The sequence below is a fragment of the Bacillus sp. FJAT-27245 genome (assembly GCF_001273955.1).
GTDB lineage: Bacteria > Bacillota > Bacilli > Bacillales > Cytobacillaceae > Bacillus_D.
In genome coordinates this window covers 1,310,703-1,368,373 of sequence record NZ_LIGI01000001.1, presented here as the reverse complement: position 1 = coordinate 1,368,373, position 57,671 = coordinate 1,310,703, and the positions used below count along the sequence as shown (strand labels likewise).

Here is a 57,671-nt window from a genome sequence, read left to right as displayed (position 1 = left end):
TATCTCGCTTTATTTCAAATCCGAGCTTGAGCGGATGTTCCGGGAAAGCAAAGATGTATTTGCTTTCCATGTATGCAATGTGCTGATTGTCTTAATGGCTTCCTTCGCGGTTCATGCGGTTACGGATTATCTGCTGCAGACGGGAATCAATTATTTGCTGCAGATGGGGATCCTTTTGGCGATTATTATTCCGGTCTATATTGCGGGGCACTTCGCTTATGAGAAATACAAGTTCATCAACCGCAAATATCTAAAAGCTGAAAACGGGAAAGTCCTCATCATTAATGAAAAATACTTGAGGCGGAGATAAGAGCCGTGAAGGATTTATCATGAAGTGCTTGGAGCATATGATACGGTTGTCCTCCATTGTGCATTATTCGTTGAAAAGTATAGCAAACTAACCTTGTTATCAACGAATATGGGGGGGGTGAGCGGATGGCGAAGAAAAGCGATAAGGAAAGCAAGAAGGCCATGCCAAAGGCGGATGTGGAATTTGCGGACAATGGGCTTGAAAGGATTGCGCTAAAGGCCCAGAAGACAAAGCAAAATAAATAATAAAATTAAATTTCCCGCCAACACGGGGGCAAAGCAAAAAAACAACCCGGGATGAATTAATCCCGGGTTGCTGTGCGGACGTGTTCATGCTTGTGAATGCCAAGCACTGTTCCAGCTATGTTAACCGAATGATCGCCAATCCGTTCAAGGTTGGAGACGATGTCGACAAAGACAATACCCGATTGGGCTGTGCAAACCCCTTCATTCAGGCGCAAAATATGCTTTTTGCGGAATTTGCGCTCCATCGCATCGATTAAATCTTCCCTTTCGGCTACGCTCGCCGCAATGGTTTTATCATTTTTATCAAGTGCGAGAATTGCCTTCAATACCGTTTCCATCGTAAGTTCAAACATTTCATTCAGGTCACCCATTGCTTCTTCGGTGAGCGTGACTCTGTTCGCGAGCTGATATTCCACCAGTTCGAGAATGTTTTCACAGTGGTCGCCAATCCGCTCGATATCACGGATTGTGTCAATAAGGAATGAATGGTGTTCGGACTCTTGTTCGGATAGTGAAGTTCTCGACATTCTCACAAGATATTCCGTGATTTTATTATCGAGATTATTGATGGCTTCCTCGATTTGATAGGCAGTTTCCGCGTTCTTCCTATTTTTCGTCTGCAGGTAGGTATGTGACTCCTGCAGACCCTGGACGGCAAAGTGGCCCATGCGGATGACTTCCTCCCGAGCAGCTCCCAGCGCAATGGAAGGAGACTGTTCGATCAGTTGCGGATCAAGATGCTTAGGCTTAAATTCAATTTCAACATCCTGTCCGGGAACAATTTTCGTTACAATCATGGCCAATAGCGCAATGAACGGGAATTGAATCAAGGTGTTCGTCACATTGAATGTCCCGTGTGCAAATGCAATCTGCATTGCCGGATTCAGGTTTAGAAGCTGGTCAAGCCAAGCAATAAACGCCGTGAACGGAATGAGAATAATCATGAAAATAATCGTTCCGATGACGTTAAACATGACATGGATAACCGCTGCGCGCCTAGCCGCGACTGAAGCGCCAATCGACGCCAGGACGGCGGTGATCGTCGTCCCGATATTGTCGCCAAACAGGACAGGCAGCGCGGCATCTAGATCGACAAGGCCCTCGGAATATAAGCCCTGCAGGATACCGATTGTCGCACTTGAGCTCTGGACGATTACGGTAAAAATTGTCCCGACAATCACGCCAAGGAATGGGTTGTCGCTCATGCTCTGAGTCAGGTCGATAAATGTCTGCAATTCACGAAGCGGCTTCATTCCTTCGCCCATCAGTTCAAGCCCGTAGAATAAAGCTCCGAAGCCAAATACGACTTGGCCAAGATTATTGATTTTGTTATTTTTGAAAAAGAAAAGAAGAAATGCACCTACCGCTAAAATTGGCAATGAATATTCGCCGATATCTATTCCAATGATAAACGCCGTGACGGTTGTCCCGATATTGGCACCCATGATGACGCCAATCGCCTGGCGCAGCGTCATGAAGCCCGCGCTGACAAGCCCGATGACAATGACCGTCGTACCGGAACTTGATTGAATGGCGACCGTAACGAAAATACCTGCCAGGACTCCCATTAAAGGATTCGTCGTCAAACGGTCAAGAATGGCTCTTAACCGGTCCCCTGCGGATTTTTGAAGGCCGTCCCCCATTGATTTAATTCCATATAGAAAAATGCCCAGTCCCCCGATAAACATAAACAGGACTTCCTGCCAGTTGATTTCCACTTGCTTCCCCCCAGTATGTATAATCAGGCATACTTTAACCCCACAACAATTATTAAGGGAACGTTAAGCAAAGTACACCCATCGGGAGAAGAATTTACATTGTCTTTACAGTAAATTTACAAAGCAGAATAAAAAGTAGGGAACATCTTCCACAGCATTTGAGACCTGAAAGAAAAGTCCGCACCGGCTCCCTCGTAAAATCTGAAGCCTCTCCCAATTACCCAGGAAAAGCAAATTCCCGCCGCCCATATAATGGATATTTCACAACCTAAATACCCAAACTATTACTAAACCGCCAGTATAGGAGGACCTTTGTGAAAAAATTACGCTTGATTATGCTCGCTACCCTGCTGCTCCCTGGATTGGCAAGCTGCAGTAACTACAACGATACTGGCAACAGGGCTGAAAAAAGCATGCTAACCGCGAATTCCAGTGACGAAAACCATCCATTGAGGGTTTCTATGATTTCTGCCCGCTCGCTGGAAAAGCTGGCAGATGTCCAGGGCGCAATTGTTGTGATTTACAACACGGACGCTTTTGTTGCAATAAAAATGGATGACGACAAGAATGGGCGGGCACATGGGTATCAGACGGATGAGAAGGTTGATCGTGGTCAAAACACCGGCACATTTGGGAATCCCGGTTACCACGGGTATGGGAACGGCACCCGGAATGGAGAATACAGCGGGACTGGAATCGGCGGGGGCAGCATCGATGGATTTGCATTCGACGGATTTCCAATTAATGACGAGAATGAAAAAGGTAAAAGACAGGCTGCCGGAAATCGCTCCAGCGACACCGAACAATTGAAGGCCGCCGAGCCAGTAATTATGTTCGACTCACCTTATCCCGAAATTTCTACTTCTTTTAAAAAGAGAATTGGTGCACAGATTGTAAAAGCAGAACCGCAAATTCAAAGGGTTTATCTTTCATTTAATGACGATTTTTACAGCATGATGAACCGATTTGCCGATGATATGTACAATGGCCAAAGCGGAATCGCGGACGATTTTAAAAGGGCGGTTTCCAACATCCCTGGAACACGGTAACACATGATCCACCCGCTGAATAAGCATTCATTGAATTCACGTGCAATCTCCAGAGCGAAAAAATGAAAATATATAAAAAGAAGCCAGTAAGGAAAGACTCCCCACTGGCTTCAGGTACTAAAAACCGCCGCTGGGCCGCTAACCCATTCAGCTGCAATTGCACACGCTCAGCTGATTCACAACCGGCAGCCTGCAATAAAACGGTTCTTTTTGCGCCGGTTCGATATCCCGGCTGTTTAATTCCATTTTGCGGAATTCCTGTTCCCGATACTGCATCATTTTTTCAACCATATAAACTTCATTGTACATAGCTTCCATCTCCCTTGTTCTTGTTATCTCCATCATACAAGGCAGCCCTTTTTTACACATTGGCCTTAATAATGGAAATAACTAAGACTTTGGGAGTAGATACTTAACTACAAAAATCGTTTAATTTTCGGAAAAACCTTCAGCGCTGTCTCGTAAAAAACAGCCTCGTGGTACTCCTTAGGAATGATGTCGGCAATAAACTCGATGTACGGCTTAATCGGCGTAAGCGGCCAATCGGTTCCGAACAGGAACTTCTCATAATTATTTGTAAACGTGAGCGCGTGCAACAGATGGTCAAAGAACCGCGTTTCCTGCAGCTTCCGGATGTCCCCGTCCTCGCCGACAACCAACCCGGACAAATCCGCGTACACGTTGCTGTTCTTATACACTAGCTCCGCACCATCGAGCACCCACGGATCGCCAAAGTGCGCCATCATGATTGTCATTTCCCGATGTCTCACGGCGACTTCATCAATCGCCAGCGGATGCGAGAAGCGGAGCCTCCCCCGCTCGGAATACGTATCCCCGGTATGATATACAACAGGGACCCCATACTCCTTCGCAATTCGATACACCGGCTCATACACGTCGTCATACGCAAAAAACGGATAGTAGCCGAGATAGATTTTGATGCCGACACACTCGGGCTTCTGCACTTCCCGCTCAAGTCGGTCGAGTGCCTCCCCGTCCAGTTTGAACGGATTGATGCCAGCGCAATAGACGATATTTTTCGGAATCTCAGGGGTCAGGTCGATGCCCATCGGCGTTTCGGAAGCCGAGTCGGGAAAACCCTCCCCGGCTGTTTCCGTCACCCCCATCGCAATCCCAAGCACGACGCCATTATCGGCGAACTCTTTCTGGATTCCTTCATATGAATAGTCGACCTTCGAAATATTCCGGGCCGTCTCATGAAAGCTCCCAATTTCGGAGTAATGGATATGCGCATCAATAATTTTCATTGTGTACCTCTTGGAATGTCAATTTTTGCAGGACTTTCACTTCATCCGGCGATAGCACCCTGTCCCCGGCAACGATGAAAGCCGGAGCGGAGATCCATTCGGTGCCATGGGCAAGGTCGATATATCGGTCCATAGCAATCAACATGACTTCCTTGTTCATGTACGACTCCATCCCATTCGATTCCCTGTCGGCAATCACCTGGAGAAACTCCTCGCTTTTGTCCGATTCAACAACCGCATGGCCCGAAAGATAAGTCATGATTTCCGATTTCCCCGCCAGGTATGAACGCCTTCCCCCTGCGTTTTTCAGCCCGCCTTTTTGGAAAAACAGCTGGCTGAACCAGTTCTTATTATGGAAATACATCCCGCTTTGCTGGCTGATTTTTGTCACATTCACAAGCACCGGGACTCCCGGCAGCATGCAGAAATACTGATGGATTCCAAGCCCCTTCCACATCTCGTTCTTTTCAAAAACAGTCGAAAGCCTGAGCCCGCGCCATTCCCTGCCTTCATTATCAAGAAGGCTTGCCTGCCTTACACTCGTTTCTTCCTTCGCAAACGATTTCGTGTTGATGCCTTCAATGCCGGTCACCATCCCGCCGCTCCATGGATTCCACCATGCTTTCGGCTCAAGCGCCGGGAAAGACGAATCAAACCACTCACGGCCAAATGCCTCAAACGAGAACAGAGACGGGTAAAAGCCCTCCGAAGCCGCAATCGACAGCACCCCATTCCCCGCTGTCAAAACCTGCAAGCCCTCCCGCTCCTCTTCACGGATTGTAACTGGCCCATCCGTTGGGTTCAGGACGAGCACACTCATCCTGTCCCTGATTCCGTTGATTTCGTACTCAGCCGTTACGGTCGAAAGCGGCTCCGCACTACTCTCGGCAAACGCCGAAGCTTCGCGCCTTCTTTCGTCTAGCGCAAGCCTCGTTTGATAAAATTCCTGCCCATCCCGCTCAAAGCAAACTTCCCCGTCAAAATAGCTCGTCTTCCGTCCAGAAAGAATGATTTCCTCGGAGCCGTCTTCCCGATTGGCCACTTGCACCTCGACCGGACCGCCGGCTATAACCCTCCGGTGCTTCATTCTCGTCGCGAACTCCCGGAACTCCTCCCAGCTTTGATACGCCCCAAAGGAAAGCGCCACAGGTTTCGTCCGAACCTCGCCGCCCGCCGGAATATGGCCGAGCTCATGCTCCACATACATATACCATGACTCGAAATTCACCGATGACCCTTCAGGCCATGCAACACCATGTGCATACGGCTCATGCCGCGAGAACAGCCAATTCTCAGAAAGACGCTTGCTGTCCCACAGCCCGTATTCCGCATCAGCCTTCTCATCGAACGCCACGACTTCCCCGTCCATTGCGAAAACAGGCCTGTTCAGCTCGTGGTAAACCGGCTGGTACACGCTGATCGGCGTGTCCGTTTCCGATTCTCCCCTGTTCCGGACGATGTACGACTGCTCCAGTAATCCCTCACCAAACAGCTTCGACTCGCCCACAAGCACAAGACCCTTGAAATCGAACGATTCATAGACCGCCGACATCACAATCGCCGCGCCCTCTTCCCTGTACTCGACGCGAACCGGCTTCCTCTTCGAAAACTCACTCGAATACGGCTTCCCGATTTTCGGGTACATGCCCATCGTTTTCTGGGCGCCCTTCGTCAGCCTGCCCGGAACAACCCAATTGTTGAATTTCCGCAAATACGTATGGTACAACCCATTGTAAATATGCCAGTAATCATCACACTCGCCGCTAAAACGCGCCCCTGGCCCCTTAAAGCCAAGACCCAGCTTTTTCGTAAAAGTGGACAACGCACCGCTTTCGGTGGCAACATCAATGGCCAGCTCCGGCGCATAGAAACCATAGCCACTCAAAACATAAGGAATCGCAATCGACGTTTTCCCTCTCGCAGCAAGTTCAACTTTAAACGTTTTTTCTGGTAGCTGCACAAACCCGCTATCCGGAAACCGGACCGTGAACGCCGCAGGTTCGCTGAAGTTGTTTTCCACATCCAGATAAAAAACCGCTTCTTCATGAAGGAAGCTTTGCGAACCAGGAACAGTTCCTGAAACTTTCGCCGGCTGCTTTGGCAGGATGCCGACCGCGAACTTCGCTTCCTTTCCGTTAATCAACACCTTTGTGGCGACGGAAGGATGGCTGCGCCAGTTGCTTTGCTCCTCTTCCAGTTCGCCGAGAATGAACTTTGCTTCGAGGGTGGCTTCTCCTTCAACCGCCACGCTCTTTTTAAAATCGAACGTGACATTTTTGTCGTTTTCACCTTCCAGCTCGACCTGAAGCGGTTTCCCGGATTTGTTTTTAATATGGTAGGTTGCCGTATATTCCGACCCGCAAACAAGCTTGAAATCCTCAACCTCCACGGAAATATGGTAGTCGTCCGTTTCGATCAGCCGCAAGCCCCGGCCGGTCCGCTCGAACTCCATCCTCAGGCTGCCAGCCTCTGATTTCCAGCTATACTCGTAATAGGAGAAATCGTTCTCCTTCCTGCCGTCCGGTGTGACATCGATCGTTCTTGTACTCTCCGTATACCAATCGGTTTCAGTAAAATAGCTCCGGACCGCTTCCGTATTCAGGACCGTCGGCATGAAATTCATCAGGTGGGTCGTATCATCCCGGTCCTCCCAGAAAAATCCGCACTTCTTATAGAGCGGAACAGCCTTCGTGTTGCTTGGCCACGTATACAGGTCCAGCCGCGGCCAGCCGAGTTCAACCGTCCGTTCGAGCGCCCTTAAAACAAGCAGCTTCCCAATTTTCTTTCCATGGTAATCGGTTCGGACGTTCAGGAGCGGGATGTACAGCGCCCCTTCATCCTCCCGGTATTCGCAAAGCCCGCAATAGCCAACGACCTTGTCGCCGTCCATCGCCAGAAAAAGATTCAGGTTGCCGGAGTTCGCTTCCTGGACGCGGACCTTCTCAGCGGTCGTTACCTGCGCATCCCCGCCCCAGCCTTCGCGGCTAAGATTCCACATCTCCGCCACCCCGGCGGCAAGCCCTTCATGGTATTCCACAATCTTAATTTTTTCCTTCGTCAATTCCATTAAAAAATCCTCCGTTCAGGACCCAAGCTTCGCTAGGTTTCCAGTTTCCTATTTTCATCGATACCCTTTCCCTTGCAAACTGCGCCTTTCATCAACATTTCGCTCTCCTCCTTTGAAAAATTTGGTTTTTCAACCACCCTTCTACTATATAGCAGGCCAAACAGGGTAGTAAAGAAATTCCGATTAATTTACTGAAATTTTAAAAATTATCATAGCCAATTACGCCATATAAATTATGGTGGGTAAAATGAAAGCCTTCCCAACAAACTTGTTGGGAAGGCTTTCAAAAATGTCCGGATTGGGAGTTTTAGAAATCGAAACCAAGGTCCGTATTATTTTGTTAGTGCCCCGCTACAACTCCAATCCCGCAATCCCGAAACCGCCTGGCCCGGCGTGGGTCGAGATCATTGCCCCGGCCTGAATCCAGCGCACATTTTTAAAACCAGCCTCTTTTACGAGTTCATCCATCCGCTTCTTGATGCTTTCATCCAGTCCGAGTGAATACAGAAGATAAAGCTGCTCGCGGTCAATGTTGTATTCACTTAAATATTCACTTATTAGTCTTTCAGCGACTACGCTCATTTTCCCGCGATACTTTTTAGTAGAGACGAGCTTGCCGTCAATCAGTTCTATTACTGGTTTTATTTTTAACAAAGCACCGCCCAGGTAGGCAATATTGCTTACCCGGCCGCCTGCCCGTAAAAAATCGAGGCTTCCGGGAATGAAAGCCAGCCTTGACTTTGGGACTACTGCTTCAAGCTTTTCAATTAGGCGTTCAGGTTCTATGGAGGGTTCCTGCTCCAGCAGCTTTACAGCGTACATCACGATTGCCGCCAACCCGCCTGTAACGTTCAAAGCATCGATAAGATACAAATCCTCAAAATTCTCGGAGGCAATCACCGCGCTTTGAAAAGATGCGGAGGCCTTTGACGTATAGCCAATGTGGACAATGATGCAACCAGGGAAATCCGCTTTTATTTTCGCAAAAAACTCCTGGTATTCATGGGTATTCGTTGCAGCAGTAGAGGGGATTTTTTTCGTCCGCTCGTAATAATCGTAAATATGCTCTACAGGCAAGGAACCATCCAAATAATCCTGCCCCTCCATGATGACGTGCATCGGCACCACCTGTACCTCATGTTTCTCAGCCAAATCCCCTGGTAAATCCGCACCACTTTCTGTCGATAAAATAATCCGCCTCATTGTATGTCCCCTTCCGTAATTACGAAACTGTTGAAACCTTACTCTAACTATACATGAGAAGGGATAATCATACAGCTAATTTAAATAATTGAATCTGCTCGATAAATTCTCGCAGCAAAAAACCCCAATCCCTTTAGCAGGATTGAGGCATATTAGGTGAAAAAAGGACTTGTTTACTTCACGCCGAGCTTTGCCGGTTTGTTATACTGCTCTTTCCAGATTACCCATCCAAGCCAAAGGATTGCGACGCCGGCAAGGGGCTGTGCCACATACGACCCATACGGGACAAAATCAAGGATCGGCACGAGGGCCAAGATGATCCCTGCCCACTTGGGGAGAACCCCCTTAAGGGCAAGCAATACACCAAAAAGGAGCAGCCCGATAAAAAATGGATAAAGCGATAAGGATACCCCTGTCATTAATAAAGGAGGAACCTCTTCCAATACAGCAGGAGCATTTTCCTCAAGGACAGGCACGACGAACGCGTTCACCCAGCTGTGCCCTGTCCACATTGCTGCTCCGAAAAACGTTAATAAGAAAATCCCGAAACCGGTTTTTCCAAAACCTATCGCATTGACGAGATAAATCCCAATAAGTGCTAGAAGGAGAAACAGCATGCCAATCAAATCAACATACGAACCGAATGCTTCCATTGAAATGTTGTACCAGACCGACAGCGAAATGGTCAGAACCCCAGCGATAATTCCACACAAGCCGGTGAAACGGATAAAGCTTGAATACGCCATACAACTCACCACCTGTTATGAAGTATGGAAAACTGTCCACAGTCCTTTGCGGCCTCCGAAAAAGATGGAGTTACTCTAGATATATTAACGGGCGAAACATTTATGTATAGTACGAATGATGTAAATTTCAGAGCGGAAAAAGACGGCGCTCTGCTTCCAAGTGGAAGCAGAGCACCGTCCCTTAAGATAATATTTGTACCTACCTTAAATCACAAAAATGGAACCGCCCTTTATCTACCTTCTCGCCTATTGTAAAAACAACTTTGCTTTTGAAAAGCGGTCCTTCAAAACAAAAGGTATGGAATTCGCCGTTTTCGCCGCAAGGGTCGACCGTTGCCGGCAGTTCATTCAGGAATTCATGGTCCACCACTCTCCCAAGAAACCGATTGTCCAGTTTTTCCGTATCAATGCACGTTGTAATCGTTTGGAACCCCAGTAACAAAAACTCCTGAATCAAGCCTTCCGTATTCTGGCCCCAAAGCGGAAAAATCCCCTTCAAGCCATGTGCACACACCTGGCTTTCCCTGTACTCCTTCACGTCTTCGAGAAGGATATCGCCGAACATGACCGCTGAAACGCCATCTTTTTTCAACGACTCGAACATTCCGTCCATTCTCTCCTGGTAAATCTCGTTTGAACATTCGGCTGGTATGTACACTTTCCTTAAGGGGAAACCGAGGCTCTCCGTCTGCTTTTCCAAGAGGCTTTCCCTTACGCCGTGAATGCTGATTCGGCTATATTCTTCAGTTATTGTTGTAAAAAGGGAATCGACGATATAGTCGTCGCTTTTTAAAAGCTTATAAAGAGCGAAACAGCTGTCCTTTCCCCCGCTCCATGAAATTGCGATTCGTTCTGTCATTTTAATCTCCCACAAAAATTAGTTGAAAAAAGGCAGGACATCCCTTCAACTGTCCTGGCTCGCTTCGTATTCATTATGGACGATTTTTTACGATTTCTCCACAACAAGTGCGCCTGTTACTAAGATTGCAGACTAGGCCATCAAAAGGGCTTCCCGGAGAGGATTCCCGCTGGCAAAATAATCTGGAATGCTAGCGGTTCCTTCCATCAGATTTGCGTTAACCTTTTGTTTTCCATAAAACAAAATGCGCAAGCGCCTTGATCAGCCCCGACAAGCATAAGACGGGGCCCGCAGGATGGGCCTGCCCTCCGGAGGGAACCGGCTTATGACCTCGAGGGGCTAGGCGCTGGAGCTGGATTACAATAACGTGTTTCGAGTTATCCACAAGAATTAATTTTGAAGTTTCCTTAAAAATAAAAAAGGATGGGCTTGTAGAATAGCCCATCCCTTTTTATGCTTAAACTGTTACACGTGTGCCCGTTTTACCTTCAAGTGCATCTTGGAGCTTATCCATCGATGTGATGATGACGTTCTTTCCGCCTTTTTTCAAGAAAAGGATTGCGGCTTCGATTTTCGGGCCCATGCTTCCTTTTGGAAAATGGCCTTCTTCCATATAGCGCAATGCTTCATCGATCGTCATTTCAAAAAGGTTTTTTTGCTGTGGCGTTCCAAAGTGGATCGCAACCTGCTCAACACCAGTCAGGATGAATAAATAATCGGCATTGATTTCAGCAGCAAGAAGCGCGCTTGCGAAATCCTTATCAATGACAGCATCCGTTCCCTGGAGCTTTCCATTCTCCTCGATAACAGGGATGCCGCCGCCGCCAGCTGTAATGACTGTAATTTCTTTATCAAGCAACGCCTGAATTGCTTCTTTTTCAACAATTGTAACTGGCTTTGGAGAAGCTACGACACGCCTGTATCCCCGGCCGCTGTCCTCAATGTAAGAAATCTCTTCCGTTTCAAGGATTTTGTCCAACTCTTCTTTTGTGTAAAATGGACCGATTGGTTTTGTCGGGTTAGAGAAAGCTGGATCGTCTTTAGAAACTACAGCTTGTGTAACAATTGTCGCAACTGTTTTCCCGATATTGCGTTCAGCCATTTTATTCCTGAATGCCTGCTGAATTAAATATCCCAGATTACCTTGGGTCTCTGCATCCAACACGTCAAGCGGAAAAGCTGGCACAACTGATTCAGCCATTTGATTTTTAATCAATGAATTTCCGACCTGCGGCCCATTTCCATGAGTAATAACGACCGTATTTCCCTGCTCAATTAGGCCGAGTACAGGTTCACAGCTTTCATCAATATTTTTCTTCTGCTCTTCAAGTGTGCCCTTTTGTCCTTCTTTGATAATGGCATTCCCACCGATGGCTAAAACAATTTTGCTCATTGTCACATCTCTCCTGTTTAATAGACTTAGTTCCGTCAACCTATCTTTTCTTTATGGGAGCTCTTATTTCTAATTTTCAAAAAAATGCTCCCCTTCACAAAAGGAGGAGAGGAATTGTTTTACATTCCCTCTCCATCAAGAATTTTCTTATTCAGCGTCAATTAGGCCAAGCTTTACTGCGTAAGCGTCGATTGCTTTTTCGAAGCAAGCTAATGGAGCACGGACAGTACCAGCACCGATTTGCCCTACTCCCGCTTCTTTATGTGCAATACCAGTGTTGATAATTGGTTCAATACCTAATTCAACAACTTTTCTTGCGTCGATTCCAAGGGCGGACCCTTTGAAATCCCAAGTAGGAATAGAGAAGTTCGGGTTATGGTCAATACAGATTTCCATCATTTCATTACTTGTATTAACTGCATCGTCCATACCGCCAGCACCTACGAAGCGCGTAACACCAGGTGCGGCAATCATTGCAATTCCGCCTACCCCGAATGTTTCAGTAATGGCACTGTCACCCATGTCAGGGCAAGCCAAGCTTTGATCATAGCCAGTGAAGAACAAGCCTTGCGGAGTATTTACAGGTGCTGTAAACCATTGGTCACCCATACCTGCAATACGGATACCGAATTCATAACCGTTACGGCACATCGCTGTTACAACTGTTCCATGCTGGATTTTACGAGCCGTATCCATTACAGCCTTTGTAGTTGCCATTGCAATATTCAAGAAGAATTGGTCTGTATCCGCCAGGAATTGAATAACGTCTTGTTTGTCCTGTTCAGATGCATCTGTTTTTAGAATATATGGAGTGATTTCTTTTAAGAAGATAAGGGATCCAGCAATATTACGTTGGTGGAACTCATCTCCCATTGTAATTGCTTTCGCCATCATGACGTTGACGTTTAATCCGTCACCTTTAACTTTCAGCGCTTTAGCAAGGATCGGACCAAGTACATCCCTGAACCATTTCAATCGGTTGATTACTTCATCGGAATATGCACCGAAACGCAGAACTGCTCCAATACCTTCATTCATTGTGCAGTATGCCTGATTATCGCCGTCACGATTTTCCACAACAAAAACTGGCATATTGCCTGAAGTAATCCCACCCATTGGGCCAACAGCATTTACATGGTGGCATGGGATAAATTCAACTTCATTGTTTTCGAATAGTTTGAATGCCTCTTCAGGATTAGCCGCCCATCCTTCGAATAAAGCAGCTCCCACACAGGATCCTTGCATCGGGCTTGTCATGTTTTCCCATTTGATTGGTGGTCCTGCATGAAGCAGAACCTTTCCGTTTAATTCTTGAATGACAGATTTAGCAGGCACAACATCCACTAGGAAAGGTGCACTTGATACAACTTTATCGATTACCGCGCGGTTTGCTTCATCAATTGTTTTATATTGTCCGTACATTTTGCTTCCTCCTGATTTTCACGTTAGTGTAATTTGCGATTGGATTAACGAAGAACACTTAGGACTTTACGCATTCTCTCGTTGCCGCCAGCAACTGGACGCCAATCGAATTGAACAGCCCTGCCGCCATTTTCTGTAATAGCAGAAACGAACTTCTTCAGTCCAACGTTGACAACATTCGGTTTCTCGTTCAATAATTTCTCGATGGCAGGAGAAACGCTGATTTCCGCTTTTGCAGCTGCTTTAGCAGAAACCATTTCTTTATCCTTCTCTTCAATCCGGATATCGAGCATAGCAAGAGCCGTGCGAATCGCTTGGTTATTGCTGTCTCGTAAAATTACACCAGCTTGTTCAAGCTTTGACTTTTGCTCCTGAATGTCTTGTGGGTCTTGCTCCGTACCACATACAGTCGCTACAAAGTAAATGTTTTTGCCGTTTTCACGCGCATTGCTTTGGATTTTTTGGATAGCAGGAATCAACGCGCCAGCCATGTCCTCATGTGAACCGTAGCCAAGAACAACATCAAACAGAATAACCGCTGTTGACTCATCCTCCGCAGCCTTTTGGAAGAATTTCACCCTTGTATCAGGATCAATCATTGGATGCGGCTTTCCTTGGGTATACATATCGTCACCCAAGTCAGCGACTTCATAACCGTTTACTTTTAACAAGTAACCTTCCTCATGGGAGTCACTCTTGCCAAAGCCAAGGCCTCTGCTAATGAGGGTAGCTGCTTCATATCCTAGTGTACCGCCGGAATAAAGGCCTTTAATCGTTTTTTGTTCTGGCTTCAATTCAACAGCCGGTACTTCACCGACAAGCTTGTTGTAGTTTCCTTTTACAGGATTTCCTTTTGCAAGGTCCACAGCAATTGCTGCTGTTTCTTCAAGGGTATTCGCATAGTAGATGTTGCCTTCATGATTGTGAGGCTCTTCTCCGAGGAAGATAGCGACAACTGGCTTGGATAGGCTTTGAAGCAATGCAACTACCTCGTCACGCACTTCTTTTGCAGGTGGCTTGGAGACAATCCCAATCACTTCTGTTTGCTTATGCGCTTCAAGCCCTTTGATTGCATCGATCATTGTGATGGCCCCAATCTTATCAGATAGGTCACGGCCGCCTGTTCCGATGGCATGGGTTACGCCGCCGCCAAGACGGTCGATTTGGACAGTAACTTCCTGAATACCTGTCCCGGAAGCACCAACAATTCCGATATTTCCTTGTTTAACAACATTCGCAAACGCAAGCGGCACGCCAGACAAGATTTCCGTACCACAGTCAGGTCCCATTACAAGAAGGCCTTTTTCATGAGCTTTCTCTTTAAGGCGGCGCTCATCTTCAATCGTTACATTGTCGCTGAAGATAAGAACATGCATATCGTTGTCAATCGCCTTTTCCGCTTCTTCTGCTGCGTATTGCCCAGGAGTTGAAATCAAAGCGATATTTGCATTCGGCAGGGCCTTGATTGCCTTATCCCATGTACGGACTGTTTCAAAGTCTTCTTTACTGCTGCTGATTGCCTGATTGTTTAAATAGTTATCGATTTCATCAAGTACTTCCTGGATTTTTTCTTCCTGGTCGGTATCAACAACAAGACACATGTCGTTGGCAGCCGCCTTTTCAAGTTCTTCAGTGTAAAGGCCTGAGCTTTTGAAAATATCTTTATTGGCCGGAGTCCCCATCATAATTTGGACCTTGTTGATTCCGTCCATTGTCGATATTTTATTTGTGAGAAGCATTAAGTTAACAGAATCCTGGTAGGAATTCTCTTTAATAATGGTATATAGCATTGGTTCACACACCTCTTATTGTAATTTTTCTTGTCGCAGGAAAAGCGCAAGCTGGATTTTGGCAGGCAAAAAACGCCTGGGACTGCGATAATTATTATTGGAAACTTTCCTTAGTGCAAGCGCTGCACAAACTGGATGGGCTTCGACTGGGATAAAGGAATCACGAAGGGCGAAAGCGATTCGATGATGATTTATCTTTGGGGAGTCCTGAAGTTTGTTAAGCGCTGGAGCCAGGCACAGCTGGTATCGCCATGTAAGAAGGGTGGCATCTCATTCGAGACCACCCTTCCTTCTTCTGGTTTTACTTTGCAAAAGGACTTTTATTGTCATAAGCATTGTTGTGGACTACGTCGGACTTTAAATACTCGTATATATGGTCCACGATTTCAATGCCGTCCTCTTCATATTTCTTCTCCCTTTCGGCACTTCTTTGCCCAGGGTAAGAAACATGATCAAAGCCAGGAGCGGGCTTTATGCTATTAAGATCCTTCATCGTCGTTGCAATGCCTTCTTGGAATGCATTTAGGTTCGTGAAAAATTCAGGATTAATAACAATATGGAGTTGTCCAAGATTCCGATACTCAGTCAGATCATGGTACATGGAGGAAACCTTGTTTCCAAACGGAAGGCCTAGCAATATTCCAGATAAAACATCCACCATCATCATAAGCCCGTAACCTTTTGGGCCGGCAATAGGCAATAGTGCATTTACTTTAAATGGATCAGATGTTGGCTCGCCGTTTTTATCGACAGCCCATGTATCAGGAATGGACTCGTTCTTCGATCTGGCGTGAAGAATTTTCCCCCATGCCTGTACGGTTGTCGCCATATCAAACGTAATATGCTTCCCGTCCTTACCAGGTGCAGCAAATGCAATCGGGTTTGTTCCGTAATAAGGCTCCGAACCGCCAAAAGGAACAACCATCGGATCGGACTGGCATACGGAAATCCCAATCAAATTCTCATTGACAGCCTGCTGAACAAAATAAGAAAGCGCTCCGCTATGGCCGATTCTCCTGACACCAACCACAGCAACTCCATTTTCCTTAGCCATTTTTATGGCTTCATCCATTGCAAGCTTTGCGGCTACATGCCCTGCCCCATTATCTCCGTCGAAAATCGCTGTACATGGACCCGTTTTTTCAAACGTAAACTCTGGGTTGTTATTGATACCGCCCTTAGCAATTCTTTCGGCGTAATATTCCACTCGCATGGCCCCGTGAGAATGAACGCCTCTTGCATCAGCATGAGCAAGCACATCTGCTACAACGGCAGCATGGTCTTCTGTTAATCCAGCCTTGTGAAGCTTTGTTGTGATTAAAGTCTTCAATTGCTCTTTAGACAATCTCATTCCTGCTCACCCCTAACATTGGTTGCCCGATCATTATAGTTGCAATTCAAATTCGATCATTATTTAGCAAACGGGTCTTTATGATCATATTGGTTGTTATGAATGACATCCGAGACTAAATATTCATGAATATCATCTACGATTTCAATCCCGTTTTCCTTATAATCCGCTATGACAAGATCGTTATTCTGGCCAGGGAATAGTACTTTCGAGAAACCTGGGGCAGGTTTTATTTGATTCAAGTCATCCATGGTTTGCGATATATCTTTCTTGAAACCAGTTATACCTGTAAAGAATGCCGGGTTAATGACGATATGGAGTTGACCCAACTTCCGGTATTCAGTTAAATCTTCGTACATTGAAGTAACTTTATTGCCGAATGGGAGCCCTAAAAGGATTCCGGATAATACATCGACCATCATTGCCAGGCCATATCCCTTAGGGCCGGCAATTGGCAATAATGCATTGACACTGAACGGATCAGTCGTCGGTTCCCCGTTTTTATCTACTGCCCATGTATCAGGAATGGACTCATTCTTTGATCTGGCGTGAAGGATTTTCCCCCAGGCCTGGACAGTTGTTGCCATATCCAACGTAATCTTTCTCCCATCGCTGCTTGGAGCGGCAAAGGCAATTGGGTTCGTACCATAATACGGCTCAGCACCCCCGAATGGAACAACCATCGGATCGGATTGGCATACCGAAATACCAATCATATCTTGGTCTGCTGCTTGGTGGGTAAAATAGGATATTGCACCGCTATGTGAAATATCTCTGACACCGACGATTGCCGCACCACTTTCTTTTGCCATCTTAATCGCTTCGTCCATAGCCAGCTTTGCGGCAGCATGGCCATTTCCGCCATCGCCGTGGAAGATGCCCGTACTTGGGCCTGTTTTCTCAAACTTAAAGTCGGGATTTGTATTAATTCCGCCCTTTGCAATTCGTTCAGCATAATACTCCACGCGCATGGCTCCGTGGGAATGAATCCCTCTTTCGTCTGCAAACACTAGGACGTCAGCAGCTAACTCGGAATGCTCCTCATTAAGGCCTGCCTTGTGGAGTTTATTTTTGATAAGACTTTTCAAGTCCTCTCTTTTCAGTCTCATTGTGACACCTCTTCGTTGGGAATATTATAATGACACATCCCGATTACAATCTTTGGAGTACACATATGTTAATGGTTCTCTTCCAACCGCATAAGCAGCTTGATGGACATAAGGTCCCATAAAGATGTAATCGCCTTTCTTAACCGGAATCCATTCGTTATCAAGATTATACATACCTTCTCCAGACAACAGATACGCACCATGTTCTTGAACATGTGTTTCGATAAATGGATGGCTTGCTGCCGGATCGAATGAGAGAATGTGGAAGTTCATATCGAAATCGAGGTCCATCGGCAATAGGTCTTTAATATGGACGTTATGCATATCATCGTAGTCCCTATATTCGATATCGTTCGCATGGCCGGAAACAACCCACGGCTTACGGCCTTCAAGTGGTTTATATTTCTGTTTGTAAAGGAACAAACGGGAATCCCCAGATTCAACATTTTCCAAATACATTTTTACTCCTGGCGGGCAATATAGATAGCCGCTTTCTTGTAAAATGTAATCCTTGCCGTCAGCTGTTGCCTTCACTTTTCCGCCTAGGACATAGACAAACGATTCAACATCTTCCTGTCCACAGAAGCCTTCGCTATTCTTGCCGCCCTCATGCATTGTGATGATATAATCTACAAAGCTTGCACCCAATTTCGGCGAACCCAAAATGGACATTGTGCAATTTTCAAAGCCAGGGACAACGTTGTTAACTAGGCCCTCTGGTGCAATTAGAGCATATTTGCCATGTTTAATAATTGACCTGCTTGAAAGTAAATCTTTTGGATAACCCATCTTTACATTCTCCTTTATTCAAGTAGTTATATAAAAGGTTAATAAACCTAATATGACTCATTTCGCATAGACCATTTATTATTCTTTGTATCCCAATTCATAGAGGGCACCAATAAGTGCTTTAACGCCTTCCGCTAAATCAGCAGGCTCAGTAAATTCTGCCGGGTTATGGCTTATGCCCTTATGGCTTGGAACAAAAAGCATAGCCGTTGGTACAATTGGTGCAAAAATTTGAGAATCATGGCCTGCACCACTGTGCATTAACTTATAATTCAATCCATTATCTTTGCATTGTTTTTCAATAAGCTCAACAATCGCAGGGTCCATTGGAACCGGATCGGCATCCATCCACATATCAATCGTGGTTTCTACTTCGTGCTCATTTGAAATTTCATTCATTCTTGCAGTCATTTTCTCAGTAAAGGATACAATTGCTTCTTTATCCGTATGGCGGACATCAATTGTGAATACCGCTTTTCCAGGTACCACATTTACGATGTTTGGAAAAGCTTCAATTTTACCAACTGTTGCAACAAGTGGATCTCCAGCTTTCTTGGCCATGGAGATGATTTCAACAATCATTTGGCTTGCTGCAAAAACCGCATCTTTTCTGTATCCCATTGGTGTTGTTCCGGCATGGTTCGCTTCACCTGTGATTTCAACAGTATAGCGTCTCTGGCCAACAATACTATGAACAACCCCCACTGATTTCTTTTCAGTCTCCAAAACGCTTCCTTGCTCAACATGTACTTCCACGAAAGCTTTCAAGTCTTCACGAGGCCCTTTAGCTTCGTCCCTAAAATCAAAACCGGCATTACGCATCGCTTCAATAAATGGAACACCTTCAAAATCTGCTATCGTTTCAACATCCGCCCGTTTTGCTAACCCAACAATGTTTTTGGATCCCCAAAACGCGTATGGGAAGCGGCTGCCTTCTTCCTCGGCCATAGAAACGACTTCAATGTTGCGCACTGGTTGGCCAAAATTTTCTTTCAAGTACTTTAATGCCAAAATGCCTGCAACAATTCCATAAGCCCCATCATAGCGGCCGCCATTTTTAACAGTATCGACGTGTGAACCCGTTAGGACTGTTTCATTGGAATTTATCCCTTTTAATGTTCCAAACAAATTCCCAACTTCATCAAATCGAGCTTCAAGGCCTTCGCTTACAATCCATTCTTTTAAGGCGTTCTGGCCCTCGCGCCATTCTTGGGAATAGAGCAGACGAGACACACCGCCTTCTGGATCTTTCCCGTACCCGCCGAGCCACTCAAGCCTTTGAGCTGTTTCTTCCACGAGTGCATCAAGCTTTATTTCATTTAGTATGTTCCCCAACACCATCTTCCCTTTCTTCATTATGTAAAAAAATCGTACAATCAAAAACAAATGGTACTTTACTATTGTTTCACTTCAGGCCAATACTATCCCGGCTACCGCTAGAATTCATTACAGGCCAGTTTTTTTCTCCATCCTCAATTGTAAGCGTACTACCTAAAATAGTCTTTATAAGAAGTGGATAAATATTATTATTTTTATTATCCATAATCGATAAACCAACTTTATATTGGAATATTAATTGTCATGATGCACCCCTTAATGCGGATAAAACCGGCTCCATTCCCGCAATAGAGTTTGTTTTTCTTTCGGCCATCCATGAAGCGCAGAAATCAGTGCGCCCCCACAGATAATGATGGCCAAGTTAAGCAGGATTTTTATCTCAACGCCAAAAAAAAAAAAAAAAAATGACAATGCCGGGTCCACTTTAGCATTGTCATTTTTAGGTTTGTGTAGAATTTACTTATAGGTTGTTTAAATTGCGAATTTACCCCATATAGCACGGCTTTCCCCCTATTGTTTTTGTTGCCGTTTGAAAAATTCATGAATTTTTAGCCCAACCCTTACAGACAGCATTTCTTCTGAATCTTCAAAGTCCATGCCCGTAATTTCCTTTATTCTTTCCAGCCTGTACATAACAGTTTTATAGTGAATAAAGAGAATTTTGGCTGTTTGGGCTGCATTTTGGTTACATTCCAAAAAGGTTTGTAATGTTTTAAGCAAATCCGCTTGATTTGTTTGCTGGTATAAGAGCAATTCTTTAAGTGATGATGGAACAAACTGATTTAAAACATCTACGTTATCAATGTGCCGCAAGAGCCTAAATATCCCTAACTCTGAAAAGGAGGTTATTGATTCGACTCCGTTAATCATTTCCCCTAAATCCAGCGCATCCTGCGCCTCCTTATAACTTTTAGGCATGTCACCTATATTATTCACAGTATTGCCTATCCCAACCTGGACCACAATGTCTTTTACTTGTTTTTTTATCAATTCCTGAATGTCCTGAGAAGTTTTTTTAATTTGCTTCAACCATGATGAATCCTTCTTGCCTTTTTTCTCTACCTTCCAAAGAACAATGAATAGATTGCTTTTATTCGCAATAATTCCATTGGGCAAGTAATAATGGATAGCTTCATTCACAACGAAATGGTTGCGATCCGAATATCCTCGTTCATTCTTTTGGCTCGATACGTTATCGGATAAACGATTTATTTTGTATAATACTGCAACAAAAGAGCCATCCAAATCCCAGCCGATTAAATTTGCCTTCTCATAAATAGCATCTAACGAGTATATATTTCCGCTAATCAGCTCTTCCAATAGGTCAAGTTTATGTTTCTTTTCAACCTCGGCAACAGCGAATTGTTTAACAAATTCGAGAGACAATGACGTTGCAGCATTTTCAACAGCAATTAAATCGAGTTCTCCCAGAGAATTATTCATTTCGCCGATCAACAAATACTTTCTGTTATGGTTTAGTGTTTCAATCGGAACAACAATTTGGTGGCCGATCATATTATCCGTATCCAAATACTTCACAATCTGCCGGTAATGAGGAAACTTAATCCCCGCAGTCTGCTCATAAACATGGACTTTTTCAATTATCTTAAATGCAGCAAGACAAGGAAGGGTTGACACGATACAACGAAAATTACGATCGAAAAGAGCAACGGGATTGCCAATTAATTTTTCAAGTGTGTTGATAATTTCTTCCGGTCCTTTATCAGCAAGTGACAAGGCGGTAAAGCGGTCATGAATTTCCTTGTAATACTGCAGTTTGTTTACTTGATTATTGAACAGTTCTCCCATAATTGGATACATGACATCAACAAAAGGGACCTCTTTCGGCAGCTGAATAATGGGCAGCCCGATTTCTTCGCCTGCTTTAATCAATTGGCTTGATATTTCAGTATCAATTTTTTTAATTACTAGCGCACTAACGCCTTTTTCTGCCAGCTTGGTGATGAACGCGCTTTGTTCCTTTTCATTAAAAGACCGAATAGAATATAGGCTTGTTAAAATTACTTCTCCACCCTTTATCCATCTTGTAATATCGGGTGCTTCCATAATGGTGATGCCTTCAATCGTTTTATGCAAATATTTTTGTCCCGCTAAGACTACAGCGTCTTTGAGGGATTCCATTTCAAGCATATCCTTTACCTTAACCTCCATTTTGCCGCAGTCCTTTCCTTTTAAGATAAAGTGAACCATTCGAGGGCGTTTTGTTCATCCCCCACTGATGGATAGCCGTACGGAGTCCGTTTGGTTCGGAAATCGGACCTTTACGGACAGTTGAGCCCCTACCTATCTTTACTTCGTTGCCACTGGTCTTGGGTGGAGGACCTTCCCGCCCGTCAAGGGAGTTAAAAATTCAACGATCGGAATAACAATGTTTTTATTATACATGAAAAAATATCGTGAATCTAAATGCTAGAAAGAGGGATGACAGTATGATAAAAACAACGATTGTGTACAAACGGGAACAGGGTTATGAGATAAGAGGAAGATATTCCTTATGAACAATCCGTACTAATGGCGGGACATTAAAAAGCGAGCGCCGAGAGTAAATTGATAACAATTCCCGGAGGAAAGCATGCCATAGGTGCCGATTGGCAGGATTCAGTTCTCCAAAACCCATCTAATGAGGCCGTCGACTTTTTCAAAAATAAAAGAGAAAGGGCTTGAGAGGAATCTCTCAGCCCTTTCTGCCATCTTATCCATTATCTTACTCTTGCGTTTACTTGAAGAACCTTATCTTCGTTTTTTTCATCTTTGCTTTCATCTTCCTGGCCATACCGATCCCAATTAAATAAATTTTCCAAAAGGAGCGCCAGGATAATTCCCACTAGTAAACCGCTGCTAAGCAATGGGCGAATCACACTTGGTATTGATGCAAAATACGATGCAGGCAATGTCATGATAATAACACCTACAAATAGCGGTACCGATGAGCGATATACATTGATTGTATTAAATTTAACTTGGTTAAAGAAATTCAAGGAGGAATTCAGAAGCAGCAAATACGAGACAAACAATACCGCACTTCCTATACTTAATGGCAATTGAGAGAAAAAGTGGCCTATTGGCGGAATAAGCCCCATCACCATAAACATGAAACCACCGATAATAAATGGAATCCTTTTTAAAATTCCTGTCTGGCTGAGAAAACCAATGGACGACACATAAGGTGAATAAGGAACGAGGCCAAGCACACCAGCAAGGAGGGTAAAGATGCCAGTAATAGTAAAGGATGCCCGATATTGTGATTTGCTCGTCTGTTCGTTGTACATATTCTCGGTTCCCTTTAATGATCCAACCGTATTTGCTGTATTCAGCAAGCCGGCAAGAACGGTTGTAACAATAATTCCTATGTCCCAGGCGGGCTTCCCTAATGGAAATAAGTGAATTGAAAATGACGTAACTTCGTTTAGAGGACTCTCAGTTTTAAAAATAAGGGCATAAGCAATCCAGCCGATAATAATACCAAGCAATAAACCATAACGCCTGACGCTTGGAGGTGCCTTTATACTAATCACAATGACAATCACCGCAATAAGGATAGAGAGCAATGAAATTGACAAATCGATTTGCGCACCTTGGGTCTGGTTGCCGAATGGTATACCCAGCATCCCCTTCAGGAAGATACCAATCAGTTGGCATCCGAATAAAAACATAAATACGCCCATTACCGCTGGTTTAAATAATTTTGCAAGGTAAGGACCCATACCGGTTATCCCAATAATAAGCGTCAAAAATGCGGAAATGATAATACCAACAGTAAGGCTTCCTCCCAAAATTGGTAAAGGCATACCTTGTGCAGCAGCAGTAGTACAAAGAGTTAATATAATCCCCCACCAAAGTCCGGATTGCCCTTCCATGATGGCTCGCTTATGACCGAAGATAGCTTGAACGATACAGGCCAAACCTGTGATTATAAATGAAAGCTGTAACAAGTTAACGACTTTAGACGGCTCCAGCTCAAAAGCAGCTCCTACAGTGATTGGAATAACTACAATGTTTGTAAAAATAAAAAAGAGCCATTGTAAGCCCGAGATCCAATTGCTTGATTTCATTAATTCCTTAATAACAATCGCCTTCTTTTCAAAATTTTTTAACTAACCTACTTAATTGAAGCTTTTATCCCCAGCAAAATACCTATTATCGTATCAGCCCCGGATGTATGGCCTATTTTTCTCATTTCTTCAAGCGCAATCGAAAATTCTGGACTCCGAGGTTTATCTAGAACAGTACACAATTGAATAAGATGTGAGTGAAATTTATTTTCCGTTGCATATAAAAGATATTCTAAAGCAATTTGCGTTGTCCTCTTCCGGCCATTTTCCAATAAGTAACGTTTCAACTGCTGCTGAAAAGCTTTGTTTGTTCCTTCCATTGCTGAAAAAACGGCACAAATTCCTGTAATAACATCATCCCCGCTTGGTGTTAACCCGAGTCCCCTTCCAATCCAATAATTAAATACGTTTTCAGCTTCTACAGCTTTATTCCCATTGGCGAGCTTTTTCAAGCTGTCCAATTGATGTAAAGTTAGAAGTTCCTTTTGATATGGCGCGGGCTCTACCATATACTTAACGATTGCCACTTTATCCTCAGTTGTCTCCGCCAAGCCTGTTCGCCACTCCTCCTGAAGCAACCTTTCCGCAATAAATAAAAAATTTTCCTTTACGTGCTGCCGCTCCGAAACACAACCATGAAGCGTATGATTTGTCATTTCCGCCGTCTCAAACGAAAGGGATGTTCTATCAGAAAAAAACAAGGTGTTTGATGAGAGATCCCAAGCTACATCTTGGTTACTCCTCAACTGCAGAGTAAGCTGCCGTACATCATGCTGATTCAAGCCAATCCCAAATGGGGATAACCCATTTTCCACGGCACCAACATGGACTAAATGTTCACCAAAAACCAAGTTAAAACTGTTGTTAAAAATACTATGGACACATCCTCTAGGATTCCTTTCAACGATTCTAAATATTTCATCACTGAAAGCGCACGCTGCAAACCTACTCGTATCCTGATTATTATTGTTTCTCATTGAATAAATCAAACACTTCCCCTCCAGTACTGAAACGGTTTCCTTGAACACTTCCATAGTTTGCTCATTAGGTTTGCCATGAAACGAAACGGATCATACCTTTAACTATATAAGATTAAATGATATTGGGTCTGAGTGTCACTGTTCAAAGTAGACAAAATAATTTTTGCTTTTTGTACACTTTTCACGTAGAATACACTTTGATAACTAGTAAATTTGAGGGATAAAAAATGAAAACAATTAATGATTTATTTATTTTAGAAGGTATGAAAGAAAGTGTCGTTCTGGCTGGCCACAGAGGACTTACTCGAAATGTTCAATTCGTTAATATATCAGATACCCCCGATGTCATCAAATTTTTAGACAGCAATCATTTACTTCTCACAACCGGGTATGCGTTTAAAGATGATATACAGCTTATGTGTGAGTTGATTAAACAAATGCATGCGTTAAATTGTTCGGGAATCGTTATTAAAATTAACCGATTTTTGAAGGAATTACCAACGGAAGTTAAATTGCTAGCCGATGACTTGGCTTTTCCAATTATAGATTTGCCTACAAACCATACTTTAGGGGAAGTATCCCGCCACATTTTGAATTACTTAAATGATAACGAAACCGAGCAGCTTTATTATGCCCTACATGTCCAAAAAGAGTTTTCCAAAATGATGATAAAAGGATACAGCCTGAATGTACTAATCGAACAATTAGGACATTTTTTGGCCCGCCCAACTCTTTTATTAAATCACAGAGGAGAAAAAATCGCCTCTAGCCATGATTTTGGTATGGAATCAATGAAAGCAGTCGAACGGGAAATCATTCAAAAAGTAAAGGAAGATTTAGTCTCTGCCCGGCAAGGCACGACATTTACGCTCCCGTTACGAGACAATCAATCCATCTCCACATTTCCTGTGCAAACAAAACGGCTATATCCAAGTATGTTGGTTATCTTTGATTCTTTAACCCTGCCCTATCCCTCTTCACAAATGGCCATTGAACAGGCTGGCAACGTAATTTCATTTACAATCATTAAAGAACAGGCTATCGAGGAAAATTCTAGATTATTAAAAAATAATTTCTTTGATGAATTAATTGAAATGAGAATTGGCTCTGAGGAAGAGATTTTAAGCCGTGGAAATTATTATGGATTGAAAGAAAACATGGATAATATTTGTATGATTTGTACCATTGACCAAAAAGGGCAAAATTATGAATCATTGCAATTGTATGAAAAAAGAGTCGGAGAATTATACAATAGTATTTATGATCAGCTCGAGGATGAAATCATTCATAATAATATTGAAGCAATTTTATTTACAAAAGAAAAATACTTTGTCATGATTCTCCAATTCCCCAAATATGACGAAATGGATATGGATAATCTAACCAACTTTATTGAGAATTGCCAAACCAACTTACAGGGCGATTATTCCATTTCCTTCGGAGTCAGTAATCCGGTCTTCTCAATAAAAGATATTTCTACTGCCTATCACGAATCGGTAGAAGCATTACTGGCTGGATATGAAATGAACAAGATGGGATTCATAAATTTCTATAAACCGAAGGAGCTTGAGGAATTACTGAGCGCTGTTCCTAAAAAGGATTTAAAAGCACTTTACGAAAATACTTTAAAGTCACTTGCTTATCCTAAGACAAAAGAAGAACTGGAGTTAGTAAAAACCATACAAGTTTACCTTGATTCCCAGTGTGAAATTTCCGAGACATCAAGGAAATTGTTTATCCATAGAAATACGGTTAAGTATCGTATTGAAAAAGCGGAAGAAGTGCTAAACTGTTCCTTTCGCGATCCTGCAGATTCACTGAGAATACGTGTTGCTCTCGTTATCGGAACGATCCTTAAAGAGGACGAAAGCCAATAAGTAATAAAAAACCAAAACCCTTAAACATCGGGTTTTGGTTTTTTTCTTATCCTTAAACTTCTGCTTTTCCATTAACAGTGATTTTTCCGTTATCAAAGACAATTTCACCATTGACAATCGTTGTTTTGACTTTCCCTTTAAATGTCATGCCAACATAAGGGGAATGCTTATGGCGGTAGAACAAATCTTCATTCTTAAGTTCAAAGCTTTCATTTAGGTTAACAATGGCCAAGTCCGCATCGTAGCCTTCGGCGATTGTTCCTTTCGTTTCCAGACCGAACAATTTAGCCGGGTTTGTCGCAGTTAATTCAACAATTTTTTCCAATGGGATATTTCGTTTAAAATGGCCTTCCGTCAACATAATATTCAAGGTAGATTGTGCACCAGAGATACCGCCCCAACCTTCAAAATAGTTGTCAGTAATCTTCTTCATGGATGCAGGTGCAGGTGAATGGTCGGAGCCAATGACAGTAATTTCACCGTTAGCGATAGCCACCCAAAGATCTTCCACCTCTTCTTGATCCCTTAATGGAGGAGCGCATTTTGCCAATGCTCCTTTTTCCTCTAAGTCCTTAACTGTCAGAGACAGATAGTGCGGGCATGTTTCGACTGTTACATCCACGCCCCTTTGTTGAGCTTCCCTTATAACCTGAACAACCTTTCGGCTGCTTGCATGGACGATATGAAGTTTACATCCAGTTGCTTCTGCGTATGAAATCACCCTTCGAACAGCTTCAATTTCAGAAATAATTGGCCTGGATTCAACATAATCCCTCGCGGTTGTCTTGCCCTGGCTTTGTTTTTCTTTTGCCAGTTGATCACAAATAACCGTACTTTCCGCATGGACAGCTAAAAGAGAGCCAAAGGACGCAATCTCTTTCATGCCCTTATAGAGTGTTTCATCATCAACGTTATCGAAATCAGCAATCCCGCTTGGTGACATAAATGCTTTAAAGCCAATGACACCATTTTCATGGAGTTCTTTTAAGTCGCCAATATTTTCCGGTACAAGCCCACCCCAGAAACGCGGGTTAACAATCGACTTTTCATCGGCAGCTTCGCTTTTCAGCTCTAAGTTCGCTTTGTTAATGGTTGGAGGCGTACTATTCAACGGCATATCAAAGAACGTTGTTACACCGCCCGCTGCCAAACTTCTGCTTCCTGTCTCGAGCCCTTCCCATTCCGTTCTGCCAGGTTCGTTAAAATGGACGTGTGTATCGATTAACCCTGGAAGGATATGTAGCCCTTCAGCATTAATCTCTTTATTTGCTGTTGCCTCTAGTCGTTTGCCGACAGATACTTCTTTAATCTTGCCATCCTTAATGGCAATGTCACCTTGGACGGTTGACTCCGATGTGACAATATTCCCGTTTCTAATAATCAATTCGTATGTAGCCATGTTTCTACCTCCCGTCATTTAGTACCCTTTGCCATAGCCGAACGATGGCTATGGCAAAGGGGTAATTGTCTCGTTTTTATAGCTGGTTATTTAGCAGAAATCAGCTTTCCTACAGGGTTGCCAACAATGCCTTTTTCCAAATCGAAAACGACATTCCCGCGGACGATTGTTTTCGTTACACGGCAGTCAATCTTCCTGCCTTCATATGCGCTGTGCTTATTTTTATAGTACAGGTCTTCCCTTTTCACGGTATAAGATTGGTTAGGGTCGACCAGGATAATATCCGCATCCTTCGAGACGGCAATTTCACCTTTATTTGGCAAGTTGAATCGTTCAGCCGGATTAGTTGCGATTAAATCAACAAACTTTTGTACTGGTAATCCACGTTGTTTTACAGCCAGATCAAACATGAGGTCGACGTTATTTTGAGCGCCGCTAATTCCGCCCCATGCTTCCCAAAGGTTTCCTTGCTTTAAGTCCTCAGTGCAAGGCGAATGGTCGGATGTTAGCCAGTCAATATTCCCGTTAAGTAGCTCGTCCCATAATTTTGCTTGATCCTCTGCTTTTCTAATTGGAGGCTGACATTTTGCTTTAGGACCAATTTCATCTACTTGCTCGGCAGTAAAAGCGAAATAGTGAGGGCAAGATTCAACTGTAACATCTACACCTTCTTCACGAGCTTTTAAGATAGCTTGAATCGCCTCGGAAGTACTAATGTGTACTAGATGCAATTTACAACCAGTTTCTTTAGCGAAAAGAATCGCACGCTGGACGGCATCCACTTCTGTAAAAACAGGGCGGGATTCCGCATATTCTACTCCAGAATTTTTGCCTGCTTTAGCAAATTCTTTGGCAAGCCCGGATGTAACCGAAGGATTTTCCGCGTGGATGCACAGCAACTGATCCAATTCGGCCAATTTCTGCATCCCTTTATACAAGGTATAATCATCGACATTTGTGAAATCGCCAGGGATGTCACTTGTGATATCAGACATGAAGCACTTAAAGGCAAGGACTCCCGCATCAGACAATTCCTCAAGCTTGTCCAGATTATCTGGTACAAGACCGCCATAGAAGGCATAATCAACATAGTTCTGGGTTTTTGCCGCTTCAAGCTTCAGTTCCAATGCCTCTTTATTGATGGTTGCCGGGAGTGCGTTCAATGGCATTTCCACATAACTCGTCGTACCGCCGGCCGCTAAAGCTTTCGATCCAGTTTCAAAGCCTTCCCATTCTGTTCGGCCTGGCTCGCTGATGTGGACATGCGTATCAATCATTCCAGGCATGACATATTGTCCACTTGCATTAATTACTTCTTTTGCCTCATCAGTAATTTGTTCCGCAATACAGGAGATTTTTTCATTTTTAATCCCAATATCAACCTGATAAACGCCATCCCGTAATACAACATTTCCGCCTTTAATAACTAAATCAAATGCCATGTAAAATACCCCTCTCAAGATCAAGAATTTTTTTCATTCACTTAAGAATTTTTCATTCAGTTTTGCCATTTCTTTCTTTAACTATTTTCTTCATTTAATTTTGGCGTCTTTTCAAACAAAGTACCTTTTGAGTGCGGCCATTCAATCAATATATAAATGATAAATGCCGAAATGACGCCGACAAACCAGGACATGTCGTAAAGCGGCTTCAGGAATGGAATGAAATTACCACCCAAACAAAGGATGCCCGCGATAATCATTGTTATGATGGCATTCACATTAAAACCATTTTTATAATTGTATTTGCCCTTTTTTGCATACAGTTCGTTCAAGTCAATATTGGTTTTTGAGATGATAAAATATTGTGCTAACATAACTCCGGTTACTGGGGCTAATATCCCTCCAACAATATTTAGGAATGTGAAAATACTTGTTGGGTTTTCCATCAACTTCCATGGCATAACAAGAATTCCAATAATTGCTGCAATTATTGCACCGGACTTGAAAGTAATATTTTTTGGAAATAAGGATGCTATCTGGTAACCTGCAGGAACAATATTTCCTGTAACGTTAACAGATAATGTTGTTAAGCATAGTGTAAGTACTGATATTGCTATTGCAAAAGTACTATCAAACCGCGCAACGACATTCAGTACGTTCCAAATTGGTGTACCAAAGGCAATTTCAGAGCCTACAATAATTGAAATACTTGCAACCGCAAATAATAAATACGCTACAACAAGACCGATTGTTTGTCCGATTGCTTGGTCCTTCGTAGACTTCGCCAACCTTGTAAAATCTGAAACATTGACAATTGGTGCTGCCCAAGCAGCAATAACCGCTGTCACAGAAGCGATGAAGATAATTACTTTATTACCGGCAACCCCTGAGCCGGTATAAGCTAATATTGGTCCAATCCCACCTGCTAAGTTAATGGCCCAAATTGCCATACCTCCAAAAACTATGTAAACAAGTGGTGAAAGGATATTTGAAAATTTCCCTAAGAACCCCATTCCTCCATAAATTAAAGCAACATTCAATAACCAAAAGATTAAAAAGGAAAGTAAAGAGGGCATTGATAATCCTAAAAGGTTCCAATTTCCACCTAACGTTAAATACGCCGGCCAAAGCTTTCCAATTAAAATGGATAATGCTTGGCTTCCTGCGTAGGTCTGAAAACCGAACCACATGATCGCCACAATGACTCCCCTTAATACTCCTGGAATCATTGCACCTTTCGTTCCAAAGGACAAGCGGAGCAGCATCGCAAATGGTAATCCATACTTTGAACCTGCATGGCCATTAAGGACGAGCATTGCAGCTATTATTATGGAGGCAACCATAATGGCGGCAAAAACCTGCCCAACTGACAATCCTAAGGCAAACAGCCCGCCGATTGCAATATAGTTAGGTATGTTATGGACAGCACCCATCCAAACAGATGAAAAATTCCCAATGTTCCATTTTCTCTCTTCTTCTTTTGTCGGCAAAACGTCATCACTGTATCCAGCAGCTTTTAATTGCTCTCTATCAAAATGACTCAAATGAATCCCTCCTTGGATAACTCCAATAATCACCGAAGCTTTTTGTTCAAGTTCATCATTACTTGAACATATATTTCGCGTACGCAATAAAAAAATGCAATGGGGTCATCGAATCATGTCGAAAAACATTTCTTTATTTTTTAACGCCATGACTATTATACATAGTATTCCGCTTAACTTCTTTAGGTTTATTAAACAAAATGAATATCTATTTTTAAATATAATGCATAAAAATTTGATGTTTATATTCATTTCGAACAATAACTAGTGCAACTTGCACATTAATAAAAGGCGAATTTCGTCAAACATTTAAAAGTCCTATATACAATAGGACCTTGGGGTTGTTTAAGTTGTACGGATAATAAAAAAATACTTTGCAGGGCATCCTCTGCAAAGTATTTTTTATCGTTCTATTTCTACTTCTCAAAAATCGTCCCTGTTTTAAAGCTTGAGCCCTTAAAGGCGAACTTCGATAGAAGATAATAAGCTGTACCTGCTACGACTAAACCGATTATCCATGCTAGCTCAACCTCTAGGAACGCAGCGCCTGCACCGATAAACATTGCAATCAAGCCTGCTGGATTAAACCCAGAAAAAGGACCATCTTCCTTATACAATTCTGCAGTATTTACTTTCTGCTTTCTTAAAATATAATAGTCGACTAATAATATTGAAATAACCGGCCCTAAAAATGCGGAATAGATTAGAATGAACATATTAAGACCCTTAGACGATGACTCCTGGATAAGCAACCAAGGAAATGCACCTAATGCAAGCAATCCTGTTACCGTTACAGATGCTTTATACTTTAATTTTGTAAGCAATGTAATAACATAAGCTGGCGGAATAATGTTAGCAACCATATTTGTTGCAATAACCGCAACTACAATAAAGGCAGATACAAAAACTGAAATATAAGGATTATCGATTACAATTGGGAGTGCTTTTGCAGGATTTGTTACACCCGTTGCCGCAGCAAGCATTGCCCCGATTATAATAACAAAACCATATGATAAGGTAATTGGCATAAAGTATAATGCCCCGCGTTTTCCATCACTCATACCAGTTTTAAGTTCCCTGGAATAGTCAGCGGCACTTACAAAAATTCCTGCATAATTCCCTAAAAAGACCATAATGAGTCCGAAGAACGGCAAGCCCCATGAACCTTTAGCCTGAACCCAGTTTTGGGCAATCTCAGCGCTATGTGATGTTAAAAGAATTCCGAATACATAAACGAGTGCTGCCATGAAAACAACAGACGCAACCGTCTCTACCCATTTAATTGCATGGAAACCGTATAATGAAAGCACAATCTGAAATAATTGCAGCGCTACAAAGCAAATAGCAACGTTATCAAAACTTCCACCCGTAACAATCTTAGCAATTTCATTTAAGGCAGTTCCACCAATCCAGCTTTGAATCCCGTACCATACGATGGCGGGTACCCCACGCAGCAGTGACGATATCACAGTCCCTTTAGTCCCAAAGGACATTCTAAGCTGTACGACATATGGAATTCCTAATTTGTAGCCGGGACGATCATTCAGTGCAAAAATAGTTGAAATGATCGCAATTGCGATGACAGCTGCTAAAATTGTTTGAAAGATGTTTAATGTCGCAACCCCCGCTACTATGACACTGGCCCCCAGCGTCATATTACCTAAATTAACGCCGTCGCCAATCCACATGAAAACATAGTCTCTCGCTTTGACTGTCCTTTCCTTATCCGTTTTCGGATATAATGATTCATCCACTCCCGCGACACGTTCAATCTCCGTCTCTTTTGTATGGTAACTTTCAATTATGGTAGACATATTTCATCCCCTTTTCATGTATGCCGTATCCGAAAACGCATTTGGTTTGACCAATTGGAAGGTTTTACCTTACTTACCGTAAAATTATTTTTATATTGCTAGAGGTTGCCTTTTATCAATTTGCTTTCTTTATAGCCATCGATACGCCAATTAGTTAAATAATTTTCAGTTCCATAAAGGACATTAGGCCAAACAATTTATCCACCGTGAATACGTTTTCTTTATTAACAATACGTATTATACATAGGTTTTTCAGTTAGGTCATTATGTCTATTAAACAAAATAAACAAACCACGACTATTGATACTGCATAAACTATTTTAAAATAATCATCGAGATGAACAACCATTTGTACAATTTGAACAATAGAAAAGCAGGCGCTTTTACCTTTTTATGTAAGACGAAACTTAAATCGGTGGGGGGCCTCATCCCCATTGATTGTTAGTCCCGTTTTACTGCCGCTAATTCGCCAAAGTATTACGATTAAGCGGCACTACGAACCCAATTGGTTGAACTATGCTGCCAAAAGGCAGCAGCAAGTTTCACTGCGCCTTACAAATAGGGCTTTTACGGACAGTTGATTCCTAGCCTCCTTCTACCTCGTTAATCAATGGAATCTTGAAGTGGGGTCTTACTGCCCGTTAATGCGGGATAAAATCACTCGAAATTAAACGCAACTACGGTTTGTATATGTTGAACATTGCTAAATGAATCATGTAACATACTTGCTTGGCATAAAAATAAAAAGGAGTGATGTTTTATGTAAACAGTCACTCCTTTTTATGCTTCTTTTTTAAAACCAGCACTTTTGGTGAAGAACCTCTCTTCTTATTTATTTTCTTTTTTTGGCAATCATTTCGATTTCAACTTCAGCTCCTAATGGCAAAGCTAACACTGCTACACAAGTCCTTGCTGGATATGGTTCGGAAAATTGGGTTTTATATACGTCGTTCATAGCAGCAAAATTATTCATATCCGTTAAATATACATTCACTTTTACCACATCATCAGATTTAAGGCCCGCCGCTTCTAATACCTCAAATAAATTTTTGAAACATTGCTTAGTTTGTTCTCCAATATCCCCTTTCAGGTTTTCCGCTGAAATTGAATTCATTGCTGTTTGACCTGAGAAATAAACAAATTCTCCTGCATCTACCGCATGTGAATATGGGCCAGATACTGTTGCGCTCTTTGCCTCATAAACCTTCCTCATCTTGATGATTCTCCTTTTTTATATAATATCAATATAATGTCCATATTACTGAAAGGTGATTGTACATTCAATAAAGTTGCTTTTAATTAAGGAAGTTATCATTTGAGTGGCATCAACACCTAATGAAAAAGGCATTGGGAGCGGTATCTTCCCAATGCCTATTACATCATCGTAGTTTTGAATCCAAGCGAAAAGCTAGGCTTCAACTTCACTCTCACTTTTGTATACCACTGCCGAAAGATTCTTTGGTAATTTGCAAGCATCCATCCAAGAATTTTTCCGTTGCAATATGCAGCAATAAGTGTAGCAATTCCAATCGATCGCTAGCTCCCCATCCCACTTGGATAGCTTTTTTTATAAGCCCTGCCTGTTCTTCTCCGCTAATGTAATTTTATTTTCAAGAAGTGTTAGGTTTTTGGCTTGTTGTAATTGAATGTTTTTTGTGTAGCAAATTTGTTCACATAAAGAACAGTCCACGCATTTATACGGGTGTAACGTGATTGTTTGCAGGCCGTGTTCTGTTTTCATCGTCAGGGCTTCCGTCGGACAAAGAATCGCACATGCGCCGCAAAAGTGGCAATCCTCGTTTATTTGAGGCAAACGAATGTCCTCTTGATGACTCAACGCTTCATTTCCCTTTAATTCCGTCAAAAAGAGCGATCGCTTATTCATAAATGGATACACTGATTCATGCGTCATTTTTTCAATTAGATGACTGCCTACTTCGTTCCACTCTTTTTTTAGCTTCGCCTGGGAGTCAGCTTGAAGTTTCTCTTGGTATGTTGGAATCCTGTTAGAGCCTCCCAGCATTTCTTTTATTGCCAGTTTATTTGTTGATTTCATTTCCTTAAAGAAAGCAGAAAGAAAATCCCTTCGATCAACATTATAGTCGACGCTTTCCTTTGAACCATTTATTTCGGAGGTAATCTTCATCTTCTGGCAACTAATCGCTTCCCCGGCTTGAAGTTCCCTTCTCCACAATTTTTCGCCCGTGCTAATATCACAATCAGTACATGCCTGTTCAGGTTGATAGATCGATAGATTTTCACATTTATTCAATAATGTCACCCATGCTTCTTTTGGAATCATTCCCAGGCATGGGACCGCAACCGATGCGGCATTTTTTTTTGAAACTAGCGCCCGCTCACAATGGAGGTACACTTTTTCATGCTGCTCGCTTTTATGGATGACTTCTTGAACAAATTGAGTGAGAGGGGGCTGATTCATTGTTATGGCGCCTGTCGGGCATACCATCCCGCAAAGGCCGCAATCCACACAGCTGCCAGCGATAACAATATCCTTATTTACGAAGGATATGCTATTTTTGGGACAATGATCGACACAGCTCGTACAGGTGCTTTTTGTAGAAATCAACTTCGTACAAAGATTGGCCTCCACACTCAATACTGCCATTTTCTTATCGATGACATTTACCCAATTTAATAGATTCATATCCTTCCCCCCTGTTCTACTTACAAATGGATCGCTGTTTCATAAAATAAAAACCTGCCCAAACATTCACTGGCTAGAAGGATTGTGAAAGCTGCCGAAAAGATTTTCACATTCCGAAATTTGCTATTTTTATACGATAAAAGCATTAGCGCCGAGGCTGCAAGGAATGTCACGACCCTTACCCAGAAGAAGACATGCGTAAATGTTAATTTCGCTGTTTCCACAGCTTCAGGAAGACCTGCAAGCAAGGTGGAAAAATAGACAACCCCGACAATGGCTGCCACTGCTAGCGCTGGAATTGAGAGGCGTGAAATATTAATCGCCTGCTCCCTTTTGATTGCTAAACAAGCGGCCACATATAATGGCCCCAGCAAAAGCGCTGTTAAAAAGAAGGCTAACAGTGTATTGGCGCTATCCCAAGCTGGAATCGCCGGGATCATATAAATTTTTGCCGATGAGAAGATTGCGATGACTCCAATAACGGAACCAATCCATCCGATTACGCCCCGCTTTGCGGCATCCCCTTTGTACCAAAACCATGTGTAAAGGAGTATGAATCCAAGAAATGCCCCATAAAACACAATCTCTCGGCTCAACCAGGAGACGCCGAAATTCAAGATAGCACGGTACGCATGCAGCGGCTGCCCTAAATGGAGCATCGATACCAAAAGTGAAATGCCTCCTAGTACAAGGAGCGAAAGCAATATCAGCAGTCCTGTATTTTTCGATATGCCGCCTTTTGTTCGATCCAGCCACCAAAAGGCCACAAACCCGCCTAAAAGAAGCTGCGAAATTACAGTGAAGATGACTAGTGGAAGGTCATGCATCGTTACGCCCTCCTAAACTGCTTGCCTGGTTTTGGCAAGATGAATTGGGTAGTAGGATGTGTAATGGACGGGTCGGCAAATGTCGGCACAATGCTCACCGTTCCAGCAGGCTGGACTTCATTATAATCAACGATTTCAATTGCCTCCATCGGGCATTTCGAGACGCAAATCGGAGATTCGCCTACATCAAGCCGGTCATAGCACATGCTGCACTTGTCCATTTTCTTTTTAACAGGATTATATTGCGGTACGCCAAACGGGCATGCCTTTCCGCACATTTGGCAGCCGATGCAAAGCTCCTGGTTATGGACAACAATGCCATCCTCCTCGCGCTTCGTATACGCCCCAACCGGACAAGCCTTCTTACAGGCAGGCTCATCGCAATGGTTGCACGCTGTCGATACAAAGGCGCGGACGGGAGAACCGACCATGTCCTCCGGCAGCTCCCTTACCGTTCTCCTTCTCATCTGTGGTTCAAGCTGATAAAAGCTTTTGCATGAAATTTCACAGGCATGGCAGCCGATACATCGATCGATATTTACTAAAAAGCCTAATTTTTTGGCCATTGGCTCCCCTCCTCCTTATGCTTTTTCGATTTTGACAAAATTATCATGGAAGGCGATTCCGCGCTGGCCTTTGCTGTAGTCGCCCATATCCGAGGGAATGGCCTTCACGTTGAAGTTTTCCGTGTAATTTACATCTTTCCACCAGCCCTCGTACATCACGACAGTATCAGATGGAACAGTTTTCGTTAATTTTGCCGGCAGCGTCAAATACCCTGCCTCATTTTTCACATGGACCAAATCATTTTCTTTAATCCCGTACCTTTTCGCCAATTCAGGATTCATCTCTACAAACGGGTGGCTTTGGATTGCATCAAGCCAGTCAATATGCTGGAACTGGCTATGGATGCCCAATTTCCAGTGTGGGGACATGCATCGAATCGGATGCTCCCCGTCGGCTTTGTATGGCTCGACAAATACCGGCAGCGGATGGTGGCCATATTCGGCTGCCTTCCTGGAGTAAAACTCGTACTTTCCGGATGGAGTCCTGAACTTAAGGTCTTCCCACGCAACCGTTACCTTGTCGTTCGCCTTTGCGGTCCCGCCATTTTTGCGAAGATCATCCCAGCTTTTGACGCCGAATAACTCCCTGATGCCATCGTTAAATTCTTTTTCAACCCATTCTTCAAGCGAGCCTGACACTGGGAATGTGCATGAACCTGGCGCAAGCTCATTTAATTTCTTCGAAAGGCCCATGGCAATTTCGAGATCGCTCTTTGTTTCATACAAAGGTTTAATGGCCTGCTCATTTGCATTCAACCAGTAATGCCAATAGCTGACGTTAACCCCTACAGTTTCAAACGGGGTTGTGACAGGCAGAACAATATCGGACAGTTCAACCGTTTGGTTCATATACAAATCGGCTGTTACAACCAGATCCATTTTCTCGAATGCCTTTTTCACGACATTCGGCTCGGGATCCTGGGCGATCGGGTTCCGGCAGGCGATCCACATCATCTTGATCGGCGGGTCATTGGCATCCAGAACTTGCGCACCGAAATTGTTCATATTCACATATCGGTCAGCTTCACCCTGTGTTCCTTCAGGTACGCCAAAACCCATCGTATGGTAATTAAAGCCCCACGTTTCCCCGCCGATATAATTAACTCCGCCGCCCCTCTTTCCGATATTGCCGGTCATTGCCGCGAGCGCATCAATCGCCCGGACCATCGAACCACCGTTTGTATGGCGCTGCATCCCAAAGCCAATCCAAATATTTCCCGGCTTCGCTGTCGCGTATTCCCTTGCGATGCGTTCAATTAACGGCTTTGGAACGCCTGTTTTCTCGGCAGCCCATTCAACTGTAATATTCTTTTTCACATAAGATACAAAATCCGAAAACCCAATCGAATGGCTGTTGACCCATGCTTCATCGTGAAGGTTATGATCCAAAATATAGCGAATCATCCCAAGGGCGAGTGCGCCGTCCGTGCTTGCCTTCAGTTGGATATACTCGTCTGCCTTTGAGGCCGTCTGGGTAATGAGCGGGTCGATAACGACAAGCTTTGTCCCCTTTTCCTTCGCCTGTTCAATAAAGTACATCGAATGCGCAGAAGTCCAGGCCGGATTAGAACCCCAAAGAATGATATACTCGGCATCCATAAATTGCTCCGGGTCATTGTTATACGCTGTTCCCATATCAAATGTTTGCGCGTCCGAACCAGCCGGGTCACATGGCGTCCCTTGGGCCCTCGTTGTATAGCCGATACTTGAAAGCATTCCTTCTGTTGCATAGTTTAAAATGTTGAAATTGCCTGAGTACTTGTTCAAGCAAATTGGCAGCGTATTGCCGTATTCCCGTTTAATTTCAAGAATTTTTTTGGCGATGATTGTGTAAGCCTCATCCCAGCTAATCCGTTCCCAATTGCCAGAACCGCGCCCCTTTTGCCTCATTGGGTATTTAATCCGATCGGGTGAGTACACAACACGCGGATACGTATTCCCTTTTACACATAGGCGGCCTTTTGTATAGTTATTGTTTTCATTTCCAGTAATAAATGTGATTCTCCCATTCTCGACTGTTGTCACAATCGAACACGTATCATAACAATTTCGCGGGCAGGCATTATAGAAATGCTGTTTTTTACCGTTTGAGCTCGCTTTGGCGGTCGGGACAAGCCCCCGTGCCGCTTTATTTCCAATCGCCCCAAGCCCAAATAATGTACTAAGTGCCGCGGAACCTTTTAAAAACGTCCGGCGTGTAAAGTTTTCAGTCAACATCAATCTTCACCTTCGATCATCTTTTTTTCGAGATGCAAGAATTCTTTTAGTAAAATGGCCATCGCACGGGTAATAGGATTAGTACTGTTTTTGACAATCCGTGCGCAGTGTTCAAATGCCCATTGCAAAAGATGACTTTCAAGAAACATCTTATAAAGCTGGCCATTATCCCCGTTCGCTTGTTCATTTAAGAGGTGCAGGATCAGTTCCAATTCGAATTGGATGTGGTCATCCGGCATCTGGCCTTCATCGGCAACCTGAAGCCCGGCATGATGGTAAAAATTCCGTACCTTCAATGTTTCCTGCTGCAAAACAGTCCCCTCAACATTCCGGTAACTCGATTCATACGGCGACGCCAGCAACTTATTCGGGCCTACAAATAAACGGTTGTAATCGTATGGGAATGTTTGGAAGTCGACATCATCGGCCTCTTCAAAGAATTGAATGGCTTTTTCTGCCTCACCATTTATTCTTGCAAGCTTGTATTCTCTTAAAATTTGCACGAGACTTCCCCATTCTTTTGTTCCAAACTGGAGTAAATCCCCACGATAGTAATGGCAAAACAACTGATAATACAACAACCGTTCTTCTAGTGTCATCACTGTTTCTTTTATGGCAGCCATATCATTCGGCCTCTTTTTCTTTCTGGATTTCCTTTTGCAGCTTCTCGAATTCAGCCTTTTCTTCAATTGTTAGTTTCATGTCCTTTTTTACTGTAGGAGCAGGGTCACCGACATACTCCTCATTAGGGATGAATTGAATATTTTCTTTCATGCTGTTGTCTGCCTGTTGCTCACAACCTAGCAGTGAAACGGACAGTACGGCCAGGAATAATATATTTTTCATAATTCATAAACTCCCTTCAATATCTTCCTTATAGAGTATTATGCTCACTGTTGAACAAGCATATAAGTGTAAACAGGTTTTCATTTCCCGGCGGATAAGCTTTTCTAAAGGAATTCCCCTTTTAGTTTGCTCACTATTTCACAATAAGACAGCCAATATGCTGTTCATGCATGTGGAAGACGGGAAAATACTCTACAGTTTTTTACAATTCCACACTGGCCACAGTGATTTTCTTATATATTGAGTATAGTAGATAAATCGCATCATGAATTTAGAAACTTTGACGAAAACGTGAAAGTTTTGACGAAAATTGTTGCGGCTGCATGTTATGGGGGAACGTGACTAAAGAGGGATTCCGGATGGGAGAAGTTAACGTGTCCTTATCTGCAGCATCAGGGTTTGGAAGGACTGCAGCGGCGGCTCTCAAAGCAGAAAGAAGAGTGAATACGCTGATTAACCAGTCTTCGGGTTCCTAAATTCCATAAAACGGGTAAATTGTGACAAATCCGGTAACACGTCTTTTAATCCCGGATATAATTTATTAATCCCGGATATCTGCCCTTAAATTCCGGATATATTTGTAAACTTCCTAAGAAAACTAATTCGGACGATTTATAGCGGGCTGTCTTTGGCGTATTTTAACCGAAAAAGGGATATGGCCTTATAAAAACCGCTAGTTCAACTTTCCTAAAACGAAAAGCGGCCACTTTTCACAAAAAAGGAACGCTTTGCATTTTGGTCTTCTATGACATATCATAATGTCCTCTTTTCTTTTTACTATTTGATAAACACGAAAAGCACCCTCAAATAAGGGTGCCATTTTGTATAAATATTGTTCCTTAAATTATGCCCCGAACAAGCCTTCGGTTGCTTGGATCCAAGTCTTTGCAATTAGCATATTCCCCATACTGTTCATATGGACGCCATCCAATGTCAGAGGATAGCCCTTGCCTTTTTTCAAAAAACTGATAAAAGCCTGGTGGGTTGGGACGATGGTCGCGCCATAGCGTTCCCCCAGTTTATGGACAATCTCCACATAGGGGCTCAGCTTCCGGTTCCCTTCGCTCTGAATTTCCTCTCCAATCACTGTAGGTTCCATTAAAATAATCGCTGCATTCGTTTTTTCCCTTAAATCGGCAAGAAGTGATTCGTATATTTCTTCATATCGGTCAGGATAGATTTGCTCTATCTCAGGTGAATCAAGCTGGCGCCACACATCGTTGATACCAATTGAAATGGATACAAAATCCGGCTGCAAGGAAAGTACGTCCTGATTCCAACGCTCGGCCAAATCGCTCACGCGGTTCCCGCTGATACCTTTGTTAACAATTTCCATATCCCACTCCGGATAGGTTACCTTCAAATAATCGTGAAGCAAGCGTACATAGCCGGTACCGATGGGATTACTTTCACTTTTCTCCCAATGGGTAATACTATCGCCAATAAACACAATTCTCCGTTTCATGTTTCACCTCCAAATGTAGAATTGCCGCTGGACTCGGTGCCCTCCGCTTCAATCAACTTACATTTTCATATAGATTGTCTAAGTATTTATTTCAACCTATATTGTCCACTGCGTTAATTAACTTTTTCGGGCCTTATCTTCCCACTTGTCCAGATAATCGTCCAGCTTTTCTCCGACAAAATGGACATATTGCGAAATCATGCTGAGAGGATCGGCAATATCGCCCTCGGGCTTTCCTTTGAACGGCTCAAGCTGATTTTTCCACTTCACCACGTCTTTGATTAGCAACTCCGCTTCTTTTATGGCGTCCACCTTTTCCGGGTCAATCAGGCGGCTCGGAAATAGAGGTGCGTTCCATTTTGAAACTTCCGAAAGGGCGGTTTCCATTTCCTGCAGCATACGTTTTACTTCACTGCCACGGTCTCCAAATATCGAGTAAAAATCTTGCTCAATTTCTTCGAAGGAATCACCCCATGTTAATCGGGCAAAGAAATAACCGTTTAACAGCTGAACCGATTTCCAGGGATACAACAAATCCCCTTCATTTGCATCGGGCTTCGGAATGTAAGGAACAATCAGATTGACGATTTGTTCAATTCCCATCCCGGAGTACAATTCAATATCATCCCGAATCCTTTGAAACAATGGCGGAAACAAATCCCCCAACATAAAATGGTCACTATAATATTCAAAAACTGTTAACTCCCGATTATTCTCTTCCGTCGTTTGGCGCCATTTCCGAAGTGCTTCGTATGCCCTTTCTTCCTTATGGAAAGATTGGCGATAATTCCTTCCCCAATACGCAAATAATGTATCAACCGATTTTGAACTGGTTGTCTCATTAGGCAATTCCAGCATCTCCCACGATAAACCTGCATTATATGCGATATGCTCAACTTGAATATCCGGAAGCTCCGTTTGGATTTGCTCGGTAAACTCAATATAATGATTCAGGAAGCCGTTATCATCCTTGATTCCAATATCCGCCGGCCAAAGGGAAATTCGGGTAATTGAATTTGTTTCCCTGCAGTAACCCTTAATTTTATCGATAACCGAGGTTTTCCAGTGTCCTTCAGAAAAGTTGATTTGTTTTTGGCTGGATTCAGATTCTTCACGTAATAGATAATGCATACTATGTCCACCTAAGGTAATGTCCATGCCCCTTTTCTCAATTTCCTTTTGCACGATATGCTCTACCTTGTCCCATAACATAAAAGTAAAAAATACCTCATTAATATACTGTTTAGCCGCCCAGTCAATTAGTTGCAATAGAAATTCAGTGTCATCATAATTCTCAACAACGAGGCCTCTTCTTTTCATTTTTCCGCTGTGGACCTTGGATGGTTCCAACCATCGCTCCACGAAATCCAACTTTTCTTTTGAAAAGAAACCAACCCACTTGTACCCAAACAGCTTTTTACAGATATGGTATACCCCAAAGAGCACAGACCGTGGGTTGGATCCGAGAATGAAGACTTCGCTATTTTTTTCCAACACTTGAAAAGCGTCAATGGACTGATCCATATGAAAATCGGATTCTACCACGAGGCCTTTCCTGTAGAAATCCTGAAAAGTCCCCAATACAAAAGAGTGCCTGGCCCCATCCCCATATCTAAGCAGCTCTTCTTCCGCAAACTTTATTGGTCCGGCTTCGTTTAAGATTCTACATTTGATGGTCGACATGCAGACACCTCGTCATTTTCTTTAGCATCAATATCGATCATGGATTGATTCAGTTCTTTTAAGAGAAACCCGGCTAATATGATGGCATTTGTCCAGCCGCCTTCGATAACGTATGCACCCCATCCGGTATCGCCATTATTGCCGTAATACTCGCCGCGTTCAAGATGGAAGGAACGCATCCATCCGCCGTTAAATTCTTTTTTATCAGAGGCAATTTGGATGCTGGACAGAAAACGGGCGAGGTTCTCGTAAAGGCCTTTCACAGCCGTATCACCGGTGGCTTTCCATGCCTCCCAGGTATTCATGAGCAAAAAGTTGTTCGTATACAGCTGATCCGCAATCCCTTCATGATTCATCCGGAAAACTCCTGTATCTTCAGCACCATACCGTTCCGGGTCAGGGTTGTCACTTTCCTCAATCCCGCCCAGCTCATGCTGGTTCCCGGATAAATAATGGATGACGTCATATAAACCTTCGCGAATCGTTTCGTCCCCCGTCACGGCATATACTTCTGACAAGGACAGGAGAAACCTGCTGTACCCCGCTGTCTTACTGTACATGAACTTCAAATTCTCTTTATTTTGCAGCAAAGCCAATGTACCCTGATGCGCCGTTTCTTTGAATCTCTCGTCTTTTGAAACCAAATATGCCTGAATAAATGCGGCGTGGACGATTGATTCGAAATGTGGGTTCATGCTGGCCGAGGTGGAGTTTTTGAAAAAAGAACTGCCGTGTTCAACCAATTCTTGTTCACGGATGCATTCCGGACGCAATCCATTCCTGTTTTGCGTGTTCAGCAAGGAATAAGCGGTCAAAAGGCCTCTTTCCCTGTATTCTTCAATTCCGGTTTTCCGGTAGAGATACAACAACACCAATGCCACCCAGCTATTATCATCGGAAAAAATTTGATCAGGCTTGCTCTTTGGGCATTGGAACCATTTCCAAAAACCATACGTCACTGAATCGGGATCGGTATCCTGATAGCCTTCCTTGAACAAATAGGATAGTAAGTTGGCTGAAATGCTGCTCCATTTCGCATCCTTCGTGTATTCACCATATAAGTGAAAAAAAAGCGCGGTATGGGCATGGCAATCCGGCCGGAAATCCTTGCTAATATCACTCCGGATCGAATGGATATTTTCATACACTCCCAGACTCCCATCGTCCTTCGGCAAAATGCCCGAATGCAAAAACCAGTTCACACCTTGTTCGAGTGTCTGTTCAACACTTTGATTCCCGGAGAGTTGAATGGTTTGCTGAAGCGGCTGAACCGGTAATTGGAAATCACTCTGCAGTGATTTTATGAATGCGTTCCATAGCCAATTAGGCCGTAAAGTCCACGGCTGTTCGTTTCCTAAAAATGAAAACGCGGAGAAGATTGCTTTCCCCTTGCCGTGTCTCTTCATGACCATTCCCGGATAGCCTACACTTATTTCAGTTCGATGGGTCTCATGGAAATTCCCGATATCCAACAGTCTTACCGTATCAAAAGTAAATCCGGTTAGAAATGGGCCGTGCCACTCAAGAAGCTGGCCTTTTTTGCAATGGTGGCTATCCCTTGAAATGGCCAGCTTTTCAAGGCGCCTATTTGTCACGGTAAAATCTTGCTTGAAACCAAAAAGCCGCGATGACGGGAAGTCCTCGCAATTGATTAGTTCTCCGTATAACGTCCCGCCATTCTCAACATATTCCCATAGCTTCTCGAGGATTTCATAGGAAAGTTTCAGAGGCTTTCCGCCCTCATTTCCATTAATAAAAATTGCCGAATATTGCAGAAGATCTTCATCAGCCAATGGATTGATGTCTGAAAAGTAATTGGTGCATACAACATAAGCATTCATTTGTTTGCTTTTATCCACTAAAGCTATCAAGCTATCCACCCCATTCACACTTTATGAATCTTCGGCCAATCAAGCTCGATTCCTGCTTCCACTAACCGTGCCTGAAAATCCTTCAATCGATGCGTGTCGTTTCTTACTTGGCGCGGACTGATTCCGTGATCCATACAATAAGCAGCCAAATGTCCCGCCGCTTCGCCAATATTCCATTCCACCGGATGCAGCCGGTAACATCCATTGGTAAGATGGGTCGTACCGATGTTCTTACAGGCAGGCAGCAGATTCTGGACCCGGACCGGGATTAAACTGCCCAGAGGAATCTGGAATGGATAAGAGGACATATCAATATATGTATTCAGTCCCGTGCTGGGGTGAAGGTCCAGGCGATAGCATCCAATCCCGACACTATCTTCGAAAAAAGTGGCGGCATCCTTTCCTTCCTCTTCCGCGCTGATATGCTGTTCCGTCACCGTGAATTCAGCTTTAATCCTTCTTGATTCCCGGATGTATGGATACATGGCCAGCCCATCTTCCGTCCCTAAAACATCCTTCCTCAACCGCAATCCAGGATACCCCCGCCCGCCATCCGGCCGTGGTGCTTCCGTTTGCATCCAATATAATAAGGACAGGCTTAATTGTTTGGCGTTATAGAGATGCTTTTCCTTTTCTTCTTCGGCCACATCAATAACTGGGCCAAGCCAATAATCATTTTGCGGCCAATTGACGATGGTTATATCACTATCGAAAGTTCCCGGTTCAAAATTTGACTTATCAATGACCCGGCGGTAATTCCATAATGAAAAGCGGTTTGGCTCATAGAAAAGGGTATACTCAATCGGCTCCAATGTATGGGGCACCAGCCCCCACCAGCTTAACTGTTTCGCTGGCCAGAAATCAGCCTGGTACTGTTTCCAGAACTCATATTGGGCGGGCTTTTCGATTGTATGGTCTTCCCCTTCCCTATAGTCCATTGCAAAACAGTACGTAAAAGCCTGCATATTGAACGGCTCCGCGTTTCCGCTAGGCGCATGTGCTTCCCCAGTCTCGTCCCTGGATTCTGCTCCAATGACATACTCAACCCCGGCAAGCGGCAATACGTCCCCCATTTCGGTCGCGTCCAAAAAATAATTGCCCTTTAAAACATATGAATGTTCTTGATCTGAGTGCAAAACGGTGACAGAGAGAACCTGGTCCCCTTCTGTTTCTGCTTTGGAGACTTTATACTCCATTAATATTGTAAGCTTCCCGCTATGCAGGTAGGGAGCCAACATATCATACAGCACCCGCAAGGCCACCCTCGGTTCATGGCTGATTCTGCTGACGATTGCATTGCCGGGATTAAATTGGCCGCCAATCCTTTCGCTGTTTTTCACCGGAAAATTCCGCAGATAATAGTCCCTAATATTTTTCCTGAATGTACGGTAGTTCCGGGTAGCACCGAAGCTTTCAATCCATGGATGTTCATCCGGCGGCACTCCCTGGCTGGTAATTTGGCCGCCAATCCACTTTGTTTCCTCGGTTACGATAACCGTTTTTCCGGATTGCAGCGCGGACAGCGCAGCAGAGCAGCCCCCAAGGCCGCCGCCGATAATAACAAGATCTGCGTGCAGTTCTGAAGCTACAGCCAATTTTATTCCCCTCTCCTTATAGAATTCCAATTGTTCAGTGAGCAAATTTAATAATTAGTAGAATGGACAGCCGCATATCTACCGGCCATTAATGCCGCCCCCAGCATTCCGGCATCGTTCTTTAACATCGCTTTTTTTACACTAATAGGCTGCTCCGCCATTCCATCCAATTTAGTCAGGAAAGAATTCCACCATGTATCACTGGAGCTGATAACCCCGCCGCCTACAACAAAGCATTCCAAATCCAGAATGCTTTGCAACGAAACAATGCCGATAGCAAGGTTGGTGATAAAACGGTCAACAATAATCGAAGCGATTGGATTCTGTTCATCCGCAAGCTTGAAGAGCTCTACCGGCCCGATGTTTTGATTGCCAAGGGCGCTATCTTTTATATCCAAGCTCAAGGCGGTCCCTGAAACGTATTGCTCCCAGCAGCCGTTTTTCCCGCAATTGCACGGCCGCCCGTTTGGCATGAAAATCATATGGCCCACTTCCCCCGCCCCGCCATTCCTGCCGTGATGAACCTCTCCATTGAGGATGAGCCCCGCCCCGACTCCAGTCCCTAATGTGATGCACATAAAATTTTTTTCATTTAGTGCCGAGCCCAGTTCCATTTCGGCGAAAGCGGCGGTATTTGCATCATTATCCACAACAGTCGGGAGATTGAAGCGGCCTTCAATCAGCTTTTTTACTTCGGTTCCTTCCCAGCCTGGCAGGTTCGCAGTTGCAAAGTGAATCGAACCTGTCTCTGCATTTACCCTGCCAGCCGTACCGATGCCAATTCCCTTAATCTCTTTTTTATCGCCTATCAGTCTATCAATGATCGATATGACTTGCCCGAGCAAGTTTTCCTTATCCGTTTTTTCTTCCAAAAGGGCCAATACCCCACCCTCCTGATTGATAAGGCCTGCTTTCACCTTTGTTCCGCCTATATCCACCCCAACTGTAACGATCGTTTACACATCCTTTTTCATTTCATCCACAAACCGTCCTCATCGTTTTTCACCTTAATTTCACCGGTTTTTTCTCTTCGAAAGATTGATAGGCTGCCAGCGCCGCTTCCACTGCCTTCAATCCTGAGTGCCCTGTCGCAAGCGGGGGCTTTCCTTCTTTTATACTCATTACAAAATCTTCAATCAGGCCCGTATCCATGTCATCCCCCCAGCCAATCCATTTCAACCCTTCAGTATTGGTATAAAGATCGACCTTTTGGGAAAATGCATCTATTTTCAAGGTTCCATTGGTTCCTATAATATCCATGGTGACATCGCCCCATGTTGGATAGGCATCATTCCTTGACCAGCTGCAATCCAATGTGGCGAACATTCCGTTTGAAAATTCCATCGTGATAATTCCGTAGTCATCAATGGGCTGGCCCGTATACACACTGCCAATTTCAGCATACACTTCCTGGATTTCCGCGCCTGTGAACCATCTCATGATATCGACAACATGGACGGTATGGTCGAGGACTGCCCCGCCGCCTGATATTTCTTCCTCAACAAACCAGCCACCCGGATTGGTTCCCCGATTTGTTCCTTTCATCGCTAAAATATCACCCAGCACGCCTTCTTCAATCATCTTTTTCGCTTGCTGGATCGGCGTGTTGAACCGGACTGGAAAGGCGGTGCCAAGTAAAACCTGATTGTCCTCGCAAACCCGGATCATGTCTTCAATATCTTCCAAGTTTGTAGCCAACGGCTTTTCACACAGAACATGCTTGCCGGCCTTTGCCGCGGCAATCACATGCTCGTGGTGGAGGCTATTTTCAGATGTAACAATGACCGCATCAATATCGGCCTCAAGCAGGTCGTGATAGTTTTTATAATATGTTGTTCCGAAAGTTTTCGAATACGTCCGGCCTCTTTCTTCGTTGTCATCGGCAATGCCCGCGAGTGTGGCACCCTCCATTCCATTGATGACGGAAGCATAGCTGGCGGCATGCATATGGGCAAAGCTGATTATCCCGATTTTCATACCGGCTCTCCCCCTTTTGCAGCCACGGGGACTGGCAAACCGGTTTTTAAAGATTGAAGCGCGGCTGCCGATATTTCCATCGCTTTATACGCATCCTCCGCTGTCACAATCGGCGTTTCATTTGTCTTTATACAGTTTAGGAAATGCTCCAATTCAATTCGGTAAGGTGATTTTTTCAAAGGGCTTTGAGGCACCGCCACCCCGCCTATTTCTTCAGCTGATTGCCTGACCGATAGCAGTACTGGCTCCTCTTTCAAGCTGTCATATTCGAGAATGCCCTTTTTACCGGCAAATTCAAATTGCGAAGAAAACGTTTGATGGGCCCAAGATCCTTCGACATGTGCAATGACGCCTGATTCGAAAACAAGGGTAACCAACGCATAATCTAGGTGTCCGATTTTCCGTTCAGTGAGCCCTTTTGCAAAAACCCGTTCGACCTCGCCAAAGGTCCAGCGCAGAAAATCAAAATCATGGATAATTAAATCAAGGATGACTCCGCCGCTTTTCGTATGGTCGTCATACCAATCGGCCCATCCGGCTGGGAAATTCCCTCCGCGCCTTGTCCGGACAACGCCAACATCCCCGATAGCTCCTTGCTGAACGATCTCCCGTGCCTTTGCATATTGAGGGAAAAACCGGACCACATGGCCAACGAACAATTTCACATTTTTGGCATTGCAATAATCGATCATTTCCCGTGCGTCCTGCAATGAGTTAGCCAGCGGTTTTTCGCAAATTACATCGATTCCATAATCTGCCGCTTTCATGACATATTCCTTGTGCAAGAAAGTAGGGACGCAAATATCGATTACATCAATCTTTTCCAGGGCCTCGACCGCTTCTTCCAATGTTGCAAAAACCTTCGTATTATGGCCGCCGGCTAGTTTGGCAGCCTGCTCTTTTCTTACATCAACAATCCCAGCCAAATGAACATGATCCATCATGTTATAAGAAGCGGCATGTTCCATTCCCATCGTGCCCGCGCCAATTACAAGTATCTTTTGCATACAATCAATCCCTCTTTAACGGATTCCATTTCATCCATTCCGATTAAATTTCCATCCACCCATTGGCAATGACCTTTTTATACCAATAGTAGCTATCTTTTTTGGTTCGTTCCAGCGTACTGAAGTCTACATACACCAAACCAAACCGTTTCCCGTAGCCTTCCGCCCATTCGAAATTGTCCATTAAAGACCAGGCCAAATACCCGATTATGTTGATACCCGATTCAATTGCCCTGCTTACCGCCGTTAAATGCTGTTCATAATAGCGGATCCGGTCCCAATCTGCCACTTTTCCGTTGACCATTTCATCAATGCAACATGCTCCATTCTCAGTCACGAATAAGGGGACATTGCCATAGCGATCATTTAGATAGTGAAACACCTTATGAAGGCCGTCTGCATAAATCGGCCATCCAATATAGGTGTGTTCATAATTGATTTCGATATTTTCGATATCCAATAAACCGGTATCTTCCTTATAACGTGCAATATTGCCGGAATAATAATTTACGCCGATGAAATCAATTGGCTGCTGGATGGCTTCCATGTCTCCATCCGCTATGGGGAGTTCCACGCCTTTTTGCTTAAACCATTTCACCAGATAGCACGGATATCGTCCCTTAAAAATCGGGTCAAGAAACCAATCGATATTTAGGCCAATCTCTCTTTTGCATGCCTCGGTATCTTCCTTTTTATTGCTGAAAGGTTCCCTCCAGGTTGTATTTGTCGCTGTGCCGATTTTCCCTTCAATCCCCAATTCCCTGAATAACCTGACTGCCCTTCCATGTGCAAGGAGCAGGTTATGGGAAACATCGATTGCTACCTGCAAGTCCTTGTACCCAGGTGCATGAACCCCATAATAATTTGATAAAAAAGCTGCGCATAATGGCTCATTGATTGTTTGCCAATAGTTAACCTTTCCATTAAACTCTTTAAAAACCGTTTCCGCATAATGGCTGAATGCGTCCACAGTTTCCCGATTCGCCCATCCGCCTTGATCCTGCAAGGCTTGCGGAAGGTCCCAGTGATAAAGGGTCAGCATCGGCTCGATCCCTTTATCAACTAATTTATTTATAAGGTTATCGTAATAGCGCAGCCCTTCAGGATTGAGTCCTCCTCTTCCATTCGGGAAAATCCTCGGCCAGGAAACGGAGAATCGATAAACCTTTACACCCATTTGTGCCAATAATTCTATGTCCTCTTCATAGCGATGGTAACTATCGCACGCGATATCCCCGGTATCACCGTTTTTCACCTTTCCCGGAGTATGGGAAAAGGTATCCCAAATCGATAACCCTCTCCCATTTTCAAATGCCGCGCCTTCAATCTGGTATGCAGCAGTGGCTGTCCCCCACTTAAATCCGTCTGGAAATTTGATGATTGGCATTATTTACTCCTCCCGGGCTTGCATATCAGATCATATTTCCCGCGGTAGCGATTCGGTGATAGAAGTGGTTGCCCAGGGAACCCTCAGGAATGCCAAGCGGGCCGTCATGGACAAGCCTTTTTTCTTCCAGCTCTTCGATTCGGCCAATTTTCCCTTCCAGCCATTGCTGGATTCTGAATTGCGCCGTTTCCAAGCGCGCCGACAGTCCGCCATAACGGAGCTCTATCACTTCCCAGCCAAATGGTTTATACAAGGAAAACCAGACTTCCCTGTGCTTCCGGTGAAGAAGCCCCGTCTGGATAGCAAGCTCCTTTATTTCTTCCGCAAGTAGCACCATTGTCTTTTTATCGTTCTGGTCGTAAGCGGCCTTTAAACGGATTCCCATTTCCGCTTTTACACGAAGGACATCCGCCAGTTGCTCATACAGCTCAAATAACGGCAATGCCTTTGGATTCCGTTCCTTCGCAGCCGTTAATTTCGAAACAAGGCTTTGGTAATGTTCCGTCATTTTAAGCCCTTTTATGTTTTCATCAAACAACCCGATCAGGACATCCTGCCATAATAAAAATTTTGAAGCATTGGAGGAATTTAAATTCTTTTCCATGACGCCTGGCGTTTCATCAAATTGATTCAGGAGAAGGAAGTCCTCAAGATGATTCCCTGTGCAAAAATGGAAACGGACAGCCAATCGTTCTTTATCCACCGTCTTATGATAGGTGTGTTCAGCATACAGCTGCAGGACAGGATCCGCAGCGATGAGCGGGGTTTCACCACCGTTGTCCCCCCATAAAGTCGTAAAGATTTCCCGGACTCCTTCTTTTTTACATGCCGCCAGCGCCGCTTCGGTTGTGGCGAACGCTCTTCCATAATTCGGCGAGATGCCATTCCACGTCCATGCCCCACCGGCAAAAACCATATCCTTGCCCAACTCATTGTGTTTCTTAATGTATGTCCGGTAAAAGCCTTCTTCAGCGTGGTAATAATCCCAGTAGACAAGCTGGACATTTTTCGGAATTGATTGTATGACTTCTGCAGGAATATGGACATCCTCATCGTAATATCCACCATGTTTGGACCCTAGGCGGAAATACATGTCACTCCAAATCATTGGTTTTAACCCAAGGCGCTCCGCAATTGAAACGACTTCATTTAAATGTTTATTCATAATCTCGAACCGGTTCTTATACCCATTCAATTCCAGGTAACGGCCGAGCCCCAGCTGGAACGCTTCATCCATGCCAATGTGGATCCGATTCGTCCTAAATGGTTTTGAAGCGGCCTTGATCATACTTTCAATAAATTCATAGGTTTTCGGCTCGCCAACGAGTAAAATGTCGGGGGTGTCCCTTATTTCCGCGGCATAGCCCCATTTAAGAGCCATTGCTAAATGGGCGAGTGTCTGGATGCATGGAACCATTTCAATCCCTAACGCATCCGCATAGTCATCGCATAGTTTCAATTCCGCTTCCGTATACCTTCCTCGCATATAGCCAAAATAAGGATATTCCGGAATTTCATATGTATCTTCTGTATATAGCATGACGACATTTAATCCCATGACCGCCATCTTTCTAAGAAGCGCCTTTACTTCCTCAACTTTTAAAACCGCATTCCTGGATACGTCGAGCATGACGCCACTCGTTTGAAATTGCGGCTCTTCCGTCAGTTCAAATTCGCCATTCGCCTTGTAAAGTTCCAGCCATAACCCGATCGCGCGATAAAAGTGGATTTTTTCCTGGAAGAAAATTTCTCCCTTTCCCCCTTTATTCCTGATGCGTAGGGGCCCGGCCATTTGTTTAACCGAGATGGGATATCCATCAGAATGTACCTGGAGGCCCAAGTTTTCTGATAAAAACTGCAACCCGCTTAAAATGGAATGAATATCTCCCGTCAGATTGATTTGCATATAAGAAACCTCGTTTCCTTCACAATAAACTGCCAGACTTTTTAGAGCAGGACCTTTCCCGCTAGAATAGATTCACGCTTTACGTTTATTAATAGCGAATCAGCTTTGTAAGAGTCGCAGATTCCTTTTCAAACAACTTTTCAAATTCACGCGGCGCAGCTTCAAAATCGGTGACGTCCTTAATAAACGGACGGACATCAATCCTTTTTTCTTTCAGGAGACGGATATATTCCGCGACATTCCGGCCTTCTGTCCAGCGTACATATTCATATGGATAATCGATCGCTTCTTTTTCATATACCTTGTCATAACGGCCAGGACCGCCCGCTCGCGAAATACGTAGTTCCGCCTCTTTCGCAAACATTAAATCTCTTGGAAAGTCGGGTTCGATATCTCCAACTATGACCGCCTTTCCTCTCGTGCGGATCCACTTCAAACATTCCTGGGTAAGCGGAGAGCGTTTCCCGCCAGTACATAATAGAACAGCATCAGCGCCCTGGCCGTTTGTATCAATTCGGATTGCCTCTTCCATCTCTTCAACCGATGCAAAGGATTTAAGGTTTTCTTCTTTTAACATTTCGACCCTGTTTTTGCTCAAATCGTACGCGATGACATTGTAGGCGGCAGCATGTGCGATTTTTGCGATTAATTGTCCGAGCACGCCCAATCCAACAATGACCACGGTTTCGCCAAATTGCAGGTTCGCGATGCGAAGAGCATGAATGGCGATGGCTCCAAGTCCGCAAAGGGCGGCTTCTTTTGGATCCACTGTATCCGGTACTTTCGCATACAACGTTTTCGGCACAAGCAAATATTCATCATGATGGACATATGGGGCACCATAACATGCAACCAAATCACCTTTTTTGACATCCGTGATGTCACTTCCGCATTCCACTACTTTCCCCATTGCGCTGTACCCGAGATTGATTTGCTTGTTTTCACTGTTTGAGAGGATTGACAGTTCGGTTCCCGGTGAAATAGCTGAATACATGGTTTTGATTAAGACATAAGATGGTTTTCCATCCAAAGTTGGCCTTTCACCTTCTATAATTTCAACCTTCTTGTTATGCGCCACAATTCTTTTCATGAAAAAATCCTTCTTCCGCTTCTTAATTAGCAAACCACTTTGATAGGTTTGCTTTTACAAATTCATCGTCATTGAGGTGGGGATAGCTGGCATAAATCCTGTCCAGCTCTTCTGCCTGTCCAGGGCTTAATGATTCACGGTCAAGCAGGCACCAATTGCCTTTTAACAAGCCCTGCCTGGTTAAAATCTCATTGATACCGGCAATGCTTCCTTTAAAGGAATGGCGCGAATCAAAAATCGCCGCATTTGCATCGGTAACCTCCTGGCCAAGCGTAAGAATCTCGGCGGGAATCGCATTCCCATCCCGCAGCCTTTTCAGTTCATCAAACATTTCAACCACTTTTTGTGTCCAAACGGACCAATGGCCAAGCAGTCCTCCAACAATTCTCTTTTCCACAATCTTACCGCCTATATTGAATCGGAAAGCTGTTACCAAATCATTGATGATGTTATCGTCGTTCCCTGTATATAACGCAATTTCTTCACTGCGGGGCGAATGGCAAACCGCGCGGACGACATCGATCGTGTAATACCGGTCAAATGGAGCAATTTTAATCGCATGGACATTTGGGATAGAAGCAAAGCGGAACCAGAAATCATAGGAAAAAATTCTTCCTCCCACCGCTGGCTGCAGATAGAATCCGAACAAAGGGATGATTTCCGCCACTTTTTCAGCGCGTTCAATGATTTCATCCTCGGTCAGATCGTTTAGCCCTCCCATGCTCAAAAGCCCCAGGTCATATCCAAGCTCCTTGCTGAATTTTGCTTCCTCGACGGCTTGTTGTGTGGGACCGCAAATCCCTGCCACCTTGATAAAATCATCGGGGACATTCGCCCGTTTCGTTTCCTCGATTGCAATGGACAGTACTTTTTTGTAAAGATTAAATTCCGGGTCGCGGATTTCAAACTGGGTTGTATGGACCCCAACCGCAATCCCTCCCACCCCGGCGTCAATGTAATAGCGCGTTAACGCACGCTGCCCTGCTTCATCCAGCTGCCTGTCTTCAGTCAATGCGAGCGGATGTGCTGGAATGACTGTACCGGAATGGAGCTTTTTCTTAACAGCTTCCCTTACCATTAAAAAGCACCTTCTCTTTCCTGGAAGTGGGTCGGCTTATTAATCGTTTGCCCATCACTGAGGACCCAGCCGGCAATCAAATCAACCATTTGTTCAATCGTAACCCTTGGATAGCCAAACAATTTATGGGCATGGGAAGCATTATTCAGCAATGCAGTAGGACTTTCCGTATTCACAAACATCGGGTCCTTTTTCATTCTCTTTCCAAATTCATTCGCCAGCCATCTAATAGAGAGGACTTCCGGACCAGTCACATTTAATAGTTTAGGAGGGCAGCTTGCATGCAGTAAGGACCGGATTGCATATTCGTTTGCATCCCCCTGCCAAATGACATTTGCATTTCCCATAGTCAAATCAATCGGTAATCCCTGGTGTACTTGTTTGGCAATTTCCAGCAGCACACCATAGCGCAAGTCAATCGCATAGTTCAGTCTGAACATAACCATTGGTGTTTGGTTTTTCTGAGAAAAATAACTAAAAATCCTTTCCCTGCCAAGGCATGATTGTGCATATTCCCCAACTGGATTCGGCTTTACATCTTCTGTACAGTTATTGCTCGCCACAGTTGTAAACGGATAAACATTGCCTGTTGAAAAGGCTACAATCCGCGAGTCTTTGAACTTCTCTGCAACACGTCCCGGAAGATAGGCATTCATTGCCCATGTATAATGCTCATTCCCGACCGTTCCAAATTTCGTTCCCGCCATATAAATTATATTTTTCACAGGGGGAAGGCTTTCGAGGTCTTCTTCTTTCAAAAGGTCGGCTTTTATCGTCTCAATTCCAAATCCCTCTAATTCCTCGATCAAGCTTTGATCTGAAAACCTGGCGACACCAATGACCTGCTTCCGCACACCCGCTTGATCAATAGCCCTTTTTGCCGCTTTCGCCAAAGTAGGCCCCATTTTCCCGCTGACGCCCAATATCATAATATCGCCGTCAAGCTGCGCGATATCCTTTACCAATGCCTCACTAGGGACTGTCATAAAATCTTCTAATTCTGAAATCGTTTTCATTTTTTCCTCCTGGAAGTTTTATAGTTTTGATCCACCAATACTAAATTTTTGTAATTTTCACTCTCAATTCTATAATTGGCAATTTTAAAAGACAAGTCACTTAAGGGTCTTTTAATACGTGCCCCTTTTCATTATGAAAATAACTGTTTGACAATCTGGCAAGTTCTCCCTAATCTAGAGGTAAGATTATATAAAGACATTTCTTTAATAGGTCTTTTATAGGAGATGAGAAGTTGAAGTCAAACACATTATCAGGCAATCGCATTGAAATTATCATTGGTATCGTCTGCCCAAAAGCTTTAGAAAAGGAAATAATGAAAGCGCTTGAATCCTTTCCGAATTTGCGCCCTGTCTTTATCAATGCCACCCCTTCTACGATAGCTGCAAAAATGGACGGCAATCTGATCAACCAATTAGAAGCCATTTTGTTTACTGAACTTCAAACGTATTTAAAAGCGAAACACCTTTTTGATTTCTCCATCCCCGCGCAGTATGTCCCTTTAATGGGAACGGGCCTTTACCGATCGCTGTTTTTGATTAAAAATCAATATGATGCCACTTGTTTCTCAATCGATACCGTGGAAGAAAAATACATACAAAGGATTCTTTATGATTTAGGCGAAAACAACTATGAGTTTAAATCATTTCCCAGGTATGACCACTCCAGTTCCATTGAGGCTATTGTCGTCTTCCATCAGGATAACTACCAAAAGCACGGTTCCATTGCGGTCACGGGCATACAGGAAGTCTCACTGAAACTAACGGAAATGGGCATCCCAAATGAATGGGTGACGCCAACTTACCAAGATTTAATTGTTTCCCTGGAACGAGGCTTGCTCGCCACTGAAGCCCGCCGGAACAAAGAGTCCCAGATTGTCTTTGGCATTATTGATATTGATAAATTTGAAAAAGCGACCGAAAAATACAGGACCGAACACGAAGTCCAGGTTTTCAAACTAAAGTTTCAGCAAATGATGTTGAATTACACAAAGCTGCTCGATGGCCATTTAATTCATTCAGGCGGGGATGAATTTTCATTCATCACCACGCGCGGCATTTTTGAAAGAGAAACGCGCGGCTATAAATTCATACCATTGCTTAATTCGGCCAAGAGCGAACTCGGAGTCACGATCAGCATTGGGGTCGGTTTTGGGCGCTCGGCAGCGGAAGCAGGCAGCCACGCTCGGCTTGCGCTTCGGCAATCAAAGGAATTGGGCGGAAACGTATGCTACATAGTCCGGGAAGACCAAAGTGTCATTGGGCCGGTGGACATTATAACCGATACCCAATATGAAAAATACGATTTATCCATCACCGATGCCCAACTCCTTCAAAAAGCGGAAAAAGCGGGAATGTCTGCCGCGTATATGACGAAACTTATGGCAAGGGTGGCCCGCCATAAAAAGTATGATTATACCGCCCAGGAACTCGCCGCAACACTGGATATAACAACAAGAAGCGCCCACCGCATCCTATTAAAATGGATGGATGCGAACCTGGTCGACATCGTCGGTGAAGAAAAAATCACTTACAAAGGAAGGCCGCGGCGGATCTACCGTCTCATTTTTATCCTGGATGAGAATGAGACAAATGAATCCGATGCAGGCTGATGAAACGGCGGGATATCCTTTCCCGCTGTTTCTTTTCGCCTATCATTTCTCTCAAATAGGCACCTTGTAGCCAGTCTCC

At 43.9% G+C, this 57,671-nt stretch carries 45 protein-coding genes (2 of these 45 cut by a window edge); 4 read left to right on the top strand and 41 right to left on the bottom strand.

The annotated features are described in order from the left end of the window. A protein-coding gene (locus tag ADU24_RS06595; RefSeq protein ID WP_053365885.1) for a hypothetical protein crosses the window boundary here: on the top strand, nt 1-310 show its 3' portion. The gene continues 56 nt to the left of window position 1, outside the view; 310 of the gene's 366 nt are visible here — the last part of the coding sequence; its start codon lies off the left edge, out of view; the stop codon is at nt 308-310. A 301-nt stretch (nt 311-611) separates the two neighbouring features. On the opposite strand, the gene ADU24_RS06590 is transcribed toward ADU24_RS06595, so the two are convergent. Next, on the bottom strand, nt 612-2,273 hold the full coding sequence (locus tag ADU24_RS06590; protein ID WP_053365884.1) for a Na/Pi cotransporter family protein: 1,662 nt from the start codon (nt 2,271-2,273) through the stop codon (nt 612-614). Nucleotides 2,274-2,587: 314 nt separating this feature from the next. Here ADU24_RS06590 and ADU24_RS06585 point away from each other — a divergent pair, with 314 nt between their 5' ends. Further along, nucleotides 2,588-3,322, top strand: coding sequence for a hypothetical protein (locus tag ADU24_RS06585; protein WP_053365883.1), 735 nt, complete (start codon nt 2,588-2,590; stop codon nt 3,320-3,322). A 147-nt stretch (nt 3,323-3,469) separates the two neighbouring features. Here the strand turns inward: ADU24_RS06585 and ADU24_RS22950 are convergent, their stop codons facing one another. From ADU24_RS22950 to ADU24_RS06510, 16 genes are all read right to left on the bottom strand, one after another. After that, entirely contained in the window at nt 3,470-3,631 is a 162-nt protein-coding gene (locus ADU24_RS22950) for a hypothetical protein (protein WP_156324527.1), read from the bottom strand. A gap of 107 nt (nt 3,632-3,738) precedes the next feature. Then, nucleotides 3,739-4,590, bottom strand: a complete 852-nt coding sequence (locus tag ADU24_RS06580) for an amidohydrolase family protein (RefSeq protein WP_053365882.1) — start codon at nt 4,588-4,590, stop codon at nt 3,739-3,741. Next, nucleotides 4,577-7,657: a GNAT family N-acetyltransferase gene (locus ADU24_RS06575; RefSeq protein ID WP_053365881.1), complete on the bottom strand. Its 3,081-nt coding sequence runs from the start codon at nt 7,655-7,657 to the stop codon at nt 4,577-4,579. The genes ADU24_RS06580 and ADU24_RS06575 overlap by 14 nt, the downstream gene beginning before the upstream one ends. A gap of 351 nt (nt 7,658-8,008) precedes the next feature. Next, nucleotides 8,009-8,860: a DegV family protein gene (locus ADU24_RS06570; RefSeq protein ID WP_053365880.1), complete on the bottom strand. Its 852-nt coding sequence runs from the start codon at nt 8,858-8,860 to the stop codon at nt 8,009-8,011. 173 nt (nt 8,861-9,033) lie between these two features. Then, on the bottom strand, nt 9,034-9,606 hold the full coding sequence (locus ADU24_RS06565; protein WP_053365879.1) for a hypothetical protein: 573 nt from the start codon (nt 9,604-9,606) through the stop codon (nt 9,034-9,036). 199 nt (nt 9,607-9,805) lie between these two features. After that, nucleotides 9,806-10,465 (bottom strand): diphthine--ammonia ligase, encoded by a 660-nt coding sequence (locus ADU24_RS06560; protein WP_053365878.1) that lies wholly within the window; start codon nt 10,463-10,465, stop codon nt 9,806-9,808. A gap of 457 nt (nt 10,466-10,922) precedes the next feature. Beyond that, nucleotides 10,923-11,858: a carbamate kinase gene (arcC, locus tag ADU24_RS06555; RefSeq protein WP_053365877.1), complete on the bottom strand. Its 936-nt coding sequence runs from the start codon at nt 11,856-11,858 to the stop codon at nt 10,923-10,925. A gap of 147 nt (nt 11,859-12,005) precedes the next feature. After that, nucleotides 12,006-13,280, bottom strand: a complete 1,275-nt coding sequence (locus tag ADU24_RS06550) for a DUF1116 domain-containing protein (protein ID WP_053365876.1) — start codon at nt 13,278-13,280, stop codon at nt 12,006-12,008. Between the two features lie 44 nt (nt 13,281-13,324). Further along, a complete protein-coding gene (fdrA, locus tag ADU24_RS06545; RefSeq protein ID WP_053365875.1) occupies nt 13,325-15,070 on the bottom strand; it encodes an acyl-CoA synthetase FdrA in 1,746 nt (581 codons plus the stop codon). A 301-nt stretch (nt 15,071-15,371) separates the two neighbouring features. Beyond that, nucleotides 15,372-16,421, bottom strand: a complete 1,050-nt coding sequence (allD, locus tag ADU24_RS06540; RefSeq protein WP_053365874.1) for an ureidoglycolate dehydrogenase — start codon at nt 16,419-16,421, stop codon at nt 15,372-15,374. Nucleotides 16,422-16,480: 59 nt separating this feature from the next. Beyond that, nucleotides 16,481-17,530, bottom strand: a complete 1,050-nt coding sequence (allD, locus tag ADU24_RS06535) for an ureidoglycolate dehydrogenase (protein WP_053365873.1) — start codon at nt 17,528-17,530, stop codon at nt 16,481-16,483. A gap of 24 nt (nt 17,531-17,554) precedes the next feature. After that, nucleotides 17,555-18,319, bottom strand: coding sequence for a (S)-ureidoglycine aminohydrolase (allE, locus tag ADU24_RS06530; RefSeq protein ID WP_053365872.1), 765 nt, complete (start codon nt 18,317-18,319; stop codon nt 17,555-17,557). 78 nt (nt 18,320-18,397) lie between these two features. After that, nucleotides 18,398-19,660, bottom strand: a complete 1,263-nt coding sequence (allC, locus tag ADU24_RS06525; RefSeq protein ID WP_053365871.1) for an allantoate deiminase — start codon at nt 19,658-19,660, stop codon at nt 18,398-18,400. A 507-nt stretch (nt 19,661-20,167) separates the two neighbouring features. Next, entirely contained in the window at nt 20,168-21,829 is a 1,662-nt protein-coding gene (locus tag ADU24_RS06520) for a PucR family transcriptional regulator (RefSeq protein WP_053368809.1), read from the bottom strand. Nucleotides 21,830-22,377: 548 nt separating this feature from the next. Continuing rightward, on the bottom strand, nt 22,378-23,730 hold the full coding sequence (locus tag ADU24_RS06515) for a uracil/xanthine transporter (protein ID WP_053365870.1): 1,353 nt from the start codon (nt 23,728-23,730) through the stop codon (nt 22,378-22,380). 47 nt (nt 23,731-23,777) lie between these two features. Beyond that, on the bottom strand, nt 23,778-24,719 hold the full coding sequence (locus ADU24_RS06510) for a DUF2877 domain-containing protein (RefSeq protein ID WP_053365869.1): 942 nt from the start codon (nt 24,717-24,719) through the stop codon (nt 23,778-23,780). A gap of 218 nt (nt 24,720-24,937) precedes the next feature. Here ADU24_RS06510 and ADU24_RS06505 point away from each other — a divergent pair, with 218 nt between their 5' ends. Next, the gene (locus ADU24_RS06505; RefSeq protein ID WP_053365868.1) at nt 24,938-26,587 is read left to right on the top strand and encodes a PucR family transcriptional regulator; all 1,650 of its coding nucleotides are present in this window, start codon (nt 24,938-24,940) and stop codon (nt 26,585-26,587) included. 52 nt (nt 26,588-26,639) lie between these two features. Here ADU24_RS06505 and ADU24_RS06500 read toward each other — a convergent pair whose 3' ends face one another. From ADU24_RS06500 to ADU24_RS06390, 23 genes are all read right to left on the bottom strand, one after another. Then, complete coding sequence (locus ADU24_RS06500) at nt 26,640-27,986, bottom strand: allantoinase (RefSeq protein ID WP_053365867.1); 1,347 nt, start codon at nt 27,984-27,986, stop codon at nt 26,640-26,642. Between the two features lie 86 nt (nt 27,987-28,072). After that, on the bottom strand, nt 28,073-29,428 hold the full coding sequence (gene allB, locus ADU24_RS06495) for an allantoinase AllB (protein ID WP_053365866.1): 1,356 nt from the start codon (nt 29,426-29,428) through the stop codon (nt 28,073-28,075). Between the two features lie 77 nt (nt 29,429-29,505). Next, nucleotides 29,506-30,972: an allantoin permease gene (gene allW / locus ADU24_RS06490; protein WP_053365865.1), complete on the bottom strand. Its 1,467-nt coding sequence runs from the start codon at nt 30,970-30,972 to the stop codon at nt 29,506-29,508. A 416-nt stretch (nt 30,973-31,388) separates the two neighbouring features. Then, nucleotides 31,389-32,786 carry an NCS1 family transporter gene (locus tag ADU24_RS06485; protein WP_053365864.1) on the bottom strand — a complete coding sequence of 466 codons (1,398 nt, stop codon included), beginning with the start codon at nt 32,784-32,786 and terminating at the stop codon, nt 31,389-31,391. 832 nt (nt 32,787-33,618) lie between these two features. Beyond that, a complete protein-coding gene (locus ADU24_RS06480; protein ID WP_053365863.1) occupies nt 33,619-33,999 on the bottom strand; it encodes a RidA family protein in 381 nt (126 codons plus the stop codon). Nucleotides 34,000-34,353: 354 nt separating this feature from the next. Then, a complete protein-coding gene (locus ADU24_RS06475; protein WP_053365862.1) occupies nt 34,354-35,451 on the bottom strand; it encodes a 4Fe-4S binding protein in 1,098 nt (365 codons plus the stop codon). 20 nt (nt 35,452-35,471) lie between these two features. Then, nucleotides 35,472-36,278 carry a dimethyl sulfoxide reductase anchor subunit family protein gene (locus ADU24_RS06470; RefSeq protein WP_053365861.1) on the bottom strand — a complete coding sequence of 269 codons (807 nt, stop codon included), beginning with the start codon at nt 36,276-36,278 and terminating at the stop codon, nt 35,472-35,474. A 2-nt stretch (nt 36,279-36,280) separates the two neighbouring features. After that, nucleotides 36,281-36,844: a 4Fe-4S dicluster domain-containing protein gene (locus ADU24_RS06465; protein WP_053365860.1), complete on the bottom strand. Its 564-nt coding sequence runs from the start codon at nt 36,842-36,844 to the stop codon at nt 36,281-36,283. A 15-nt stretch (nt 36,845-36,859) separates the two neighbouring features. After that, nucleotides 36,860-39,061 (bottom strand): molybdopterin-dependent oxidoreductase, encoded by a 2,202-nt coding sequence (locus tag ADU24_RS06460; protein ID WP_053365859.1) that lies wholly within the window; start codon nt 39,059-39,061, stop codon nt 36,860-36,862. Next, the gene (locus tag ADU24_RS06455) at nt 39,061-39,684 is read right to left on the bottom strand and encodes a TorD/DmsD family molecular chaperone (RefSeq protein ID WP_053365858.1); all 624 of its coding nucleotides are present in this window, start codon (nt 39,682-39,684) and stop codon (nt 39,061-39,063) included. Before ADU24_RS06455 ends, ADU24_RS06460 begins: the two co-directional genes overlap by 1 nt. 1 nt (nt 39,685) lies before the next feature. Next, entirely contained in the window at nt 39,686-39,907 is a 222-nt protein-coding gene (locus ADU24_RS06450) for a hypothetical protein (protein ID WP_053365857.1), read from the bottom strand. Between the two features lie 844 nt (nt 39,908-40,751). Further along, nucleotides 40,752-41,372: an SGNH/GDSL hydrolase family protein gene (locus tag ADU24_RS06445; RefSeq protein ID WP_053365856.1), complete on the bottom strand. Its 621-nt coding sequence runs from the start codon at nt 41,370-41,372 to the stop codon at nt 40,752-40,754. Nucleotides 41,373-41,489: 117 nt separating this feature from the next. After that, nucleotides 41,490-43,055, bottom strand: a complete 1,566-nt coding sequence (locus ADU24_RS06440) for a hypothetical protein (RefSeq protein WP_053365855.1) — start codon at nt 43,053-43,055, stop codon at nt 41,490-41,492. Beyond that, a complete protein-coding gene (locus ADU24_RS06435; protein ID WP_053365854.1) occupies nt 43,028-44,926 on the bottom strand; it encodes a hypothetical protein in 1,899 nt (632 codons plus the stop codon). Before ADU24_RS06435 ends, ADU24_RS06440 begins: the two co-directional genes overlap by 28 nt. Nucleotides 44,927-44,940: 14 nt before the next feature. After that, the gene (locus ADU24_RS06430) at nt 44,941-46,521 is read right to left on the bottom strand and encodes an FAD-dependent oxidoreductase (protein ID WP_053365853.1); all 1,581 of its coding nucleotides are present in this window, start codon (nt 46,519-46,521) and stop codon (nt 44,941-44,943) included. Between the two features lie 47 nt (nt 46,522-46,568). Then, nucleotides 46,569-47,459, bottom strand: a complete 891-nt coding sequence (locus ADU24_RS06425) for an ROK family protein (protein WP_269432218.1) — start codon at nt 47,457-47,459, stop codon at nt 46,569-46,571. A 64-nt stretch (nt 47,460-47,523) separates the two neighbouring features. Further along, nucleotides 47,524-48,498, bottom strand: a complete 975-nt coding sequence (locus ADU24_RS06420; RefSeq protein ID WP_053365851.1) for a Gfo/Idh/MocA family protein — start codon at nt 48,496-48,498, stop codon at nt 47,524-47,526. Further along, a complete protein-coding gene (locus ADU24_RS06415) occupies nt 48,495-49,505 on the bottom strand; it encodes a Gfo/Idh/MocA family protein (protein WP_053365850.1) in 1,011 nt (336 codons plus the stop codon). Before ADU24_RS06415 ends, ADU24_RS06420 begins: the two co-directional genes overlap by 4 nt. 43 nt (nt 49,506-49,548) lie before the next feature. Further along, on the bottom strand, nt 49,549-50,892 hold the full coding sequence (locus tag ADU24_RS06410) for a GH1 family beta-glucosidase (protein ID WP_053365849.1): 1,344 nt from the start codon (nt 50,890-50,892) through the stop codon (nt 49,549-49,551). A gap of 25 nt (nt 50,893-50,917) precedes the next feature. After that, nucleotides 50,918-52,798 carry a beta-N-acetylhexosaminidase gene (locus ADU24_RS06405; protein WP_053365848.1) on the bottom strand — a complete coding sequence of 627 codons (1,881 nt, stop codon included), beginning with the start codon at nt 52,796-52,798 and terminating at the stop codon, nt 50,918-50,920. Between the two features lie 88 nt (nt 52,799-52,886). Beyond that, nucleotides 52,887-53,888 carry a zinc-dependent alcohol dehydrogenase gene (locus tag ADU24_RS06400; protein WP_053365847.1) on the bottom strand — a complete coding sequence of 334 codons (1,002 nt, stop codon included), beginning with the start codon at nt 53,886-53,888 and terminating at the stop codon, nt 52,887-52,889. Between the two features lie 22 nt (nt 53,889-53,910). Further along, nucleotides 53,911-54,966: a dihydrodipicolinate synthase family protein gene (locus tag ADU24_RS06395; protein ID WP_053365846.1), complete on the bottom strand. Its 1,056-nt coding sequence runs from the start codon at nt 54,964-54,966 to the stop codon at nt 53,911-53,913. Next, entirely contained in the window at nt 54,966-55,982 is a 1,017-nt protein-coding gene (locus ADU24_RS06390) for an NAD-dependent epimerase/dehydratase family protein (protein WP_053365845.1), read from the bottom strand. The genes ADU24_RS06395 and ADU24_RS06390 overlap by 1 nt, the downstream gene beginning before the upstream one ends. Before the next feature lie 233 nt (nt 55,983-56,215). Between ADU24_RS06390 and ADU24_RS06385 the strand changes: the two genes are divergently transcribed. Further along, nucleotides 56,216-57,592, top strand: a complete 1,377-nt coding sequence (locus tag ADU24_RS06385) for a hypothetical protein (protein ID WP_053365844.1) — start codon at nt 56,216-56,218, stop codon at nt 57,590-57,592. Between the two features lie 51 nt (nt 57,593-57,643). Here the strand turns inward: ADU24_RS06385 and ADU24_RS06380 are convergent, their stop codons facing one another. After that, a protein-coding gene (locus ADU24_RS06380; RefSeq protein ID WP_331457064.1) for a Gfo/Idh/MocA family protein crosses the window boundary here: on the bottom strand, nt 57,644-57,671 show its final stretch. 863 nt of this gene lie beyond the right edge of the window; the window shows 28 of its 891 coding nt (coding positions 864-891); the start codon falls outside the window, past its right edge; the stop codon is at nt 57,644-57,646.

Excerpts from the sequence above, each read along its gene's own strand:
- ADU24_RS22950 (WP_156324527.1), bottom strand. The coding sequence starts at position 3,631 with ATGTACAATGAAGTTTATATGGTTGAAAAAATGATGCAGTATCGGGAA.
- ADU24_RS06580 (WP_053365882.1), bottom strand. The coding sequence starts at position 4,590 with ATGAAAATTATTGATGCGCATATCCATTACTCCGAAATTGGGAGCTTT.
- ADU24_RS06575 (WP_053365881.1), bottom strand. The coding sequence starts at position 7,657 with ATGGAATTGACGAAGGAAAAAATTAAGATTGTGGAATACCATGAAGGG.
- ADU24_RS06570 (WP_053365880.1), bottom strand. The coding sequence starts at position 8,860 with ATGAGGCGGATTATTTTATCGACAGAAAGTGGTGCGGATTTACCAGGG.
- ADU24_RS06565 (WP_053365879.1), bottom strand. The coding sequence starts at position 9,606 with ATGGCGTATTCAAGCTTTATCCGTTTCACCGGCTTGTGTGGAATTATC.
- ADU24_RS06560 (WP_053365878.1), bottom strand. The coding sequence starts at position 10,465 with ATGACAGAACGAATCGCAATTTCATGGAGCGGGGGAAAGGACAGCTGT.
- arcC (WP_053365877.1), bottom strand. The coding sequence starts at position 11,858 with ATGAGCAAAATTGTTTTAGCCATCGGTGGGAATGCCATTATCAAAGAA.
- ADU24_RS06550 (WP_053365876.1), bottom strand. The coding sequence starts at position 13,280 with ATGTACGGACAATATAAAACAATTGATGAAGCAAACCGCGCGGTAATC.
- fdrA (WP_053365875.1), bottom strand. The coding sequence starts at position 15,070 with ATGCTATATACCATTATTAAAGAGAATTCCTACCAGGATTCTGTTAAC.
- allD (WP_053365874.1), bottom strand. The coding sequence starts at position 16,421 with ATGAGATTGTCTAAAGAGCAATTGAAGACTTTAATCACAACAAAGCTT.
- allD (WP_053365873.1), bottom strand. The coding sequence starts at position 17,530 with ATGAGACTGAAAAGAGAGGACTTGAAAAGTCTTATCAAAAATAAACTC.
- allE (WP_053365872.1), bottom strand. The coding sequence starts at position 18,319 with ATGGGTTATCCAAAAGATTTACTTTCAAGCAGGTCAATTATTAAACAT.
- allC (WP_053365871.1), bottom strand. The coding sequence starts at position 19,660 with ATGGTGTTGGGGAACATACTAAATGAAATAAAGCTTGATGCACTCGTG.
- ADU24_RS06520 (WP_053368809.1), bottom strand. The coding sequence starts at position 21,829 with ATGGAGGTTAAGGTAAAGGATATGCTTGAAATGGAATCCCTCAAAGAC.
- ADU24_RS06515 (WP_053365870.1), bottom strand. The coding sequence starts at position 23,730 with ATGAAATCAAGCAATTGGATCTCGGGCTTACAATGGCTCTTTTTTATT.
- ADU24_RS06505 (WP_053365868.1), top strand. The coding sequence starts at position 24,938 with ATGAAAACAATTAATGATTTATTTATTTTAGAAGGTATGAAAGAAAGT.
- ADU24_RS06500 (WP_053365867.1), bottom strand. The coding sequence starts at position 27,986 with ATGGCTACATACGAATTGATTATTAGAAACGGGAATATTGTCACATCG.
- allB (WP_053365866.1), bottom strand. The coding sequence starts at position 29,428 with ATGGCATTTGATTTAGTTATTAAAGGCGGAAATGTTGTATTACGGGAT.
- ADU24_RS06485 (WP_053365864.1), bottom strand. The coding sequence starts at position 32,786 with ATGTCTACCATAATTGAAAGTTACCATACAAAAGAGACGGAGATTGAA.
- ADU24_RS06480 (WP_053365863.1), bottom strand. The coding sequence starts at position 33,999 with ATGAGGAAGGTTTATGAGGCAAAGAGCGCAACAGTATCTGGCCCATAT.
- ADU24_RS06475 (WP_053365862.1), bottom strand. The coding sequence starts at position 35,451 with ATGAATCTATTAAATTGGGTAAATGTCATCGATAAGAAAATGGCAGTA.
- ADU24_RS06470 (WP_053365861.1), bottom strand. The coding sequence starts at position 36,278 with ATGCATGACCTTCCACTAGTCATCTTCACTGTAATTTCGCAGCTTCTT.
- ADU24_RS06465 (WP_053365860.1), bottom strand. The coding sequence starts at position 36,844 with ATGGCCAAAAAATTAGGCTTTTTAGTAAATATCGATCGATGTATCGGC.
- ADU24_RS06460 (WP_053365859.1), bottom strand. The coding sequence starts at position 39,061 with ATGTTGACTGAAAACTTTACACGCCGGACGTTTTTAAAAGGTTCCGCG.
- ADU24_RS06455 (WP_053365858.1), bottom strand. The coding sequence starts at position 39,684 with ATGGCTGCCATAAAAGAAACAGTGATGACACTAGAAGAACGGTTGTTG.
- ADU24_RS06450 (WP_053365857.1), bottom strand. The coding sequence starts at position 39,907 with ATGAAAAATATATTATTCCTGGCCGTACTGTCCGTTTCACTGCTAGGT.
- ADU24_RS06445 (WP_053365856.1), bottom strand. The coding sequence starts at position 41,372 with ATGAAACGGAGAATTGTGTTTATTGGCGATAGTATTACCCATTGGGAG.
- ADU24_RS06440 (WP_053365855.1), bottom strand. The coding sequence starts at position 43,055 with ATGTCGACCATCAAATGTAGAATCTTAAACGAAGCCGGACCAATAAAG.
- ADU24_RS06420 (WP_053365851.1), bottom strand. The coding sequence starts at position 48,498 with ATGAAAATCGGGATAATCAGCTTTGCCCATATGCATGCCGCCAGCTAT.
- ADU24_RS06415 (WP_053365850.1), bottom strand. The coding sequence starts at position 49,505 with ATGCAAAAGATACTTGTAATTGGCGCGGGCACGATGGGAATGGAACAT.
- ADU24_RS06410 (WP_053365849.1), bottom strand. The coding sequence starts at position 50,892 with ATGCCAATCATCAAATTTCCAGACGGATTTAAGTGGGGGACAGCCACT.
- ADU24_RS06405 (WP_053365848.1), bottom strand. The coding sequence starts at position 52,798 with ATGCAAATCAATCTGACGGGAGATATTCATTCCATTTTAAGCGGGTTG.
- ADU24_RS06400 (WP_053365847.1), bottom strand. The coding sequence starts at position 53,888 with ATGAAAAGAATTGTGGCGCATAACAAGAAGGTTGAAATTATAGAAGGT.
- ADU24_RS06395 (WP_053365846.1), bottom strand. The coding sequence starts at position 54,966 with ATGGTAAGGGAAGCTGTTAAGAAAAAGCTCCATTCCGGTACAGTCATT.
- ADU24_RS06390 (WP_053365845.1), bottom strand. The coding sequence starts at position 55,982 with ATGAAAACGATTTCAGAATTAGAAGATTTTATGACAGTCCCTAGTGAG.